Below are 57,671 nucleotides of genomic sequence, written 5' to 3'. Positions count from 1 at the left end.
CTCGGCCGCCCCCCAGAGTCCCATTGCCCCGCCGCGAAGTTGGGCCTATGGGAGAGGTCTACCCAGCGAGGACGCCGCATGTCGCAAGTGCCTCTTCACATCGCCACGGACTTCCCAGCCCCCTCGGTGGACGACTGGCGCCGGCTCGTGGACAAGGACCTGAAGGGCAAGCCCTTCACGTCGCTCCAGTCATCGCTCGAGGGAGGCCTGTCGCTGCGGCCCCTCTACACGCCAGAGGACGCTAGCGGCACCCCTCCGCCCGAGCCTCCCGGCGTCGCCCCCTACGTGCGCGGCACCCACCCGCTCGGCCTCACCGAGGGCGGCTGGCTCGTCTGCCAGGAGTACTCCGAGCCGGACGTGGCGCTCGCCTCCGAGGCCATTCGCGTGGACCTGGAGCGCGGCTCCCTCGGGGTGTGGTTGTGCCTCGGCGAGTCGCGGGGCATCCGCGTGACGGACCTGGCCTCCCTGGAGCGGTTGCTCGCCCATGTGCCGCTCGCCAGGACGCCCGTGTACCTCGAGCCGGAGACGAGGCCGCTCTCCTTCGCGCACCTGCTGTTGCAGGCCGCGCAGAAGGCCCAGGTCCCGCGCGAGAAGCTTCGCGGCGGCCTCGGCCTCGATCCGCTCGGCGCCCTGACGCACACGGACGCGCTGGCCGCCAGGCCCGGGGTGGAGTGGGACGCCGAGGCGGTGTCCCTCGTCAAGTCGCTGCGCCAGGAGGCGCCGGGCCTGCGCGCGCTGCTCGTCTCGACTCGCTCCTACGCCGACGCGGGCGCCACGTCCGTGCACGAGCTGGCGTGGGCCATCGCCACGGGCGTGGAGTACCTGCGCACGCTGGAGCGCGCGGGCATGCCCCCCGAGGACGCGGCGCGCTCCATCCAGTTCGCCCTGTCCGTCGGGGGCCAGTTCTTCCCGGAGATCGCCAGGCTGCGCGCGGCGCGGCTGCTGTGGTCCAAGGTCGTCGCCGCCTCCGGGGGCTCGCCCGGGGCGCAGGCCATGGCGCTGCACGCGCGCACCGCGAGCGCCACCAAGACCCAGAGAGATCCATGGGTGAACATCCTGCGCGCCACCGCCGAGTCGTTCGCCGCCGTGGTGGGCGGCGCGGACAGCGTGAGCACCTCGCCCTTCGACGAGGCGCTCGGGACGCCGGACGCGGGTGCCCGCCGCCTCGCACGCAACACGCAGCTCATCCTGCGCGACGAGTCGAGCCTCAACCGGGTGGCGGATCCCGCCGGGGGCAGCTACTACCTCGAGCAGCTCACCGGGGAGTTCGCCCGCGCGGCGTGGGCGGAGCTGCGGCGCATCGAGGGGCTGGGCGGCATGGCCCGGGCGCTCGCCACGGGAGAGGTGGCCCGGGTGCTCGAGGAGACGCGCGCCGCGCGGGACAAGGCCGTGCGCACGCGCCGCCTGCCCATCGTGGGCGTGAGCGAGTTCCCCCACCTGGGCGAGACGCCCGTGCGCCGCGAGGCCCGTCCGTCCGCCCCGAGCAACCCAGCGCTGCGTCCCACGCGGGTGGCCGAGACGTTCGAGGCGCTGCGGGACGCGAGTGACCGGTACCTGCTCTCGCACGGTGTGCGGCCGCGCGCCTTCATGGCCAACCTGGGCACGGTGGCCGAGCACACCACGCGCTCGACGTGGATCGTCAACGCGCTGGCCGTTGGCGGTATCGAGGCCCAGGAGCACCACGGCTTCGCGGACGCGGCCACCGCGGCGGAACTCTTCGCCGGGTCCGGTGCCGCGCTCGCGGTCATCTCCGGCCCGGACGCGCTCTACCCGGACCAGGTGCCCGCGCTGTGCGCCGCGCTCAAGGCCCGAGGGGCCCGGGTGGTGGCGGTCGCGGGCCGTCCCGGTGACCACGAGGCCGCGTTCCGCGCGGCGGGCGTGGATCTCTTCATCTACGCGGGGGCGGACCTGTTCGCGCTCCTGTCCTCACTGCACCAGCAGCTCGGAGTGGCCTGATGCGCACCCACGTCCCGGACTTCTCCGGCATCGACTTCGACGCCCCTGAAACTCGCCCCTCCGCGTCCGCGCTCGAGGCCCAGCGCCAACACGCGCGCGAGGCCAACCGCGGCGCCGAGCCCTGGCTCACGCCCGAGGGCCTGCCGCTCAAGCCCTTCTACACCCCCGAGGACCTGGAGGGGGTGGAGCACCTGGGCTCGCTGCCGGGCCTGCCGCCCTTCGTGCGCGGCCCGTACTCCACCATGTACGTGCAGCAGCCGTGGACGGTGCGCCAGTACGCCGGCTTCTCCACGGCCGAGGCCTCCAATGCCTTCTACCGCCGCAACCTCTCGGCCGGACAGAAGGGGTTGTCCATCGCCTTCGATCTGGCCACGCACCGCGGCTACGACAGCGACCATCCGCGCGTGGCGGGCGACGTGGGCATGGCGGGCGTGGCCATCGACTCCATCAAGGACATGCGCATCCTGTTCGATCGCATCCCGCTCGATCAGATGAGCGTGTCGATGACGATGAACGGGGCGGTGCTCCCGGTGCTCGCGCTCTACGTGGTGGCGGCCGAGGAGCAGGGCGTGCGCCCCGAGCAGCTCAGCGGGACCATCCAGAACGACATCCTCAAGGAGTTCATGGTCCGCAACACGTACATCTACCCGCCGGGCCCGTCGATGCGCATCATCGGCGACATCTTCCGCTTCACCGCGGAGCGGATGCCGCGCTTCAACAGCATCAGCATCAGCGGCTACCACATGCAGGAGGCGGGGGCGACGCAGGACCTGGAGCTCGGCTACACGCTGGCGGATGGCGTGGAGTACGTGCGCGCGGGGCTCGCGGCGGGCCTGAGCGTGGACGCGTTCGCGCCCCGGCTGTCGTTCTTCTGGGCCATCGGCATGAACTTCTTCATGGAGGTGGCCAAGATGCGCGCGGCCCGGATGCTCTGGGCCAAACTCATCAAGGGCTTCTCGCCCAGGAGCGACAAGAGCCTCGCGCTGCGCACGCACAGCCAGACGTCCGGCTGGAGCCTCACCGCCCAGGACGTGTTCAACAACGTGGTGCGCACCTGCGTGGAGGCCATGGCCGCCACCCAGGGCCACACCCAGAGCCTGCACACCAACTCGCTCGACGAGGCGATTGCGCTCCCCACCGACTTCAGCGCCCGCATCGCGCGCAACACCCAGCTCTACCTCCAGCTCGAGAGCGGCACCACGCGCGTCATCGATCCGTGGGGCGGCAGCTACTACGTGGAGCGCCTCACCCATGAGCTCGCCCAGAAGGCGTGGGCGCACATCCAGGAGGTCGAGGCGCTCGGCGGCATGACCAAGGCCATTGAAGCGGGGCTGCCCAAGCTGCGCATCGAGGAGGCGGCGGCGCGCACCCAGGCCCGCATCGACTCGGGCCGGCAGGCCATCATCGGCGTGAACAAGTACCCACCCGAGCACGAGGACACGATCGAGATCCTCAAGGTGGACAACTCCGCCGTGCGCGAGGCGCAGATCGCCCGGCTGCGCGAGCTGCGCGCGGAGCGTAACGCGGACGAGGTGCGCCGACGGCTCGACGCGCTCACCACGGCCGCGGAGCGGCGCGAGGGCAACCTGCTCGCGCTCGCCATCGACGCGGCGCGGGCCAAGGCCACGGTGGGGGAGATCAGTGCCGCGCTCGAGAAGGTCTTCGGACGCTACGAGGCCACGGCGCGCGGCGTGACGGGGGTGTACGCGAGCGAGGCGGGCAAGGACGCCCAGGGCATCGCCGAGGCACGCACCCGGGCCGACGCCTTCCTCGCGCGCGTCGGCCGCCGGCCGCGCATCCTCATCGCGAAGATGGGGCAGGACGGGCACGACCGCGGCCAGAAGGTCATCGCCACGGCGTTCGCGGACCTGGGCTTCGACGTGGACATCGGGCCCCTGTTCCAGACGCCCGAGGAGTCGGCGCGCCAGGCCGTGGAGAACGACGTGCACATCGTGGGCGCCAGCTCGCTCGCCGCGGGCCACCTCACGCTCGTGCCCCAGCTCAAGCAGGCGCTCGCGGCGCTGGGCCGCGAGGACATCATGATCGTCGTGGGCGGCGTCATCCCCGTGCAGGACTACGACGCGCTGCGCACCGCCGGGGCCTCGGCCATCTTCGGCCCCGGCACCGTCATCGCCAAGGCGGCCATCGAGCTGCTCGACAAGCTGACCGCCTCGCTGGGGGAGGCGTGAAGCCACTCACGGCGGACTCCTACGTGGAGGGCGTGCGCGCGGGCAATCGCACCATGCTCGCCCGCGCCATCACCCTGGTGGAGAGCGAGCACCCGCGCCACGCGGCGCTCGCGCAGGAGGTGCTCGCACGGCTGCTGCCCCACACGGGAGGCAGCCGGCGCGTGGGCATCAGCGGCGTGCCGGGCGTGGGAAAGAGCACGTTCATCGACGCCCTGGGCATGCACCTGGTGGGGGAGGGAAGGCGCGTCGCGGTGCTCGCCATCGATCCCTCCAGCACCGTCACGGGCGGCAGCATCCTGGGTGACAAGACGCGCATGGCCCGGCTGTCGCGCGAGCCCTCGGCCTACATCCGTCCGAGCCCCTCGAGTGGCACCCTGGGCGGCGTGGCGCGCAAGACGCGCGAGACGTTGCTCCTGTGCGAGGCCGCCGGCTTCGACGTGGTGCTGGTGGAGACGGTGGGGGTGGGGCAGTCGGAGACGGTCGTCACGGACCTGGTGGACTTCTACCTGGTGCTCATGCTCGCCGGCGCGGGCGACGAGCTGCAGGGCATCAAGCGCGGCATCCTGGAAGTGGCGGACATGGTCGCCATCAACAAGGCGGATGGGGACAACGCGCCGCGGGCCCTGCGCGCCCAGGCCCAGTACCGCGCCGCCCTGCACCTGATGCGCGCGGGCGCCGAGCCCGAGGTCCTCACGTGCAGCGCCCTCGAGGGCACGGGCATCGCCGCCCTGTGGTCCTCCATCGACAAGCACCTCGGCACCCGCTCGGCTTCCGGGGAGCTCGCGCGCCGCCGCCGGGCGCAGCAGGTGGACTGGATGTGGGCGATGATCCAGGACGGACTGCGAGCGGCCCTGCGGGCGCACCCCGAGGTGGCCGCCCTCATTCCCACCCTGGAAACCGAGGTGCGCGAGGGACATGTCACCCCGACATCCGCCGCACTGCGCGTGTTGAATTGTTTCCTGCCGAAACCGCCCGCATGACGGGCCGCGTCGGAAGCCGCGGCGCCCGGTTCAATCGCTTGCTCCGGCCCTGAGCGCGCTCTAAGTGTACGAGCGTGAGAAACGTTCAACTGACTCCCGTTCCCAGCCCCTACAAGCCACGTTTCCACGTGCGGATCGTGACGGCGGCTTCGCTCTTCGACGGACACGACGCGGCCATCAACGTGATGCGCCGCCTCATGCAGTCCTCGGGCGCGGAAATCATCCACCTGGGTCACAACCGCTCGGTGGCGGAGATCGTCGACTGCGCCATCCAGGAGGATGCCCAGGGCATCGCCATCACCTCCTACCAGGGCGGGCACGTCGAGTTCTTCAAGTACATGATCGATCTGCTGCGCGAGCGCGGCGCGAACATCAAGGTGTTCGGCGGCGGAGGCGGCACCATCCTCCCGGCGGAGATCGAGGAACTCCACCGCTACGGCGTGGCGCGCATCTACTCGCCGGACGACGGCCGCGCCATGGGCCTGCAGGGGATGATCGACGATCTCGTCTCCCAGTGTGACTTCGAGAAGCGCTCCGCGGACTTCAAGCCCCTGCTCGAGTCGCCGCCCTCGCGCGATCCCTCGAAACTCGCCTCGCTCATCACCATCGCGGAGAACTTCCCCACCGTGGGCGAGGAGCTTCGGGGAGCGCTCTCCCGCCTCGTCGACAAGGGTCCCAAGGTCCCCGTGCTCGGCATCACCGGCACCGGCGGCGCGGGCAAGTCGAGCCTCGTCGACGAGCTCGTCCGGCGCTTCCTCGCGGACTTCCCGGACAAGACGCTCGCGGTGCTCTCCGTGGATCCGTCCAAGCGCAAGTCCGGCGGCGCGCTGCTCGGCGATCGCATCCGCATGAACTCCATCGACCATCCGCGCGTGTACATGCGCTCGATGGCCACGCGCCAGAGCAACCTCGCCCTGTCCAAGCACGTCGGCGACTCGATTGAAATCTGCAAGGCCGCCGGGTTCGATCTCATCGTGGTGGAGACCTCGGGCATCGGCCAGTCCGACACGGAGATCACCGAGCACTCGGACGTGTCGCTCTACGTGATGACGGCCGAGTACGGCGCCGCGACGCAGCTCGAGAAGATCGACATGCTCGACTTCGCCGATGTCATCGCCATCAACAAGTTCGACAAGCGCGGCTCGCTCGACGCGCTGCGCGACGTGCGCAAGCAGTGGAAGCGCAACCACAACGCCTTCTCCACGCCCGACGAGAGCCTGCCCGTCTACGGCACCATCGCCTCGCAGTTCAACGACCCGGGCATGAACCAGCTCTACCGGGCCGTCATCGACACCATCTCCAAACGCACCGGGGCGCCGCTCCAGTCGGGCTTCCAGCTCACCCCGGGCATGAGCGAGAAGAAGTGGATCATCCCGCCCGAGCGCACCCGCTACCTCGCGGAGATCGTCGAGACGTGCGAGTCGTATGACCGGTTCGTCCGCTCGCAGGCGGCGATCGCCCGGCGGATGTACCAGTTGCACGGCACCATCGAGGCGCTGCGCACCAACGTGGGCAAGAAGCGCCTGGAGATCGTCGAGCCCAAGGACGCCTCGGACGTGGTGCAGGTCACCGAGCGCGTGGAAGGGGAGCCGGCCTACCTGGGCGAGCTGGTGGAGCTGTACCGCGACCTGGAGTCGCGTCTGCACACGGACTGCCGACGGCTGCTCGGCGAGTGGCCCGCGACGAAGCGCCGCTACGCGGCGTCCAAGTACCAGTTCCAGGTGCGCGACAAGGTCATCGAGCTGGATCTCTACACCGAGTCGCTCTCGCACCTGCGCATCCCGAAGATCGCGCTGCCGCGCTACGAGGACTGGGGCGACATCCTCACGTGGCTCTTGCGCGAGAACGCCCCGGGTGCCTTCCCGTTCACCGCGGGCGTCTTCCCCCTCAAGCGAGAGAACGAGGACCCCGCGCGCATGTTCGCCGGCGAGGGCGGTCCCGAGCGCACCAACAAGCGCTTCCACTACGTCTCGCGTGGACTGCCCGCCAAGCGCCTGTCCACGGCGTTCGACTCCGTCACCCTCTACGGCGAGGACCCGGACTTCCGGCCGGACATCTACGGCAAGGTGGGCAACTCGGGCGTGTCGATCGCCAACGTGGACGACGCCAAGAAGCTCTACTCGGGCTTCGATCTGGCGGACCCGTCCACGTCCGTGTCCATGACCATCAACGGCCCCGCGCCCATGCTGCTCGGGTTCTTCCTCAACGCCGCGGTGGATCAGCAGTGCGAGAAGTGGATCCGCGCCCAGGGACTGGTGGGGGAGATCGACAAGAAGATCGACGCGCTCTACCAGGAGCGTGGGCTGCCCCGGCCCCGCTACCAGGGCGAGCTGCCGCAGGGCAACGATGGGCTCGGGCTGCTGCTGCTCGGCGTGTCCGGTGACGAGGTGCTGCCGCGCGACGTGTACGAACGCATCCGCGCCTCCACGCTCCAGTCCGTGCGTGGCACCGTGCAGGCCGACATCCTCAAGGAGGACCAGGCCCAGAACACCTGCATCTTCTCGACGGAGTTCGCCCTGCGGCTCATGGGCGACATCCAGCAGTACTTCATCGACAAGAAGGTGCGGAACTTCTACTCGGTGTCCATCTCCGGCTACCACATCGCCGAGGCCGGGGCGAACCCCATCTCCCAGCTCGCCTTCACGCTGGCCAACGGCTTCACCTTCGTCGAGTACTACCTGTCGCGCGGGATGCACATCGACGACTTCGCGCCCAACCTGTCGTTCTTCTTCTCCAACGGCATGGATCCCGAGTACTCGGTGCTCGGGCGCGTGGCCCGTCGCATCTGGGCCAAGGCGATGCGCGACAAGTACGGCGGCAATGACCGCTCGCAGAAGCTCAAGTACCACATCCAGACGTCCGGCCGGAGCCTCCACGCCCAGGAGATCGCCTTCAACGACATCCGCACCACGTTGCAGGCCCTGCTCGCGCTCAATGACAACTGCAATTCCTTGCACACCAACGCCTATGACGAGGCCATCACCACGCCCACCGAGGAGAGTGTGCGGCGCGCGCTCGCCATCCAGCTCGTCATCAACAAGGAATTCGGTCTGTCCAAGAACGAGAACCCCAACCAGGGCTCCTTCATCATCGAGGAGCTGACGGACCTGGTGGAGGCCGCCGTGCTCACCGAGTTCCGCTCCATCTCCGAGCGGGGCGGGGTGCTCGGGGCGATGGAGCGCATGTACCAGCGCTCCAAAATCCAGGAGGAGTCGCTCTACTACGAGACCCTCAAGCACGACGGCACACTGCCCATCATCGGCGTGAACACCTTCCTGGATCCCAAGGGCTCGCCCACCGTGACGCCGCCCGAGGTCATCCGCGCCAACCGCGAGGAGAAGGACTACGCCATCGCCTCGCGCGATGCCTTCCGCAAGCGCAACGAGCAGTCCGCTCCCCAGGCGCTCGAGGCCGTGCGGCGCGCCGCGCTCGACAATGGCAACATCTTCACCGCGCTGATGGACGCCTGTAAGGTCTGCACGCTCGGGCAGATCTCCCGCACGCTGTACGAGGTGGGCGGGCAGTACCGGCGCAACATGTAGCGCCCGCGAGGGGGACGAGGCGCGCGGAGTCCCCCCCGCGGGTCCGTCCTCACCGCAGCGCGGGGTAGTCGGTGGAGTGACCTTCCCAAGAACCCTGCTCCGGGGGTTGTCGTACCCATTGGGTACTCTTCCGGACTGGCTACCCATAGAGGGGTGGTTGGGAGGAGTCCCCATGAAGGTGTGCTGCACGGCTGTGCTGCTGATTCTCCTCGTCGGATGTGGCACCGCCTCTCGGGTCGTGCGCCTGGACACGGGCCAGACTGCCCCCCTCGTCTTCACCCCTCGTTCCGGCGCCAGGCCAGTAGCACTGGGCAACGGTGAGTTCGAGGATGCCGTATCGGAGCTGGCTCGGGATGCGCGGCCTCCCACTCGGCCCCAGGAAGCTGCCCGGCGGCTGTTCGAGGTGGAGGCGCGGAGCGGTTCGTACACGTACGAGACACCCACCCGCCGCATCACTCCGCTCAAGCCAGGCGAGTACCTGGAGGGGCAGTCAACGATGGCGGAGGTGGAGTTGACGCGCGACTACCTGCGCTGGTGCGAGCGCACTGGCAGGCCCGGGGATTGTCTGCGCCTGCTGACGGAAAGCCCCACCGTCAACGGGGATGGTCGTTTCGCGCTGGCCATGGCCCTTTCCAAGGGCGCAGTACTGGACGAGATGCTGGAGGCGTTCAAGGACATGGCCGACCCACACGCCATGGTGGCGGCGGTGCTCTGGACCTGGACCACCTACATGGTTCTCGTCTCCATTCCAGACGTGACGGTCTCGAAAGGCATCGCGGCCGTGATGACCGCCACGATCATTTCCTACGTGGGCGTCGATACCTTCTGGGGCCTCGTCGTCGGCTTCAAACGGCTGATGGACGAGGCGGAGCGGGCCACAACGTTCAGCCAACTGCGCGCGGCGGGCGAGCGGTACGGCAAGCTCATGGGTCGGAACGCGGCGCGAGCGTTCGCCATGCTGGCCATGGCGGCCATCGGCAACACGGCGCCGGGGCTGGCCACGAAGGTGCCGGAACTACCCGGCTCGATGCAGGCGGCGGTGCAGGCGGAGACACAGGTGGGCATCCGTCTCGCGGCGGTGGGGGAAGTGGAGATGGTCGCCGTAAGCGCCGAGTCTGTCACCATCGCCCTTGCTCCGGGTGCTGTCGCCATGGCATCTCGGGGGGGCCAAGGAGATGGTGATGGCGCCGCTGGATGGACCCGACATGGCAAGCAGAGAGCCAATGAAGCTCGCGCGGGTGATACACATCGACAAGTAGGAGATGCGAATCGGGTCATCAGGGAGGGACGCAAGTTCGTTGATTCTGAGACGGGACATACGGTGCACGTTTCTGGCGATCGAGTCGTCATCACAAACAAGAATGGCAAGATCGTCACGCACTTCGAAAATTCAAGATCAAACACACAGTCGCGAATCCAGAGCGGCAAATGGGTGCCAAAAAATGAATAGCAATTCATTGTACAAGCTGATCAACGTCTTTCGACGCCTCAGCAAGGACGAAGCCGTGATCTATCGATGCTTCGAGTTGATTCCGGAACAAGGCTTTGTCGTCCAGAGCGCTGATCGGATCAATCTACCGGTAGACATGGAAGACATGCGATTCCATGAGCGGCAGCTCTGGGAACTTTTTTGCGAGGAGGCTCCCGATCAACGAGGTGTGCCCTCGGCTTCTATCGAGGAAGCCATCGCCGCGTTCGATGCAAAGTTTGGCAATTAACATAGGCACATCGCGTACAGGGGCGCCCGCGAGGGGGACGAGGCGCGCGGAGTCCCCCCCGCGGGTCCGTCCTCACCGCAGCGCGGGGTAGTCGGTGTAGCCCTTCTCCTCGCCCGAGTAGAAGGTCGCCCGGTCGGGCTCGTTGAACGGACCGCCCCGCTTGTAGCGCTCGGGCAGATCCGGATTGGCGAGGAACGGCACGCCGTAGGCGACGAGATCCGTCTCGCCCCGCTCGAGCGCATCCTGGCCGGTGCGCGCGTCGTAGCCCCCGTTCACGATGAAGGCGCCCTTGAACTCCTCGCGCAGGAGGGGCGAGATGCGAGCCTTTCCCGGGGCGGACCCATTCGGGAGCGACTCCGTCACGTGCAGGTAGCCGATGCCGAGCTCGTTCAGCTTCCGGGTGAAGTAGGTGAACGTCTCGACGGGCGTGCTGTCCGACATCGAGAACATGGAGAAGGTCGGTGAAAGCTTGTAGCCGACCCGCCCAGCGCCCCAGACGTCCACCACCGCCTTCGTGACCTCCAGCGGCAGCCGCGCGCGCTTCTCGATGCTGCCTCCATAGGCGTCGGTGCGCTGGTTGGCGCCATCGCGCAGGAACTGATCGAGCAGATAGCCATTGGCGCCATGCAGCTCGACGCCGTCGAACCCCGCCGCCTTGGCGTTCTCGGCCCCGCACCGGAACTGCGCGACGATGTCCGGCAGCTCGTGCGTGTCGAGCGCCCGCGGCGTCACCAGCGGCGTCATTCCCCGCGAGGTGAACACCGTCCCGTCCGCCGGGATCGCCGATGGGGCGACGGGGAGGGCACCTCCCTGGAACTCGGGATGGGACATCCGCCCCACGTGCCAGAGCTGGGCGTAGATGATTCCCCCCGCCGCATGCACCGCGTCGGTCAGCGTCTTCCAGCCGCGCACCTGCTCGGGCGAGTGGATGCCCGGCGTGCGGATGTAGCCCACTCCCTGCCGGCTCACCTGGGTGGCCTCGGTGATGAGCAGTCCGGCCGAGGCGCGCTGGACGTAGTAGGTGGTCGCCAGGGGATTGGGAACATTGCCCTCGAGCGCGCGGCTGCGCGTCATGGGCGCCATCACCATCCGGTTCTTCAGCTCGACTTCCCCCAGACGGAACGGAGAGAAAAGACTCGGTTTTGTTTCCATGGCTGTCTCCTCGATGAGGTGCTTCGGCGCGACGGTCATGGACGGAAGATGTCGAGGCGGTTATGGACGTTCCATGTCAGTTGCTCCAAAAAAATTGTCCGAGCGTCCAGGCCCCGTGGGGAATCCCGCCGCCGATGTCCTGGCGGATGTGCTGGATTCGATGCGCCTGACGACGCTCATGCATGGCGGCTTCGACCTGGGGGCGCCCTGGGGCCTGCGGTTTCCTGGCATCGAGGCCGCGCACCTCATCGTCGTGGGGCAGGGCCATGCCCGGCTCGAGCTCGAGGGAGAGCGCACCCCCAGCAGCCTCGCCGCGGGCGACCTGGCCCTGCTGCCACTCGGGGGGAGCTATTCGCTGCGTGACGCCGAGGGGAGCCCGCTCCATGTCCTGGGTCAGGGCGAATGCGAGCGAAACCGCACGGTGGGGCCCATCCGGGTGGGCGGCGACGGCGATCGGACCCGCCTCGTCACGGGCTCGTTCCAGTTCGGCACCACCTCTCGCGCGCCCCTGTTCAAGAAACTCCCGCGCGTCCTCCATGTCGCCGCGGATGATCCGGAGGCCGCCTCCTCGCTGGCGTCCACCGTGCAACTGCTCCTCGCGGAGAGTGCCTCGCCTCGCCCGGGCGCGACGGTCATCATGGCCCGGCTGGCGGAGATCCTGCTGGTCCAGGCCCTGCGCACCCATGTCGAGAAGCCGGGCCTGTGCTCGCTCGTGGATCCTCCCATCGCCAAGGCGCTCTCGCTCATCCACGAGCGGCCCGCCGAGGACTGGACCGTCGAGCGCCTCGCGACGGCCGTGGCGCTCTCGCGCTCGGGTTTCGCCGCGCGCTTCAGCGAGATCGTGGGAGACCCGCCGTTGGAGTACCTCGCGCGGTGGCGGATGACGAAGGCCGCCCAGTCCCTGCGGGAAACCGCGCTGTCCCTGGGAGAAATCGCGCGACAGGTCGGCTACCAGAGCGAGGCGTCGTTCAACCGGGCCTTCAAGCGCTGGGAGGGGGTTGCCCCGGGCTCGTACCGCCGGGAGCGGCGTCCTCCGCTTGCCCGCTAGGAGAAAACGTCTCGACGGAAGAGAAAAAAGCACCTCCCCCAGGCAACCCGGACCGCCCGCTCACGAGAATCTCTCAGCGGATGGGAATTGGGGAGCCCTCCGGTCCTCGCGGCGAACCCTCCCCACGAGGGGTTGGACATGAGCAGCTACCGGATTCGCTCGGGTGACACGTTGAGCAGCATCGCCCGGCGCTACGGCACCACCGTGGACGCCCTGGCCAACGCCAACAACATCCGGGATCCGAACAGGATCTCCGCGGGGCGCCAGTTGGACATTCCCAGCCAGCGGGCGCCCTCCACGAGCCCCCGGGTTCCGCCACCGCCTTCGCGTCCGTCCGCCCAGGCCCCGCTCCCCGCGCCGCCCCCGCATCGGGCCGACACCTTCACGCCCGGAGCGCAGACGCCGCGGGCCACCACCGAGCGGACCTGGAGCGATCCGAACAATCCCGGGAAGACGTACCCGAGCCGTGATGGCGTGCCGCGCTTCAGCCAGGGGGACACGGACTGGGCGGGCTCCCGGCTGGGCGGGGCGGGTGAGGTGGGGGCGAGCAGCCGCGACAGCATCCAGCAACAGGGTTGTGCCATCACCGCCAGCGCCATGGCGGTCAGCGCCCTGAGCGGCCAGACGATCACCCCGGCGCAGATGGATGGCTACCTGGACCGCAATCGTGGCTACAGCGGCAACAGCGTGGACTTCACCCGCGTGGGCGGAGCCGCCAACACCCAGCCGCCCATCACCTCCACCCGTGTCCGGGGCAGCCTCACGCCCGAGGGCATCGACCAGCAGCTCGACGCCGGTCGTCCCGTGCTGGTGGGCGTGAACTACCGCACCACCAATACCGAGAAGCCGGACCACTGGCTGACCGTCACGGGGCGCAACTCGGACGGCAGCTACCGGGCCATCGATCCGAACGGGGGCGGGGAGCTCACCCTGCACCGGGACGGCAATCAACTGGTGGCGTCGACGGCCGAGGGTGCCCGCCACGACTACCGCTTCAGCGGTCAGGGCGTGACGTTCTCCGGTGGCAACCCGGTGCGCCCCAACGGCCAGGACGTGGTCGCGAATGCCAGCCCCGAGGAACTCGCGCCCACGGAGCTGGCTCCCACCGAGCTCGCCCCCACCACGGACGTCGCCGCCACCACCGGGGACAATGCCATCCTGGGCCAGCTCCAGACGCGCGGGGCCTCGCCTCGCACCGCCTCGCAGGATCGCGCGCCCGAGGGCATCGAGGGCTCCCAGCAGATGGCGGAGAATGATCGCGCGCGCCTGGAGCGCTTCCGGGACACCTTCCAGCAGGTGGGCAACGAGTACGGCCTGCCTCCCGCGCTGCTGGCCGCGATCGCCAGCCGCGAGTCCCGTGGCGGCAATGGCCTGAACCCGGATGGCACCGCGAAGTACGATCCCAACGGCTACGGGCTGATGCAGATCGACGCCCTGCACAACCCGGAGCTCATCCGGGGCGGGCCCTATAGCCGGGAGCACGTCGCCGCCGCCGCCGGGCTGCTGCGTGACAACCTGCGCGCCATGCAGAGCGCGCATCCGGAGTGGAGCCCCGCCGAGCAGCTTCGTGGCGCGGTGGCCGCGTACAACATGGGCCCGGGCAATGTGCGGACGGTGGCGAACATGGATGTCGGCTCCACCGGGGGCGACTACTCGTCCGACGTGTGGGCCCGCGCCCAGTACCTGGCCTCGCGGGGTTTCTAGGAGCGCCGCCTGGGTCCGGACGGGGCAGGGGAGGCGGACGGCGCATCCTCCGGGTTCAGCAGGAGCGCCCGCGCGGCCGCGAGCAGCTCGTCCGACAGCGGCTGAGAGGCCGTGGCCCGCGCCAGCGTCATGGCCCCGAAGCACACCACGATCGTCGCCAACGCCTTCTGGCGTGCCGTCCTGCCCGGCTCGTCCTCCAGATGCGCCTGGGCCTCGCGCGCCAGCGCGTCGAGCTCCTCGGCGAGCATCGCCTGCACCTCGGGGGAGGAGCGCGTGAGGTCCGACAGGACGGACGGCATGATGCAGGCCGTCGTCGGGTCATCCCGGAGCTGCCGGTTGAGGTAGCGGCGCACGAAGTGGCCCAGCCACTCCTGGCCTCGTAGCTCCTCGAGCCCCGCCCCCCACCGCGCCCGGCGCTGCTGGAGGAAGGCCCGCAGGCTCTCCACGACGAGCGCCTCCTTCGAGGCGAAGTGCGCGTAGAAGCCTCCCACCGTCAGGCCCGCGGCGCGCATGACGCGCTCCACGCTCGCCCCCTCGAAGCCATGCTTGCGGAAGAGCGACTCCGCGGCCGCGAGGATACGCGTGTGTGTCGACTGTTTGTGTTCGGGTCCGTACCTCATGGGTGAGGGCCTCCTATCCCTCCTGCTCACCTGACCGGGGCCACCGGAAGATCATGCAGGTGGTGACACCATGGGCATAGCGCCTGCCCGCGTCATCCCTCTGCCTTCCCTGGGCGGTCGCCATGCGGCCCCCCATGTGGATGATTTCCGCCTCGCAGGTCAACTTCCCCTGCTCCTGGCCGATGGCCCGCACGAACGTCGTGTGGAGATCCATCGTGGAGAAGCCGTCACCCGCGGGCAGCAGGGTCATGGGTGGTGCTCCCTCCCTGTGGGATGACGGTCATCATCGAATGAAATCATCGGTGGTTGCTTCGGAACGTGGCCAATGGGATTATGGTCACTATATCAATCCCCATTCAAGGCCGTCCGCCCGGGAAGGCACCGGGCGGGCTCGAGCAAGAGGAGAGCGATCCAGATGGAGAAGCGGCGCGTGGTGGTGACCGGGCTGGGGCTCATCAGCCCCTGCGGCACCGGCGTGGAGAAGAGCTGGGAGGCGCTCGTGCGAGGCCAGAGTGGCGTGGGGCCCATCACGCTCTTCGACGCGAGCGGGTTGGACTGCCGCATCGCCGGAGAGGTGAAGGACTTCCGTCCCGAGGACTTCATCGAGCGGCGGGAGGTGCGGCGGATGGACCGGTTCTGTCAGTTCGCGGTGAGCGCCGCGGACATGGCGATGAAGGACTCGGGACTGGTCATCACCCCCCAGAATGCCGAGCGGGTGGCGGTGCTCGTCGGCTCGGGGATTGGCGGCATCGGCAGCATGGAGGAGACGTTCCGGCGGGTGCTGGAGAAGGGGGCGGACCGCATCAGCCCCTTCTTCATCCTGCAGATGATCATCAACATGGCGCCGGGCTACATCTCACTGCGCCACGGCATCAAGGGCCCGAGCTGGTCCACCAACTCCGCGTGCGCCACCAGCGCCCACGCCCTGGGCGAGGCCCTGCGGGGCATCCAGCGCGGGGACTACGATGCCGCCGTGGTGGGTGGCGCCGAGGCGCCCATCACGCTCCTGGGCGTGGGCGGCTTCGCGGCGATGAAGGCGCTGTCCACGCGCAATGACGCCCCCGAGCGCGCCAGCCGGCCCTTCGACGTGGATCGCGATGGCTTCGTGGTGGCCGAGGGCGCGGGAATGCTGGTGCTGGAGACGTGGGAGCACGCCCGGGCGCGCGGCGCGAAGGTGTACGCGGAGCTGTCCGGCTATGGCGCCAGCTCGGACGCGTACCACGTGACGCACCCCGCGCCCGGCCACGAGGGCGCCCAGCGCAGCATGCGGCTGGCCCTGGCGGACGCGCGGCTCACGCCCTCGGACATCGGCTACATCAACGCCCATGGCACGTCCACGGACGTCGGCGACGCGCTGGAGATGGAGGGCATCGCCCAGGTGTTCGGCGAGGCGGCCCACCGGGTCGCCATCTCCTCCACCAAGTCCATGACGGGGCACATGAATGGCGCGGCCGGCGCGGCCGAGGCCGTCATCAGCGTGCTGGCGCTCCAGCGCGGGGTGCTGCCGCCCACCATCAACCTCGAGAAGCAGGATCCCCGAATCACGCTCGACTGCATCCCCCAGCGCGCGCGTGAGCGGCGGGTGGAGGCGGTGATGAGCAACTCGTTCGGCTTCGGGGGGACGAACGTGTCGCTCGTGTTCCAGCGGCCGGCATGAGGCGGGGGAGTGGCTCGCCCCCCCGGTCACTTCTCCAGGTGGTTGACGATCTGCTGGACGTCCTGGGCCCGTTGTTCCGCTCCGGGGATGGGCTCGCGCTTGACCTTCTGCCAGGCGGTCCGGGTATCGGGCTGCTCCTTCATGTCCTGCAGGCCCTCCGCGGCCGTCGCGGGGGTATGGCCCGAGTAGTCCGTGCGCTGCGGCATCCCGAGTTGCTGGCGGATCTTGTTCTCCGACGGAGCATTGGGACGGCCCGGGGTCGGTTGCATCCCCACCGTCTCGAACTCTTCCTTGAGCTGGGCGTGGAAGTTGATGTTGTCCTTGAGCCGTTGGCCGCCTCCGGCTTCCACCTTGTTGGCCGCGTCGAAGGCGGGGTGGTGCTGGAGATTGCTTTGCTGCACCGTTCCCACCTGCATGCCATTGGCCGCGCGATGGGCGTGAACCATCTCATGCCCCATGCTGTTGGCGCGATTCTGGGGGGAGCTGGCTTCATTGGCGTTGTATTTCACCGTGCTGGCCCGGCCCTCGCCCGCGTGACCACCGGCACGGTAGGCCGAGTTTGTTTCGAGGAGCGCCTTCTGCTGGTGCTTCTCAATCACCCTGGCGCGGCCCGCCTGGTCATTCGGGTCCAGCGCGGCCAGATCCTTGCCGATGGCCACCCGGTCGAACTCGCCCAGCCGGGGCCCGTGGGTCATCTTGTTGCCGGCATGGATGTCCACGGCCGTCGCCGGATTCTGCGCCGTCCCCAGGGAGCCATTGTTGAGCTTCGCGGTGCTGCCGTTGATGTCCGTCAGCATCTTGTTGCCGACGGACTGCGTCCCATTTGGATTGTTCTCCATCAGCGTGTGGATGGAGGCCCGGGAGTCGCGCGTGTGATCGGCGAACTCATGGGGCGCCAGGTTGTCCCGGCGGGTGCGGATGCCGGGCAGCTCCGGATGCACGACGCCGTGGTCGGTCTTCTTGAGGGAGGCCCGGCCCTGCTTGAGTTCGTCCTCGAGCGACGCGTTCACGCTCCGAGGGGGCTGACCGGGCGCGGCGGTCACGGCGGGCCGCGACGGGGGGAGAGGCGGAGCGGGGGGCGGGGCGGTGGTGCCCGACAGGTTGACGCCCCCCCTGGCCGAGGGCCTCATGGTCGTGGAGAGTGAATCGGTGGCCGGAGGCGGAGCGGTGGGGCCCGTGGCCTGGGTGCGCTGAGTGGACGTGGGGGCCGACGTGGGAGTCGTTGGCGAGGTCGGCGCGCTGCGCGCCGTCGAGGTCGTCGGAGAAGGGGACGGGCTGACGTTCGGCCGGTTGACTTTCATCATGAGTCACTTCTCCAAATGGTTGACGATCTTGGTGACCGGCGAATCCGTCAGGTTGAACCGCTTCGAGACACCGAGCCGGTTGTCGAGCGCCTCGTCGACCCGCTGCAGCTCTTGATGGTTGGCGCCTCCGGGAACCTCGCCCGAGTAGTTCGTGCGCGGGGGCATCCCGAGCTCCTTGCGGATCTTTTTCTCCGTCGGAGCATCGGGATGGCCCGGAGTGCGCTGGAGGCCCACCGTCTCGAACTCCTCCTTGAGGAGGGCGTGCTGATTGATGACCTGCTTGGGGTAGTTCACGTCCCCTGGAGTCTGGGGATCGTACTTCTTGAGCATGGAGTTCTGGGCATGCTTGCTGGCTTCCAGCGGGGGGACCTGGAGGCCATGGGCCGCGCGATGGGCGTGAACCATCTCGTGCCCCAGGCTGTTGGCGCGGAAGTCCCCGGGACGCAGCGCCACGTCCCCGGGATCGCTCCTTCCCGCGTTCGGATTGTATTTGACGGTGCTGGCGGCGCCCGTGCCGGGCTGGCCATCGAAGCGGTACGCGGGCTTCGCGGACGCGAGCTTCTCCTCGGCCGTGTTTCCCGAGACCCGGGGGGAATGGGTCATCTTGTTGCTGGAGTGGATGTCCACGGCCGTCAGCGGTTTCTGGGCCGTCCCCGTGGCGCCGGGGTTGAGCTGCCCGGTCTTGTTGTTGATGTCCGTCAGCATCTCCTGACCGGTGGGATTCTCCATCAGCCGGTGCGTGGAGGCCCGGGCGTCGCGCGTGAAGTCGGCGAACTCATGGGGCTGTGAAAACGGCTCCCGGCGGGTGCGGATGCCCGGCAGGTCCGGATGCACGACACCGTGGTCCGCCGGCTTGAGCGACGCCCGATTGAGTTCGTCCTGGAGCGAGGCGTTCACGCTCCGGGGAGGCTGGCCGGGCGCGGTGGTCACGGCGGGCCGCGGCGGGAGAGGCGGCGCGGGGGGAGGGGCGGTGGTGCCGCTCAGGTTGACGCCACCCCTGGCCGAGGGCCGCATGGTCGTGGAGAGCGAATCGGTGACCGGGGGCGGGGGAGTGGGGCCCGTGGCGCTGGTGCGCTGGGTGGGCGCCGAGGGTGAAGTGGGAGCAGTCGGCGAGGACGGCGCGCTGCGAGCCGTCGGGGTCGTCGGCGAGGGGGCGGTGCTGACGTTCGGCCGGTTGACTTTCAACATGAGAGCATTGTCGCTCGTCGCGGGGCGAAAGGTGTGTGCCCGGCCTCTTTACTTCCTCGAGAGAAAAAGAGTCTCGATGGATGAGAAGGGGATGTCGTTCGTACTCCAGGGGGCGGGGAACACCGATTGACGATCGGTTTTTGTTCCCGTACCGTTCTGGACGTGAGTTCCTCCGGTCCCGTTCGTCCGCCTCTCCTCGGTGAGCTCGAAGCCGCCGTGATGAATCACCTGTGGTCGGGGGGAGAAGGCGACGCGAAGTCCGTTCACGTGGCGCTCGGCAAGCGGCGGGGGATCACGCTCAACACGATCCAGTCGACGCTCAAGCGCCTCTTCGAGAAGGGGCTGCTCGAACGGGACAAGGTCAGCCACGCCCATGTGTACAAGGCCCGGGTGAGCCGCGAGGAGTTCCATCGTGATCTCGTGGGCGAGCTCGTCGGCGGCTTGATGGATGGGCAGGCCGAGGCCGTGGTGTCGGCGTTCGTCGATGTCACCGAGCGCGCGGGGCTGGAGCACCTCGAGCGCCTGGAGGCGCTCGTCGCGGAGCGGCGGCGGAAACTCGAGCGGGGCCCACGATGAGCCCTGGTCTGCACAGCGCGCAGTTCTTCCTGCTGGCGGCGGTCGTGTTCCTCGCCCTGGGCTCGCTCCTCTCGGCCCTGGGCGCGCGCGTCTTCGCCTCCCGGTTGTCGCGCTGGGAACCGAGGGCCCGTCATCGTTTCCTCGTCTTGTTGGCGGTACTGCCAATCCTCACGGCGCTCGCGCTGATGCTGTCCGCGAGCCTTCCGTCGCTGCTCTCGCTCGTGGTGCCGCGTCTCGACCATTGCGCCACGCATGACGATGGGCACGCGCACCTGTGCTTCATCCATCTGCCCAGGAGCGGAATCCACCTGGCCTGGGTGCTGGGGCTCGTCTTCGTCGTGAGCCACGTCTCGCTGCGCGCGGCCCTCGGAGCCCTGGACGTGGTGCGCGCGGTGCGCGTGCTCGGTGCCCTCGCGAGGACCGGCGAGCCACGCCACGAGCTGGGCGTCACCGTGATCGAGACCTCGCGGCCCGTGTGCCTGACGGCGGGCCTCTTGCGCCCCCGGGTCTTCCTGTCACGCGGGCTGCTCGACTCGCTCGGCGAGGAAGAGCGCGCCATCGTCCTGGCCCACGAGCGGGCCCATGCGCGCCGCCGCGATGCCCTCGTCGCCAGCCTCGTGCGCGCGTTGGGTGTGTTTCACCTGCCCCCGGTGGCGCGCTGGCTCGTGCGCGAACTGGAGATCGCCGCCGAGCAGGCCTGCGACGAAGACGCCGCCAGCGCCGTGGGCGATCGCATCGCCGTGGCGTCCGCGATCCTCCGCGTCGAGCGCGCGACACGACACGTGGTGGCTGGACGGCTCGCTCCCGTGGCCGTCGCGTTCGGGCAATGCGCGGTGGAGCGGCGCGTGGAGTCGTTGCTCGCCGAGCCCGCGCCCTCGAGGTCGCTGCGCGGGGTGGCGCTCTGTCTCGTCGCCGCGCTCGTGGGAGTCCTCGGTACTTCCGCCGGGTTGCACCACCTCACCGAATCCCTTCTCTCCGTCGTCGCGCACTGACCTGCCATGGCCCTCGTTCGCCTGATCCGTCTTCGTCCGCGTGGAAAACCGATGGTCGCTCGGTTTTTGGTGGGCCTCTGGCTCGTCCTCGTGTTCGCCGCGGGCGCGGAGGCACAGGAGCCCGAGCCGGGCCCGGTGCTCACCGAGCGCGAGGCCGTGGCCCGTGCGCTTCGCCGAGCCCCCCTGCGCGACACCCTCGAGGGAGATGTCACCGCCGAAGAGGGACGTGGATGGGCCGCGGGCGCGTATCCCAATCCGCAGCTCGCGTACATGCGTGAGCAGACCTTCGGCGCTTCCGGGTCGCGTGAGGACTATGTCTCGCTGTCCCAGGCTCTCGACCTCGGGGCCCGGCGCGCGCTCCAGGGCGAGGCCGGCGGGGCGCGAGCACGTGCCGCACGGCGGGAGGGTGAGGCCACCGGGCTGTCGGTCGCCGCGCAGGCCCGTCTGCGCTTCCACGAGGTGCTCTATCGGCAGGCCCGGATCAACGCGCTGGAGGGGTGGGGCGGCCGGATCGAGCAGGCGCTGACCTTCGTGACGCGCCGTGAGCAACGAGGTGATGCCGCGACGTACGACCGGAGGCGTGTCGAGCGGGAGCGCGCCGTGGCGATGGGCCGGCTGGAAACGGAGCGAGCCGCGCTCGAGCGGGCACGGGCACGGCTCCAGGCGCTCCTCGGCGCCGATGCCTCGACGATGACCGTGACGGGAACACTCCTGCCCGACACGGAGCCCGCGGAGTTGCTGGCCCTGCGCGCCTCGAACGGCTCGCGTCCCGATCTGCTGGCGCTCGATCTGCGCCTCGAGGCCGCCACGCTCGAGCGGCGGGCGGCTTCTCGTTGGTGGGCACCGGACCTGCTGCTCGAAGGCGGCTGGAAGGGCGTGGATCTCGGAGGCCAGGGGCGCACCGATGGCTTCCTGTTCGGGGCGTCCTTGTCCCTTCCCCTGTGGGATCGAGCGTCGGGGCTCGCCCGTGTCGCGGCGGGCGAGGCCCAGGCCGCGCGAGGGCGGCGCGCGCTGCTCGAATCGGAACTCGACGGGGAGTTGGCGGGCGCGCGGGCGGAAGCCGTCCGGTTGCGCCGCGCGGCCTCGGAGTTCCACGAGCGCACCACCGAGGTTTCCGGTGAACTCGTACGCATCGCTTCCGCGGGGTACGAGGGCGGGGAGTTGGGGCTGCTCGAGCTGCTCGATGCCCACCGGGGCGCCACGGACGATTCCCTCACCGCGCTCGACATGGCGCACGCCGCGCGCCGGGCGCGCATCGAGCTGGATCGGCTCACGGGAGCTGGGTTGCCATGAAACGTCTGATGATTCTCCTGCCGCTCGTGCTCGTGGCGGCCTGCCACTCTCATTCCCACGAGGGGGACGTGGGGCACGGTCATGCACATGGCCATGACGCGGCGGACGAGCGGCCCGCGCTCTCGTTTACACATTGGACCGAGGCGAGTGAGCTTTTCATCGAGCTGCCCGCGCTGGTGCGTGGTGAGGAATCACCTTGCGCGGCCCACGTGACGAAGCTCGAGGGCTTCGCGGCGCTGGCCGAGGGGAGGGTGAGCGTGGTGCTGCGGGGTGACTCCGGCGAGGAGCGCTTCGACAGTCAGGGCCCATCGGTTCCCGGCATCTTCCGCCCCGTGGTGAAGCCGGCCGCCACGGGCAGGCGTCGGCTGCTCGTGGAGATCCGCGCGCCGGGTCTGTCCGCGGACCACGATCTCGGCGACGTGACGGTCTTCGAGAGCGCCGCCGCCGCGCGCGCCGGGATTCCCGAGGAGCCCGAAGCCCCGGGCCGCATCCCCTTCCTCAAGGAGCAGCAATGGCCCATCGAGTTCGCGACCGCGCTCGTCTCCGAACACGCCCTGCGTCCGACCCTGCGCGCGACCGGCGAGGTGCGTGCCCGGTCCGACGGAGAGGTCCTCGTGAGGGCGCCCGCCGCGGGCCGGGTCGCGACGAGTGGAAGGGCCTTTCCACGCCTCGGCGAACAGGTCTCCGTCGATGATCCGCTCGGGGTGATCGCGCCCCGGCTCGAGGCCGCGGACGTGGCGTCCCTCGAACTCGCCATCACGCGCGCGGACCTGGAGCTGCGCTTCGCGGAGCGCGAGCGCGAACGTCTCGAGAAACTGCGGGCCGAGGGCGCGGTGCCCGAGCGACGTGTCGAGGAGGCGGTCCGTGCCACCGAGGACGCCCAGGCCTCGCTCTCGGCGGCGCGGCGGCGGCTCGAGCAGTTCCGCCGCGTACAACGGACGGCCGGCGGCGGCGAGGGCACGGTCGCGCTGCGTGCTCCGCTGTCGGGCACCGTGACCGAACTCCACGTCGCCCCGGGCGCCTTCGTCGAGGTGGGGGCGCCGCTGTTCCGGGTCACCGACCTCACCCAGCTCTGGCTGGAGGCCCGCGTGGCCGAGATCGACGTGGGCCGGCTCGGCACGCCCCGCGGTGCGTCGTTCCTCGTCGAGGGCGGCGAGGAGGCCATCGAACTTCCCGCCGATGCACTGGTCACTCGGGGACAGGTCATCGATCCGCTCACGCGGACGCTTCCGCTCGTGTTCACGGTGGACAACGCGGGGGCCCGGTGGGCGGTGGGGGCCTTCGCGCGCGTCCTCATCGTCAACGGGGAGGAGCGCCGCGCCCTCGCCGTGCCGGAGTCGTCGGTGGTCGACGACAGCGGCGTGTCCGTCGTCTTCGTGCAGGTCGAGGGAGAGTCCTTCGAGCGCCGGGTGGTGCGCCTCGGGGTGCGCGACCGGGGCCACGCCGAGGTGTTGAGTGGCGTTCGCACCGGAGAGCACGTCGTCACGCGCGGCGCATGGTCCGTGAAGCTCGCCGCGTCGAGCGGCTCCATTCCCGCCCACGGGCACTCGCACTGAGGGCGCCAGCATGATCGACGCGATTCTTCGTGGCTCCCTCTCGCATCGCCTCGCGGTGCTCATCGCCGCGAGCGTGATGCTCGTATGGGGGGCGTACACCGCCTCGCGGATGCCGGTCGACGTCTTCCCGGATCTCACGGCGCCCACGGTGACCGTCATCACCGAGGGGCACGGCATGGCGCCCGAGGAGCTCGAGACGCGGGTGACCTTGCCCATCGAGTCCTCCCTCAACGGTGCGCCGGGAGTCAGGCGCGTGCGCTCGGCGACGGGGGTGGGCATCTCGGTCATCTACGCCGAGTTCGACTGGGGAACGGACATCTACCGCGCGCGGCAGACCGTGAGCGAGAAGCTCCAGCTCGTGCGCGACACGCTTCCCGCCGAGGTCGAAGCGCCGGTGCTCGCCCCCATCTCGTCCATCATGGGGGAGATCCTCTTCCTCGCCGTGACGACCGGGAACGGGACGGAGATGGAGGCGCGAGCGTTCGCGGACTTCACGCTGCGCAGACGGCTGCTCGCCGTGGCTGGTGTGTCGCAGGTCATCGTGACGGGTGGCGAGCGCAGGCAGTTCGAGGTGGTGCTCCGGCCCGAGCGTCTGGCGGCCCAGGGGGTCACGGTGGGGGAGGTGGTCCGGGCGCTCGAGGAGACGAACGCCAACGTGTCGGCGGGCTTCGTGAACGAGGGGGGGCAGGAGTACCTGGTGCATGGCATCGGCCGAGTGCGCACGCCCGAAGACGTCGCGGAGACGCTCGTCACCTGGCGGGGGGAGCAGCCCGTCCTCGTGCGTCACCTCGGCGAGGTCCGGATGGGCGCCGCGCTCTCCCGGGGGAAGGGCTCCTTCGGTGGTCAGCCCGCGGTCATCGTCGGCGTGCAGAAACAACCGGGCTCCAACACCCTGGAGCTCACCCGGCGCATCGACCGGGAGCTCGATGAGCTGTCGCGCACGCTGCCCGAGGGAATGACCCTCCAGCGCGACATCTTCCGCCAGGCGGACTTCATCGAGGTGGCCATTGGCAACGTGCTCGAGGCGCTTCGGGATGGCGTCGTGCTCGTGCTCCTCATCGTCCTCGCCTTCCTGCGCAGCGGGCGCGCGAGTGCCATCACCCTCATCGCCATTCCGCTCTCGCTCGTGACGGCGGTGTTCGCGTTGTCGGCGTTCGGCGCGACCCTCAACACCATGACCCTGGGCGGCATGGCCATCGCCGTCGGGGAACTGGTGGACGACGCGGTCATCGACGTCGAGAACGTCGTGCGGCGCCTGCGGCAGAACGCGCTGCTGCCCGAGGACACGCGGCGCCCCGCGCTCGAGATCGTCCTCACCGCCAGCCAGGAGATTCGCGGCAGCATCGTCTTCGCGACGCTCATCGTGGTGCTCGTCTTCCTGCCGCTGTTCTTCCTCTCCGGGGTCGAGGGGCGTCTCTTGCAGCCGCTCGGCGTGGCGTACGTGGTCTCGCTCGCCGCCTCGCTCTTCGTCGCCGTGACGCTCACCCCGGTCCTGTGCTCCTACCTGTTGCCCGGCTCGAAGGCCGTCTCCGCCGCGCACGAGCCGCGCTTGTCCCAGTGGCTCAAGCAGCGGTACACGCCGCTGCTCGAGCGCGCCATCCAGCGCTGGCGGCTCGTGGCCTCGGTCTCGTTCGCCTTGCTGGCGACGGCGGGCGCCGCGCTCGCGCTGTCGGGCCGCTCCTTCCTCCCGGAGTTCCGTGAGGGCACGCTGACCATCGCGGCGGTGACGCTTCCGGGGACATCGCTCGCCGGGTTCGATGCCACCGGAAGGCGCCTCGAGCAGATCCTCCTGCGGCATCCCGAGGTGGTCTCCGTCGCCCGCCGTACGGGACGCGCCGAAATGGACGAGCACGCCCAGGGGGTGAACGCCGCGGAACTCGACGTGAGCCTGCGCGAGACGGACCGCTCCCGGGAGGAGTTCCTCGAGGCCCTGCGGAGGGACTTCTCGCTGCTGCCGGGGGTGAGCATCACGATCGGTCAGCCCATCTCCCACCGCATCGATCACATGCTCTCCGGCACGCGGGCGAGCATCGCGGTGAAGGTCTTCGGAGACGATCTCGCCGAGCTGCGCCGGGTGGGCACCGAGGTCGAGGCCGCGATGCGCGGTGTGCCGGGCGTGGTGGATCTCTCCCGGGAGCAGCAGGCCGACATCCCCCTCGTGCGCGTCCGCTTCGATCGCGTCGCCATCGCCCGCCATGGCCTGCGCGTCGCCGACGTCGCGCGCGCGCTGGAGGTGGGCTCGGGCGTGCACGTCGTGTCGCAGGTGATGGAAGGTCAGGCGGTCTTCGATCTCGTGGTGCGCACCGAGCCGAGCCGGGTCCAGTCCCTCGAGGATCTCCAGGAGCTGCTCGTGACGACACCGCGCGGAGCCAGGGTTCCGTTGCGCGCGCTCGCGCACGTGCACCGCGACCGGGGACCGAACGAGATCGGCCGCGAGAACGTGCAGCGCAAGCTCGTCGTGAGCTGCAATCTCGCGGGGCGTGACGTCGTGAGCGTGGTGCGCGACATCCAGACGGCGGTGGAGCGCTCGGTGCGCCTGCCGGCCGGCTACCAGATCGTGTATGGGGGGCAGTTCGAGAGCGCGGAAGGCGCCACCCACACCCTGGGGTTGCTCGGCCTCGCGTGCCTCGTGGGCATGTTCGGGCTGCTGTACACGGCGTTCGGCTCGGTGCGTGACGCGGTGTTGGTGATGGTGAACCTCCCCCTGGCGCTCATCGGAGGCGCGGCCGGCGTCCTGCTCCAGGGAGGGGTGCTCTCGATCGCGTCGCTCGTGGGCTTCATCACGCTGTTCGGCATCGCGACGCGCAACGGCATCATGCTCGTCTCGCACATCCGGCACCTGGTCCACGCGGAGGGCGTACGGAACATCGACGAGGCCATCCGGCGCGGCGCCCAGGAGAGGCTCGTGCCCATCCTGATGACCGCGCTCGCGGCGGGGCTCGGCCTGGTGCCCCTCGCGCTCTCCGGTGGCGAGCCGGGCAGCGAGATCCAGGCGCCCATGGCCATCGTCATCCTGTGCGGCCTGTCGAGCTCGACCGCGCTCAACATGTTCGTCGTGCCCGCCCTGTACCGCCGCTTCGGCGCGCTGGCGCGCGAGGGGGCCTCGGCCCGCGGCGTCAGGCCTCGGCGCGCGCGTTGAGGATGGCGTGCAGCTGCTTGGACAGCTGCGAGAGCTGGTTGGCCGTCTGCATCGTCTGAGAGGAGGTCGTCTCCGCCTGACGGGCCGTCTGCGCCACCTCGAGGATGGCGGTGTTCACCTGCTCCACCGCCGTCGTCTGCTGCTGGGTGCTCAGCTCGATCTCCCGCGCCACGTCCAGGTTGCTGCGCACCAGCTCCGCGATGCGCCGGAAGTTGCCGGCCACCTCGCTGAACTGCTTGGCGCTGCTCTGCACCGCCTTGGAGCCGTCCTCGGTGGCCATGATGGTGGTGTTGGAGGCGGCGCGGATCTCGTCGATGAGCACGCGGATGTCCTTGGTCGCGCCGCCCACCCGGTCCGCCAGCTTGCGGATTTCATCCGCCACCACGGCGAAGCGCTTGCCGTGCTCGCCCGCGCCCGCGCTTTCAATCGTGGCGTTGATGGCCAGGATGTTCGTCTGCTCGGACAGCTCGTTGATGATGTCCAGGATGCCGCCGATCTCCTGCGAGCGCTTGCCCAGCTCCAGCATGTGCGTGACGATCGCGTCCACCTGGCGGCTCACCACGTCGATGGCCTCCTGGGCGCGCTGCACCGTGTCCTTGCCCGTCTGCGCCGCTCCCGCCGTGTCGTCCGCCACGCGCGCCACCTGCTGGGCGCTGCCGGCGATCTGCCGCGACGTGGACAACAGCTCCTTCACGGTGATGGAGATCTCCGTCGTGGCCGAGGCCTGCTCGCGCGCGCCGGACACCTGCTGCGAGGCCGCCGAGTGCAGCTCGGCCGACGAGCCCTGCACCTGGGCGATGGCCGTCTGCAGCTTGCGCTCCAGGCTCCGGCCGATGACCAGGGCCACCAGCGAGGTGAAGAACAGGAGCGCGAGGCCGTCGATCCAGAAGAACCGGTCCAGCTCGGCCGTCTCGTCCGTGCGCCCCTGCTCGCGCGCCGCGAGCAGCTTCTGCTCATGCTGGAGCAGCTCGGCGACCGTCCCCCGCAGGCTCTCCATCACCCGCGGGCCCTCACTGGTCTTGAGGCGCGCCAGGGCGGCGTCGAGCCCCTGGTCGCGGCGCACGTCGATGTTGGCGCGCAGGCTCTCCAGGCGCTGCGCGGCCAGATCCTTGAACGTGTCCAGGCGCCGCAGTTGCTCGGGGCTGCCGGAGAGCGAGGTGCGCAGGGGCTCGAGCTCCCGGACCAGGCTGGACGAGGCCTGGCGGAAGGGCTCGAGCGCGCCCTCGTTGCCGGTGATGAGGTAGTCGCGCTGTCCCGACTCCGCGTCCTTCACGATGGAGAAGACCCGCTCGATCTGCCCGATCGTCTGATGGCTCTCCTCGACGAGGAGCGCGGCGTTCATGAGCTTCTGGGTGCTGTTCCGGGTCAGGAAGATGAAGCACATGATCAACGTCGAGATCAGGAGCAAACCCACGAAGAACTGCCGCCCCACGGTCCATCTCGAAAACATCGTTTCGTCTCCTCGGCCGGGGGAGGGCCCCCCCAACACCAGCGTTCCCGGAGTGTACGCGAACCGTGGGCGTTCGGCGCGCCCCTCCGCCCGCTCCCTCTCGCCACAAAGCGGTTGACGGCCCGTGCGGGCCCGGGGAAGCGTGGAGGACATGGATCAAGACTCGAGGACGCGGCCCCACGCGCTGGTGACGGGGGCCTCCAGCGGTATTGGGCGGGAGCTGGCGGTGGTACTCGCGCGCGAGGGGCACGCGCTGGTGTTGGTGGCCCGGCGCACCGAGCCCCTGCGCGCCCTGGCGGAGCAGCTCGAGCGCGCCCATGGCACCCCCTGTGTGGTGGTGGGCGCGGACCTCGGCACCCCCGAGGGCGTGACCGAGGTGACGCGCGAGGTGGGGGCGCGGGGGCTCGACATCGAGGTGCTGGTGAACAACGCCGGCTTCGGTCTGGCCGGCCCTGTCGCCATGCTGCCCGCCGAGTCCCAGTTGGGGATGATCGATCTCAACATCCGGGCGCTCACCGCGCTCACCCGCGCGTTCCTCCCGGGGATGATGGCTCGGGGCCGGGGCTACGTGCTCAACGTCGCGTCGACGGCGGCCTTCCAGCCGGGCCCCCTCATGGCCGTCTACTTCGCCACCAAGGCGTACGTGCTGTCCTTCTCCAACGCGCTCCACGAGGAGATGCGGGGCAAGGGCGTCCGGGTGACGGCGCTGTGCCCGGGCTACACCGAGACGGAGTTCGCCACGCGCGCCTCCGAGCACCAGCGGCCCCGGCTCTTCGCGGGACCGCTCGGCAGCGGCAACGCGCGCCAGGTGGCCGAGGTGGGCTACCGGGGCATGAAGCGGGGCAGGGCGGTGGTCATTCCGGGCTTCCTCAACGTGCTGAGCACCTGGTTCGCGCGCTTCGCGCCGCTGGCGCTCACGCTGCGCATGACCCGCTACCTCACGGGAGCGGGAAGCGATGTCCGGAAATCCCCAGGAGTTCCGGGCAATTGAAAGACGCGCTCGGGTTTCGTTGACGGAGTCATTAACCTGGAGCCTTCCGCGGTGTGATGACGGAGGAGGATGATCCCCATGCGCCGAGCCCTCCTGTTGAGCATCCTGGGCCTGCTGGCCCTACCGGGGTGTGCGTCCGGCCCCCGGGAACGCACGACTCCCCCGAGCCTCACGTGGCCCGTCACGCAGTGGAGCGAGGAGAAGCGGGCCCTGCATGTGCTGCGGCGGCTCGCCTTCGGGCCCTCGCCCCGGGACTGGGAGGAGGTGCGCCGCGTGGGGGCCTCCTCCTGGGTGGAGCGGCAGTTGTGGCCCGAGCGCATCCCCGACGAGGTCCTGGAGCAGCGGTTGGCAACCCTGCCAACGGTGACCCTCGGCATGAAGGCGCTGATGGAGCGCTACCCGCTGCTCCAGGAGCACGCGCGGGAGCTGGGCCTCCGGCTGGAGACGCAGGAGGACCGGGATCGGCTCACGGAGATGCTGGGACGGGACATGTTGCCCGGACAGGTGGACGAGGAGCTGCGCACCCAGAAGCTCCTGCGCGCCGTGGACGGCCAGCGCCAGTTGCAGGAGGTGCTGGTGGACTTCTGGTTCAACCACTTCAACGTGTCGGTGGACAAGGGGCCGGTGCGCTGGATGGTGATGTCCTTCGAGCGCGATGCGCTGCGGCCCCACGTCTTCGGGCGCTTCCGCGAGCTGTTGGCGGCCACCGCGAGCCACCCCGCCATGCTCTACTACCTGGACAACTGGCGCAGCGCGGGTGAGGGCTCCACGCCGGGCAAGGGCAAGAAGGCGTCCACCGGACTCAACGAGAACTACGCCCGGGAGCTGCTGGAGCTGCACACGCTCGGGGTGGATGGCGGCTACTCGCAACAGGACGTGCGCGAGGTGGCGCGGGCCTTCACGGGCTGGACGATCGACGAACCCGAGCGCGCGCCCGTCTTCGTCTTCCGGCCCGCCATGCACGACGTCGGAGACAAGCACGTGCTCGGCGTGGCGCTGCCCGCGGGGGGTGGACAGGAGGACGGGGAGCGGGTGCTGGACATTCTCGCGCGCCACCCCGCCACCGCGCGCTTCATCGCCACGAAGCTGGCGCGCAAGTTCGTGTCGGAGGCACCGCCCCCGGCACTGGTGGAGCGGCTGGCCCTGGTGTTCCTGAGCACCGAGGGAGACCTGCGCGCCGTGTACTCGGCCCTCTTCACCTCGCCCGAGTTCTGGTCCGACGCCGCCCTGGGCTCGCTGACCAAGACGCCCCTGGAGCTGGTGGTCTCCAGCCTCCGCGCCCTGGGGGCCCGGACGGATGGTGGGCCAGCGATCTCCCGCGTGGTGGAGCGCATGGGCCAGAACCTCTACCGCGCCCCCGCGCCCACGGGCTACCCCGAACACGCGGCCCCCTGGGTGAACACCGGAGCCCTCGTGCAGCGCATCAACTTCGCCCTCACGCTCGCCGAGGGCAAGGTGCAGGGCACCCGCGTGGAGTTCCCCTGGGGATGGGCCTCGCCTCCCGCGAACGCGGCGGCGCTCCTGGACTCGCTCGCCCCCCGGCTCCTCTTCGAGCCCCTGTCCGCCGAGACCCGCGCCACGTTGCTCGCAGCGCTCACGCCCGGTGAGAGGGATTTCATGCCGGATGGGGAGGTGCGGCCCCTGGACGTCCGCCGCGCGGCGGGCCTGCTGCTCGGCTCCCCCGAATTCCAGAAGCAGTGAGGTCAAACGCCATGCCGCACCTGTCGCGCCGTCTGCTGCTCCAGGCCTCGGGCCTGTCCCTGCTGGGGATGGCCACCGCGCCCACCTTCCTCGCCCGCGCCGCGCAGCAGGTGCCCGGAGGCGGGCGCCGGGTGCTCGTCACGCTCTTCCTGCGCGGAGGGGCGGATGGGCTCTCGCTGGTGGCTCCGGTGGGGGACGCGGACTACAACCGGCTGCGGCCCACGATCGCGCTGCGCGCCACGGGGGAGCGCGCCGCGCTGCGCCTGGATGACACCTTCTGGCTGCACCCGGGGCTCGCCGCGCTGATGCCCCAGTGGAGCGACGGCACGCTCGCGGTGGTGCACGCGGTGGGGCTGCCCCAGGCGATGCGCAGCCACTTCGACGCCCAGGACTTCATCGAGACCGGGACGCCCGGGGTGAAGTCCACCCGCGAGGGCTACCTCAACCGCGCGCTGGAACAGCTCCCCCCGGAGCCGGCGAGTGCCTTTCGCGCCGTGGCGATGCAGGACACCCTGCCGCGAGCGCTCGCGGGCACGGCTCCGGCCCTGGCGCTGGAGACCCTGGCGGACTTCCGGCTGCGCGACCCCCAGCGCGGCGCCACCTTCGCGTCCCTCTATGCCGGAGCGGTGGACGAGGCCCTGCGCACCACGGGCGCCGAGGCGAGCGCGGCGCTCGCGCGGGTGCGGGATGAAGGCCTGGCGGACATGCCCCCGGCGCACGGGGCGACCTATCCCCGCTCGCCGCTGGGCAAGCGGATGCAGGACATCGCGCGACTCATCCGCGCGGACGTGGGGCTCCAGGTGGCCGCCACCGAGATGGGAGGCTGGGACACGCACATGGCGCAGGGCATCACGACGGGCCACTTCGCCTCGCGGGCCCGGGAACTCGGCGAGGCCCTGGGGGCGTTCGTCCAGGACCTGGGGCCGCGGTGGAGCGACGTACTCGTCGTGGTGATGACGGAGTTCGGCCGCACGGTGAAGGAGAACGGCAGCCGGGGGACGGATCACGGCACGGGGAGCGCGATGCTGGTGCTCGGTGGCGGCGTGCGTGGGGGGCGCGTGGTGGGGCCGTGGAAGGGACTCGCGGCCGAGCACCTGCTGGAGGAGCGGGACGTGCCCTCGCTCACGGACTTCCGCACCGTGCTCTCCGAGGCGCTGGAGGGACACCTGGGCGTGCGCTCCCTGGCGTCCGTCTTCCCGGGCTTCCAGCCCCGCCCCGAGGACCGGCTGGGGTTGCTGCGCGGGTGACGTCGGCCATAGCTGGCTCATCAAGGATTATTACATCAATGGCGTAAGTCCCCACGGCGACCAAGCTAGCCCGGTCGGTTCATCCCGCAGGACACTTCAACATCTTTTCGCAACTCGGAGAGTTCATCTTGAATCAAAATCAAGCTCAAGCGCTTCTGCGGATAATCGCACAGGCCAGCGCCCAGCTTTCGAATCATCAAGGGTCACTCGTTCCTGTTTTGGGCATGGTCATCACGGTCGCCGAGCAGCTAGGCATGAAGGACGAATAGCGGTGGTTTGAACATGAGCTTTCGGGCTACGCAAAGGGACGGCGAAATGCTGGGCCCATGATGCTCGGAGACGTGCTCGGTGTCGCAGAAAACAGTGATATTCCGGAGCGAGTTGCCCGCCATGCTCAAGCAGATTTCTCGGCATGGAATCACGCAAAGCTTGGTGGCTTCGGTGATCTTTGAAGGCATTCAGCAGGCGTGGCCGTATATCCAGGCGTTAGCGAAAACCCTTGGTGGCCCGTAGTGTCTTCCAGCTTGATTGCAGTTCTGCTCATGTAGGGAGGGCCCCTAGGCTACGGATGCGGCTACCCACGTGGCAGGAATGCCGTTTTTGTGTCCTGCTCCCGAGCGCCCAGCCCCGACCTGGTCACGACTCCGGGGGCGGACTGTCGAGGCCCCGTAGCTGCTCCTCGGCTGCCTGCCGGTATCGCGGCACAATCTCCACGGCGAGCACGTCACGCATCTGCTGGCGGGCACCTTCGAGATCTCCAGCGTCTCGGAGACTCGTCATCCGGTACATCGAGCGCAGGAACCGGCTTTGAGCCTCTCGGAAGCGAGAGAGAATCATCCCCATCAGGGCCTCGGCGCCTTTCGGGCTCTTTAGGGCCTCTTCCGTCTCGGCTTCGCTGATAGCTGCCGTGGGGGCGGTCCGGTGTAGAAGGGCGCATAGGTCATCGGTGAGTTCCAGGGCGTGTCCCTTCTGGATGCGTTGCGCGAGAACGGCGAGTTGCGGCCGGTCGGGCAGGTTCGGATTGAGCCGCCCGGTCGCGAGCACCTCCGCCAGCCCAGCCGATTTCTTGAGGGTTCTTTCGGCCTGCGCCCGGTAGAAAGGGACAATCTCCACGGCGAGCACGTCGCGCATGACTTGTTGCGCCCCGTCGAAGTCCCCTTGCTGCTGAAGCTCATTCACACGGTCTCGGGCTTCGTCGAGTCGATTTGACCCTTCCCCAATACGGCGGTGAATCTCTCGAAGCAGCGTCATTGCGGTGGAGTGACTACGCAACGCATCTTCCGCGTCCTGCTGACTGATGGCCGCCTGCTGTGCAGTCCGCGAAAGGAGGGCGCGCATCTCGTCGTTGAGTTCCAACGGGGCGCCGTTCTCAAGAATGTCGCGACACAGCACCCATACATCATCCAAGTCCATCTCTTCGGCCATGCGCGCGCCTCCTCCTACTCTTTTCCGTGGCACTTGCCAGAAGGCCATTTGTGCTGCCCCTCACACAAGCGCAGGCAGTCGTGGCAATTCCCCGTCCAGTCGTCCTCTACGCACTCGTTGTAGTTCTCAATGCACTTCTGTTTCCACTTGGGTAGGGAAGCGTTGTTGGAGAAGTCGTCCTCGTCCTCGTCAACATCGGAGCCGGTTCTCACAGCCCGGAGCACCTGATCAACCTCGGATTGCGTCGCCCCACAAGCGCCTACCGGATCCTGTGGATGCTTCTTGATGCAACACGTCATGGTGGAGTCGCTAGGCCGGCAGTCCATCGTAGCCGCTTGCGCTAGGACTACGGGACGGCTCGACGTGTAGGCGTAGCGCGTTGTCCCACCGGAGTAGGCGTAATGCGTCCTACCAGCCGAGCAACCGGATGCAAACACCCCCCAAGGTAGAGCGCTGATGACGAAAAGGCAGGAAGTCAAGTTTCTCATGTGGCCAGCGTAGAATAGTCCCTTTTTGAGATGCTACGACGGGCCCACGCGCGGGGGGCTGGCCGCTCCCATCCCTTATCTGGTAGGTTGACCCGCGATATGCGGAACTTCTTACCTCTCCGGTCTACTCTGCTTCTCGTCCTCATGGCGCCCGTTGCCATGGCCCGTGGACGCGATCCCAACGTTTGGAGCGCCTATGTTCGTGGGCGCCCTGACGAATGGGTTCGTCGGTTGAATGTGACCCCCGAGGCAGTAACCGTCCTCCGGTTCCAGCAGCCTTGCGACCGAGAAGGAACAAAGATCCTGGGCTGGGAAGGTCGCTTCGAGCCTGTGGAGTGTGCCGGGAAAAAGGTGCTTGTTGAGCCGCTTCAGGCCCTTGACCCGGAAGATCGCTTCCTGATGGTCGTGAAGCTAGCGGATGGGACAGAAGTACCCTTCACCCTGATGCGTGCCACAAAAAAGGAAGGAGAGTGGCCCGACCAGCAGGTGAACGTCTTCATCGAACCGGACACCCACGAATCACTCCAAAAGGACCTCGAAGAGACCCGCAAGCGGGAAGAGGCGCTTTCGGAAGTTGTCGAGCGGCGTTATCGAGAGGACACGGCAGACCACGCGCTCGCAAAACTCCTGGTGACAGGGGACATCAAGCAGACCGCGCTCGTTCAACGGGAGAAGTGGGTACTCAAGGGCCGGTCCGCGCGAATTGTCGCTCGCGTCTACGGGGGTAAGACGAAAGCAGCGGTTCTGTTCACCGTGACGAACCGCGACCCGTCTAAGCCCTGGAGTTTGGCAGAGGCTCGCCTACGAGCCATGCGCCCAGGAGAGGACCAAAGCCCACCCTTCCTGTTTGGCGAGGCGAGACCGTTTGCCCTACGTGCCGACTGCGACGAGATCGCCCCGGGCGAGACCGGGAGCATTGCGGTCGTAGTGGACCGGAACGCCTTCCATACTGAGACTGGGCTCGTTAAGACCCTTGCCTTGGAAATCTACCGCCAAGATGGCCTGCTAGATACCCACGTGGTCCTGGATCGTCGGCTTCTCCGCGAGTAATACCCCCAAGCATGCCGCCGACCAGAGCACCCATACTCTCCTCTTTGGTTCTCCTTCTCGCTACTGCTGGGTGCCCGTCCGGGGGCATCCCGTTGCGCACAGACGGAAGCCCTGGATCTGAAAAGTGCTCGGATGAGGCCCTAAAGACAATGCGGATTCTGCGGATGCACGTTGGGGCCTCTGCGGACGTGGAACTCGACGCCAACCAAATCGACGCGAGCCCCATCACGCTCTACGATGGACCGGTAGAGAGCTACCTTGATGGCTCGCTCGGCAACTTGGACCCGGGGACCCGTTTGTACGGGCGGGTGTGGACGAGTGGACCGCAAGTTGTCGTCCGGTACTACGAGGCGAAGCCCCCGGACGGAGAAACTGTGGCCATTTGCGCTGTTGCCCGGCTTGGGAAAGGCCAACTCCGGAAGCTTCCTGAGTCAAAGCCCGGAACGGCCATGCTCGATTACTCGGGCGCCTCGGTCTATGTGGTCGATTCGTTCCGGTGAGCGCCGGACCCCTGCCCGAACGCTCCGCCGGTCGGTTCACCTCGGGTGCGTGCCCCGTGTAGTGTGGAATGTAGCTGCGAGCGCCAGAGGAGACCTGAATTGATGGTTTTTGACCCCCATCAATCCAGGAGCAGGGGAGTAAACAATTAGTACCAACGAGCAATCACATAGTTGTCGATGGGATTCAAACATCCACTTCGATGATGACCCTGAATGCCACGTTCATAACGGGAGCGCCTTCCTGCCAAGCATAGACAGGTTTCAATATCAGACCGTGGTCGTCCCATGTCTGCGCTTTCATGCTCGGGAGCCGGTAGGTTGCGGCCACCGCCTATCCAGGGAGAGGCCCATGCACCGTCCCGCAGCAGTCGCAGCCCTCTGTCTCACGCTGTCCGCGTGCGCCTCCGGCCCGCGCAGCGCCGAGGCGCTGCTGCTGCAGCATCCGACCGCGACGTCCACGCCGGCGCCCACCCCTGCGGGCCCGGCCGTGCCCACCTCTGCGGCCCCGGCCGTACCCGCCCCGGCGAGCGAGACGCTGGCCGCGGACACGCTGCGCACCATGCCCGGCGGCGCGACGTTCACCGCGCCCTCGGGCTGGACGGTGACCACGCGCGAGGCCTCGGTCCTCCTCGAGCCGCCCGAGAAGGATACCCGGGTGGTGCTGGTGGACGTAGGCACCGCGGCGGACGCGGACGCGGCGGTGGCGGCGGCGTGGAAGGCAGCCGACCCCGCCATGCAGCGCAAGCTCCAACTCGCCACGCCGGGGCCGGGCCGCGACGGCTGGGAGGAACTCCGCAGCTACACCTACGAGACCTCGCCCAACGAGAAGCGCACCGTGTACGCGATGGCGCTGCGCGCGGGCGGCGCGTGGACTGTCATCCTCGTCGACGGCACGAACGCCACGCTGGAGCGGCGCGATGCGCCCACGGGCCTGCTCATCGGCAGCCTGCGTCCCAAGGGCTACGCGCGCGAGTCCTTCGCCGGCAAGAAGCCGCACCCGCTGGACGCCGCCCGTGTGGAGGCGATGCGTTCGTTCGTGGATCGCTCGGCGAAGGAGCTCGAGGTGCCGGGCGTCGGCTTCAGCCTCATCCAGGACGGCAAGGTCGTCTTCGAGGGCGGCGTGGGCGTGCGCGAGCTGGGCAAGCCGCAGAAGGTGGACGCGGACACGCTCTTCATGGCGGGCTCCAACACCAAGGCTCTCACCACGCTGCTGCTCGCGCGGCTGGTGGACGCGAAGAAGCTCGCGTGGGAGCAGCCGGTGGTGCAGGTGGACCCGTCCTTCAAGCTGGGCGACGCGGACACCACGTCGCGGGTGCTGGTGAAGCACCTCATCTGCGCGTGTACGGGCATGCCGCGGCAGGACATGGAGTTGTACTTCGAGTACGAGAACGCCACGCCAGCCTCCTCGATGAAGCTGCTGGGCACGATGCAGCCCACGAGCAAGTTCGGCGAGGTGTTCCAGTACAGCAACCTGATGGCGGCGGCCGCGGGCTTCGTGGGTGGTCGGTTGCTGTACCCGAATCGTGAGCTGGGCGCGGCCTACGACGCGGCGATGGACAGCCAGGTGTTCAAGCCGCTCGGGATGACGGACACCACCTTCGACTTCGCGCGCGCGCTGCGCCGCAACCATGCGAGCCCGCACGGGTGGGACGTGGACGGGCGCACGGTGGTGGAGAAGATGGACCTCAACTACGAGGTGGTGCCGATGCGGCCCGCGGGCGGGGTGTGGACGAGCGTGCGCGACCTGTCGCGCTACGTGCAGTTGGAGCTCGCGCGCGGCGCGCTGCCCGACGGCAAGCGGCTCGTCTCCGAGGAGAACCTGCTCGCGCGCTACGCGCCCCAGGTGTCGGTGGGTGAGGACGTGACGTACGGCATGGGCCTGGGGGTGGACCGCACCTCGGGCGCCACGGTGGTGCACCATGGCGGCGGCATCTTCGGCTACCACAGCGACATGCTGTGGCTGCCAGAGGCGGGTGTGGGCGCCGTCATCCTTACGAACGCGGACTCCGGCGCCTTCATGCTCGGCGCCTTCAGGCGCCGGCTTCTCGAGGTGCTCTACGACGGCCGGCCCGAGGCCGAGGAGGACGTGAAGGCGCGGGCCCAGTCGCTGCGCACGACGATTCAGCGCGCTCGCGAGCGCCTCACGCTGCCGCCCGACCCCGAGGCCGTGCGCGCGCTCGCCCCGCGCTACCACAGCGACGCGCTGGGCGACCTCGCGGTGCGCACCGGGCGCGACGGGCGCACCATCTTCGACCTCGGTGAGTGGAGCACCGCCGTCGCCACGCGCAAAGAGGAGGACGGCAGCCTCACCTTCGTGAGCATCGAGCCGGGCAACGTGGGTACGGAGTTCGTCGTCACCAACCGCGAGGGCCGCCGCGCCCTCGTCGTGCGCGACGAGCAGCACGAGTACGTCTTCGACGAGGTGGCCCCGGAGCGCTGAGGCGAGCGCCGGGCCCGGGCGGCGGACAGCAGTGCGCGGGACGCCGCCGCCCGGAGCGCCGCGATGCGTCCGTTGCGGAGTCCGTGACGGACCCAGACGCAACCGGAGGGCGTATAGGTGGGATGGGGGCCCTGCGGAGGGAGAGGGTCGCTCTACGTCGTGAACGCGTTTCGCTGAGCGCCAGCGGCGCTCCGGCGCTCCAGGGCCATGGACACGGCGAAGAAGGTCAATCCTCCGATGGCCATGGCCGCGCCCACCACCCCCGTGGCGTTCCAGCCGAAGCCCGCGGAGATCACCAGGCCCCCGAACCAGGCCCCAAGCGCGTTGGCGAGATTGAAGGCCGAGTGGTTGAGCGACGCGGCCAGAGTCTGTGCATCGGCGGCGACGTCCATGAGCCGCGTCTGCAACCCCGGCACCAGCGCGAAGCCCATGCCGAGCGCGAAGGCGGACAGCGACGCGGCCCACGGGTTGCGCGCGGTGAGCCAGAACGACATGAGCGTGAGGACGTTCCAGAGCAGCGCCGCGACGATCGTCTTCGGCAGCGAGCGGTCCGCGAACGAGGCGCCCACCAGATTGCCCACGACCATTCCGAGCCCCACGCCCGACAGGACGAAGGGGACGAGCGTCACGCGCAGTCCCGCCAGCTCGGTCATCGTCGGCGTGATGTACGTATAGACGGCGAACAAGCCTCCGAAGCCCACCGAGCCCACGCCCAGGGTCAGCCAGACCTGTACGCGCCGCAGCGCTCCGAGCTCACGCAGCGGACTGGCCCCCTCGACGGCGGCCGACCTCGGGATGTTGAGCAGCGTGAGCAACCAGGCGCTCGCGGCGATCCCTCCGATGAGCAGGTACGCGGTGCGCCAGCTCGCGTACTGGCCGATCCCTGTGGCCAGGGGCGAGCCCACGACGCACGCGATCGTCAAGCCGAGCATGAGCCGTCCGACGGCACGTGCCCGCGCCGCGGGCCCCGCCAGGTCCGCCACCACGAGCGCCGCCATGCCGAAGAAGGTGCCGTGGGGAAAGCCCGAGAGGAAGCGCAGCACCATCAGGCTCTCGTAGGAGCGGGCCACCGCGCTCGCGATGTTCCCGAGCGCCAGGGCGGCCATCATTCCCAGCAGCGCGCGGTGGCGCGGGAGCCTGGCGCACGCTACCGCGAGCACGGGCGCTCCAATCATCACGCCGAGCGCATACGCGCTGATGACATGCCCCGCTTGTGGCACGGAGATGTGCAGCTCCCGGGCGACGTCCGGCAGCAGGCCCATGATGGAGAACTCGCTCGTGCCGATGGCGAAGCCTCCGAGCGCCAGCGCGAACTCGGTCCAACGGGTCTGGGTGCGCGGCACGGCGGACGACGGGGCAGGGGTGGCCGTGGCGGTGGTGGAGACGGGAGAATGCATGGAGGGCCTTGGGATGAGCGTGCTTGCTGGCTTTCGGAACCAATGCCAGGACGGCATACGATATGAATCGTGTCACGTTCCGAATCAGGCATACTCTATATGAAGCAGGGAGGCGATATGCACGATCCGGCGGATTCGAAGCCTGAACGGGTGAAAGAGGTAGGACGCACGCTCACCCGTGAGCGGCGCAAGCGGATCCTGGATGCCCTGGCGAGCGACCAGCGTGTCCTGGCGAGTGACCTGGCGGCCCGATTCGGCGTGTCGGAGGACACGGTCCGTCGCGACCTGCGCGAGCTCGCCGAGGAGGGGCTGCTGCGACGTGTCTACGGGGGCGCGGTTCCTCGGTCACCGACCTCGCTCACCTATGCGGGACGGCGGAGCGAGTCGGTGGAGGCCAAGAGCGCCATCGCCGCCACAGCGGCCCGCTTCCTGCTCCCCGGTCAGGTGGTGTTCTTCGACGCGGGGACCACGGCCATGGCGGTCGCGACGCACGTGCCGAAGGAGCTGGCGTTGACGGTGGTGACCCACAGCCTGCCCGTCGCCTCGGCGTTGGCGGAGCATCCGACGGTCGAGGTCATCGTGCTCGGGGGGAGGCTGCTCAAGGAGTCACTCGCCATGTACGGGGCCGAGGTGGTCGATGGCTACCGCGGGGTGCGCGCGGACGTGTGCGTGCTGGGGACCGCGAGCGTGCACCCGGAGCTCGGCCTGGGCGTCTTCAGTCACGAGGACGCCCAGGTCAAACGCGCGATGGTGAGCACGGCCGCGGAGGTGATGGTCGTCGCCGCGGGCGAGAAGCTGGGCACCACGGCCCCATACCTCGTGGGGCCGCTGTCGCTGGTGGATCGGCTCGTGACGGACAGCGCCGCGCCCGACGAAATGACGCGGGCCCTGTCGCACGCGGGCATCGAGATCGTGCGCGGGTGACGGGGCCCGCCCTCCGTCAGTGGTCGCTGAGCAGCGCCGCGAGCTTGTCCTGCAGGCCCAGGTGACTCGCGGCGAACTCCAGCATCCGCCGCTCCTTGCGATCGATCCGCCCGTCCACGAGCGCCATGTCCACGAGGTTCTTCAGGAAGACCTCGGCCTCGGGCGTGCCGCGCTGCACGAGCCGGGTGAACAGCCCCGGCCCCGCGTTGATGGCCATTTCCACGTTGCTCCAGGGCACGCTCCAGCGGCGCGCGCAGTCCTCCAGGAGCTTGCGCTCGGTGCGATCCACCTGCCCATCCGCACTGGCGAGCGCGGCCATCATGTAGAGCAACCGCTGGCGCTCCTGGGGATCCGTGATGACGTCGTCCCCGTGCTTCGACGCGGGCGCGGATTCGGGCTCCACGGGCGTCACGCCCTCGAGGGGAATGGCGCGCCGCTGCCGGGGAGGCGCCACGTCGTAGCGCCGCTGCGCGCGGGCGTCCCACGATTCGAAGGGATCGGCCGAGGCCAGCACCCAGTCGCGCTCGCCGCGGCCCAGCTCCGTGCCGCAGTAGTCGCAGGTGATGGCGGCCGAGTCCGTCAGGGCGGCGTTGCACTGGGGGCAGCGCGAGGTGGACATGCCGTTGTCCGTGTTGGTGCGAGCGCCATGCTTGCGCACGAGCGTGAACACCCAGCGCTGGGGCACGGTGGGCAGGGTGGGGGGCTTGCCGTCCACGGGCCCCTGGCCCATGCGCGCGCTCCAGCGCACCTCGACGTGGGCCTGGTCGAACCCGCCCGGCACCACGTCGAAGCCCCGGGTGGTGACTCCGCCCACGGCGCACTCGAGGAACACCCGGCGCAGGCGCCGCTGCCGCAACTGCTCCAGGTCCTCGTTCAGCCGGGAGATGAACTCGGGGGCCGCCACCTTGTTCAGACCCTGGGTGTGGGTGCGGCTCTGGGCGTCCACCCACTTCCAGAACAGGAGCGAGGCCCGGTCCTCGAGGACTTGCAGGTTGAGGGCGGGATCGGCCTCGCGCGCCGCGAGCAGGTGATCCACCTGGGCGTAGTGGCGCACGTACTCCATGCCCTGGGTGATCTCCGAGAGCGTCCAGTCGTAGTTGCCCGAGTTGACGATGGCGTCGCAGTAGCCGCAGCGGTTGGAGGCGCCGCCGTTGTACGGGGCGCCGCAGTTGGGGCACTTGCCCTGGAAGAGATCCTCGCCGATGCGCGTCTTCACCCCGGGCTTGCGCACGAAGGACCAGACCTCGGTGAAGACCTCGGGGGGCACGCGCCGGGCGGCGGCGATGGCCTCCTCGTCCGAGGCGGAGGCGGCCACGTCGTTGTCGCGCATCTGGGCGCGCACGCGCAGGTGCACGGTATCGAACCACTCGCTCTGGTCGAGCCCAATGAGCTGCACGTCCAGCACCTGGATGTCGGTGATGGCGTCGCGCACGCCCTGGGCGCGCATGAGCTGCAACTGCACGTCGAAGCGCTGGGCGGTGGCGTCCGAGAGGAAGGGACGCACGGGGGACATGTCGCGCTGGAACCAGGCCTCTTGCACCTGGAGGAAGAGCTGGCGCGTCTTGTCGAGCAGGGCTTGCGGCTCGAACTGGGGATCCTTGAGGCGCAGCGCGTTGACCCAGCCCTGCACGTCCCGGGAGGAGAAGGTGGTGCGGTACTCGGCCTCGCGCTGCTGGAGCGCGCGCTGGGTGGCGCCCGTGGGGTGGAGGTTCTTGCGGTAGAAGTGCCAGCCCAACCAGCACAGCCCGATGAGCGGCAGCATGATGTGCGGGTAGCGGAAGGTGAACCGCACGAGCTCGAAGATGAGCCAGATGGGAATGCCGCCCCCGCCGCCATCCGAGTCATGGTCCCGGGAGGGGGCGGTGTAGTGCTCACCCCCTCCACCGCGGGCATCGGCCACGAGGGGGAGGAGCAACAGGGGCCCGAGACTCGCGAGGAGCCAGGGAGCCCGGCGGACGAGGGAGCTGGGGAGCGCGGTTCGCATCACCCCCAACACTAACCGTTTCCGCCTTGTCAGGTCCCGGGACTCGCCGCAGGCTGGCGGCCGAGTGGCGGCCCGGTGGAGGGCCGGTCTTCAGGGAGGGGTACATGGCGGAGTTCAAGGTCGACGCACGCGGACCCATCGAGATCTGGACCATTGACGGCGAGGGGCGGCGCAACGCCATCAGCCGGGCGATGCTGGCGGAGCTGGAGGCGCTGGTGGGCCGGGTGTCCCAGGGGCACGACACGCGCGCGGTGATCATCACCGGGGCGGGGGACAAGGCGTTCTGCGCGGGAGCGGACCTCAAGGAGCGCGGCACCATGAGCGAGCCCGAGGTGCGCGCCTTCCTGGACGGGTTGCGGCGCACCTTCCGGGCGATCGAGAAGAGCGATTGCGTGTTCATCGCGGCGCTCAACGGGGCGGCGTTCGGCGGGGGCACGGAGCTGGCGCTCGCGTGTGACATGCGGGTGGCGGCGCCCGCGGCCGAGCTGGGGCTCACCGAGGTGAAGCTGGGCATCATCCCCGGCGGTGGCGGGACGCAGCGGCTCACGCGACTGGTGGGCCCCGGGCGGGCCAAGGATCTCATCCTCACCGGGCGGCGGCTCAACGCGGCGGAGGCCTTCAGCATCGGGCTGGTGGGCCGGCTGGCGCCCGAGGGGCACCTCTTGGACACGGCGTATTCGCTCGCGGAGAGCATCGTGGAGAACGCGCCCCTGGCGGTGGCCACGGCCAAGCACGCCATCGACGAGGGCGTGTCGCTGGAGCTGGACGCGGCGCTCGCGCTGGAGCTGCGGCACTACGAGACGGTGCTCGCCACCGAGGACCGTCTCGAGGGCCTCAAGGCCTTCGCCGAGAAGCGCAAGCCCGTCTACAAGGGTCGCTGAGGCGCGGGCGCGGCGTCCCCCGGGGTCTCAGCTCGCGGCCCCGGGCTCGAAGCGCGCGAGGAAGACCTTGAACTGGAGCGAGAGGAAGATCGGACGCGGCGCCACCAGTCCCACCTGGGCGAACATCGCGAACAGGGCGGCATCGGACTCGATGGGCCGCATCTTCGCGAAGGCCTGGCGCCGATGCTCCAGTGACTCCGGGGGGAGGCCATACGCCCGCCATCGCCGCAGCTCCACGTTCATCAGCTCGGGGTCCATGCCGACGCGGCAGCCCAGGACGAGGGGGGCTCCGGGCTTGAGCCGCCGGGTCACCTCACGCAGCAGCTCGACGCGGGCCTCCGTGCCTTCCACATGGTGCAGCACCCCCATCATCTGCGCGCCATCGAACGGGGGCCCGGGGGGCAGGGTGTGCAGCTCGCCGACGTGCAGGTTCGTCCGGGAGAGCATTCCCTCGGCTTCCAGGCGCTTGCGGGCGACGGCGAGCATGGCCTCGGAGGGATCGATGCCCGTGAAGCGCCAGCCCGGCACGTCGAACCGTTGGTAGGGCATCAACTCCGCGCCCGTGCCCAGTCCCACGAAGAGCAGCGACGCGGCGTCCTGGCCGTCGAGCTGAGCAGTCAGCGCGCTGACGCCGAGCTCATACATGGCCTGGGCGCCGGCGAGGGTGACGGACGCCTGGGTGTCGTAGTGGACGGCGCGGTCGGCGCCAAAGCCCGGAACGATGTGGTGGACGGAGGGGTCGGAGTGCTGGTGGGCCATGATGCATCCTCGGGGGGCCCGCGGGAGGCGGGCGATGTGGAGGGAGGATGCGTCGGGACGTGAAGCCGCGGGAGAGCGGGGATTCAGGGCGGATCGGCGGGAATTTCGGTCACCCCCCGCCCATGCTCAGCCCTGGATGAACGCGCGTGGGCCCGAAGGGGACTCCGAGCCCGCGCGGACGGCCGCCGCTCAGGCGTTGCGGCGCACCATGGCCACGTCGTAGTGGCGCCCGGTGATCTCACCCGTGGCCGACGAGCCCGGCCGGTACAGGCCACCGGTGCGCTCGTCCACGTAGAAGCGGTTGTTGGGGTTGGTGTCCTGGCCCTTGCTGGCGTGGCGGGTGCCCGGATCGTGGAAGGTGTAGTAGGTGCGGCCCTTGTCGTCCGTGCCCCGGCCGGTGATGGTGACGAAGTGGTCCGTCAGCCCGTCCGCGTTGTAGCTGGCGTCCTTGTGGCTGACGCCCACCACCACGGGCTTGCCCGCGTTGAGCTGCTGGTCGATGTAGTTGCGGCCCTGGGCGGCCTTCTGCGAGTTCACCGTGAGCCGGCCCTTGCTGTCCTCGCTGGTGCCGAGCTGGATGCGCTGATCCGGCCCCGTCACCGTGGCGCCCGCAGCCTTGGCCATCGCCGTGGCCGCCTTGAAGCACGCCGTGTCGCTCGGCGTGTAGCCGTGGCCGCCCTCGAACTGGCTGTAGAAGGGCACCTGCACCTTCTTCGCCGCCTTGTTGTCCCCGGTGGGCTTCACCTGCTCGGTCTGGGCCGGGGTCGGCGCCTGGGTGGTGCCACCCTCGCGCTCGCGCGCCAGCCGGGACAGGGCGTCCCTGGACTCGCTCTTGTAGCGGTCGGAGACCCCCTGCTGAACGTCCTTCGAGCTGCTCGAGAAGTACACCAGCTCGCCGCTGCCGTTCTTGCGGCCGCGCTCGGCGTAGATGTCCTTGATGAGCTGCTCGTCACTCACCTTGGCGGGATCCCTCCCGGCGAGCGCGCGCTTGAAGATGTCGTCGGCGGCCTTGGGCCCGTGCTGCACCGAGGTGGACCAGGCCACGTCGCGCAGCGCCTGCGAGCGCTGGTTGACGTCGAGGCCCGTGGCCTTCTTGATCTCCGCGGCGCCCACGTCGTAGTGGGTGGCCTTGATGTAGTCGTGCTGGGCCTTGTCGAAGCCCTGGGGATCCTTGGCCGCGAGTTGCTTCCAGGCGGCGGAGAACTCCTTGGTGCCGGGGGCATGGCCGGACAGCGCGGCGTGGTAGTCCGGGTGGCTGGTGCGCAGCGAATCGACGAAGGCCTTCGCCGAGCCGTTCTTGGACGCGAACTGGTACGAGCCGTAGGACACGCCGCCGTGGTCGCCCTTGCCGGTGGAGACCGTGCCCGGGCCGCGCGCCTCGTACTTGCGGCTCAGGCTGCCCAGCTCCTCGTTGGCGGCCGGGGTGGAGGGCGTGGACGGCTTGCCGCCGACCGGGTCCGCTCCGCCCGTCGAGCCCGAGCCGCCCGGCACCGTGAGCGTCTGCCCGGTGGAGATCCTGTTCGGGTTCTGGATGTCGTTGGCCTTGGCCAGCGCCGATACCGTGGTGTGCAGGTTCTTGGCGATCTCCGACAGCGTGTCTCCCGGACGGACCGTGTAGCTGCCACCCTGGGTGGACGCCTGGGGCGCGCCGTCCCCGTCCTTGGGCAGGGAGGGGCGGGGCTTGCTCTCGAAGTTGTCGGGGACCTTGATCGTCTGCCCGGCGGCGAGCTTGTCCGGGTTCTTGATGCCATTGCTCTTGGCGAGCTCGGCGACCGTGGTGTTGTAGCGCGCGGCGATGGCCGACAGCGTGTCTCCCGAGCGAACCTTGTAGTTACTCACTCCCGTCATGAACCGACTCCGCCTGGGCAGGCCACGTCCCTACCGGGGCCGTGGAGGTGATTTTCAGGATCATCGAACTTTCGCTGAGAAAGTTTCCTCCCATTTTCTCAAAGGGACCACCCACGGAGAGCGTGGATGAGGCGGTAGGCTCACCGGCCGAGTCGTCCGAAAGGGAGAACGAACCGATGGGCAATGCGATGCGTCACTGGATGGGAATCGTGGTGGGGATGGGCGCCCTGGCGGCGGGGGCGCAGCCGGCGGGGGATGTAACAGGCGTGTACAAGGCGGCGGGTGGGAAGCTGGCCATCGTCCAGGGCGACAACGAGACGCTGGTGCACTACCAGGGCTCGTTTCCCCAGGGAGACAGCGCGGGCACGTGCGAATGCACCCTGGTGGTGAAGAGCAAGACGGCCACGCGCTGGACGCTGGCGGGCCCGGACCTGGCGCCCGGCAAGCTGAGCCTGGACGTCGCGCCGGGACGCTTCGTGCTGGCGGGAACCAACCCGGGCTGCTGTGGCGCCGGGTGGCCGGGCCGTGAGGAGTTCTCGCGCGCCCAGGCGGCCACGCCTCCCGCGTCGTGCAAGGTGAGCGCGCCTCGCGTGTACTTCCAGGCCACGGACGAGGGCAACACCCAGCGCAAGGCGTACGTGGTGCAAGGCGACACGGTGGAGGCCTATCTCCCCGCCACCGAGCCGGACCTGGTGCCCGCGCGCTTCAAGGGAAAGAAGACGACGGCGGGATTGCTCCAGCGCACCCAGCTCGAGTGCACGGCCGCCCCGGCCGCCGCGGCCCCGCCCGCGGTGAAGGCCGAGCAACTCCAGCCGCTCGCTGGCAAGTGGGTGGAGCTCACGAAGAAGGGCAAGGGCTACGTCATCTTCAAGCCCTGCTCGGCGGAGACCCGTGCCTTCACCGTGCAGCCGGACGGCGCGCGGGTGGAGATCCAGCTCGGGCAGGAGAGCACGAGCGCCCAGGTGACGAAGCTCCAGCCCGGCGCGAGCACCGGGGCCTACGTGTTGGAGCTCACCCCGGAAGGCGGCCAGGGTGAGCAGGTGGAGTGGAAGGTGACGGACGCGGCCAAGGGCATCGTGTCCCTCACCAGCCCCGAGCTCTTCTCCCAGAGCCACACCTACGTGCGCGACGCGAAGAAGGGCGCGTTCCGCGTGGAGGCCGAGAAGAACTGCGAGAGCGAGCACGACTAGCTCTCGCCGATTCCAAGAAACCGCGCCTCCAGGGCGTCTTCGTGGGCAGCCGCGCCCTGGTCGAGGACCTGAACCACCTCCCCGTGTGAATTCACTCGACATGTCCGGAGGAATCGATAGTGATAATCAAAATCAACTTCCGGACTCCTCGAATGAAAAGACTCCCCCTCGGCGTCCTGTTCTTCCTGGGCTGTGCCCACGCGCCCGCGCCCGCGCCGTCCACCGAGACCCCGTCCACTCCCCCGCCCAAGACGCTTCCCGCGCGGGAAGGGGAGGGGCACCTGGGTTCGCTGCGGCAGCTCACCTTCGCGGGGGAGAACGCCGAGGCGTATTGGGCCTTCTCGGGCGAGGCGCTCACCTTCCAGGCCCGGCACGAGGGGCAGCAGTGCGATCGCATCTACTGGCTGGATGCGAAGACGGGCGCGACGCGGCCCATCTCCAGCGGCGAGGGCGTCACCACGTGTGCCTACGCGCTGCCGGGAGATGACGAGGTCATCTACGCCTCGACGCACGAGTCCGGCGCCGCCTGCCCGCCCAAGCCCGACATGCGCCAGGGCTACGTGTGGCCGCTCTATGAGGGCTACGACATCTACAAGGCCCGGGCGGATGGCTCGGACCGCAGGCCCCTCACGCGCACGCCGGGTTACGACGCCGAGGCGACGGTGTGCCCGAAGGATGGCTCCATCGTCTTCACGTCCGTGCGCGACGGGGATCTGGAGCTGTACCGCATGGACGCGGACGGGGGGAACGTGAAGCGGCTCACCTTCACGCCCGGCTACGACGGCGGCGCCTTCTTCAACCGCGACTGCACGAAGATCGTCTGGCGCGCGTCGCGGCCCGCGCCGGGCAAGGAGCTGGAGGACTACCAGGCGCTGCTGGCCCAGGGGCTCGTGCGGCCCACGAAGCTGGAGCTCTATGTCGCCGACGCGGACGGCTCCAACCCCACGCAGATCACCTACCTGAACGTGGCCTCCTTCGCCCCGTCCTGGCACCCCACGCGCGAGCGCATCCTCTTCTCCACCAACTACCCGGATCCCCGCGGACGGGAGTTCGACATCTGGGCGGTGAACGTGGACGGCTCGGGCCTGGAGCGCATCACCACCGCGCCCGGCTTCGATGGCTTCCCGCTGTTCTCCCCGGACGGCAAGCAGCTCGCCTTCTCCTCCAACCGCGAGACGGCGCCGGGCCGCCAGGACACCAACGTCTTCATCGCCGAGTGGAACGACGACGTGCCGGCCACCCCGGCCGCGCTCCAGCCGGCGGATCGGGTGATGGAGGACGTGCGCTACCTCGCGGCCCCCGAGCAGGGCGGCCGGGGCGTGGACACGCCGGGGCTCGAGCAGGCGGCGCGCTACCTCGAGCAGCGCTTCACGGCGCTCGGGCTCGTGCCCGCGGGGGACAGTGGCACCTTCCGCCAGCGCTTCTCCGTCACCACCGAGGTGAAGGCCGGCACCGGCACGGCGCTGGAGCTGGGCTCTCTCCGGGCGAAGGACGAGGCGTTCCTGCCCCTGGGCTTCTCGGCCGACGGGGACGTGAGCGGCGACGTCGTGCTCGCGGGGTACGGCGTGCGCGCGAAGGAGCTGGGCGTGGATGACTACGCGGGGCTCGCGGTGAAGGGGAAGATCGTCGTCGTGCGGCGCTTCGTTCCCGATCAGCCCGCGTTCGCCTCGAGCGAGGCGCAGCGCCGCTATGGAGACCTGCGCCACAAGGCGTGGGTGGCGAAGGAGGCGGGGGCACGCGCGCTCATCGTGGTGGACTGGCCCGCGGGCGCGGCCGCGGGAGCCCACGGCACGCCCACCGAGGCACGCCTGCCGCCGCTGCGGCCCGAGGGTGCCCAGGACGCGGGCCTGCCGGTGGTCATCCTCCAGCGCGCGGGCTTCGAGCCCGTGCTCCAGCAGCTCGAGCAGAAGAAGAAGGTGCGCGGCCGGGTGGCGGTGCGGCTCGAGAAGGTGCAGAAGGACGCGTGGAACCTCGTGGGCCGGCTGCCCGCGGCGTCCCCCGAGGCGCGCGCCGGCTCCGGCGTGGTGGTGGTGGGCGCGCACTATGATCACCTGGGCACGGGCGGACGGGGCTCGCTGGCGCCCGACAGCCACGAGCCGCACCTGGGCGCGGATGACAACGCCTCGGGCGTGGCGGGCCTGCTGGAGGCGGCGCGGCTGCTCGCGGCGAAGCGGGAGCGGTTGCACCGGGACGTCTACTTCACGGCCTTCTCGGGCGAGGAGCTGGGCGTGCTGGGCTCCACGGCGTGGACGCGCTCGCCGCCCGCGGGGCTCGCGATGAAGGACGTGGTGGGGATGATCAACCTCGACATGGTGGGCCGGCTGCGCGGCAACCACCTGGCGGTGCTGGGGGTGGAGTCCGGCCAGGAGTGGCGCGACGTGCTCGCGCCCGCGTGCGCCCTGGCCCGCGTGCAATGTGATGGCTCGGGGGATGGGTATGGGCCGTCGGACCACACGCCGTTCTACGCGGCGGGCGTCCCGGTGCTGCACTTCTTCACGGGCGCGCACGGCGACTATCACAAGCCGTCCGACAGCGCGTCGCGCATCAACGCGGCGGGGCTCGCGCAGGTGGGGCTCATCGTGTCCGAGGTCGCCGCCGAGGTGAGCGCGAAGCCCGCGCGTCTCACCTACCGCAACGTGCCCGCGCCCGCGCCGGCCGGGGACATGCGCTCGTTCAACGCCTCGCTCGGCACCGTGCCGGACTACGCGCCCCCCGAGGGCACACGCGGAGTGCTGCTCGCGGGCGTGCGGCCGGGTGGGGGAGCGGACAAGGGCGGCATGAAGCGGGGGGATGTGCTCATCCGGCTCGGCACCCACGACGTGGGGAGCGTGGAGGATTTGATGTACGCGCTCAACGCCTCCAAGCCCGGCGAGACCGTCACCGCCGTCGTCCTGCGCGAGGGCCAGGAGGTGAAGCTCTCCGTGACGTTCCAGGAGAGCCAGCGACGCTGAGTTGTTGGAAAATCATCGTGCGGTGTCTTCGTGTTGTGCGACGCGATGCTGTCCGTGGATTTCGTGGACCCTCCCCGAGGGGCGTTGGGGGTTCCCTATCGTCCCTGAAGCGTCTATGACGTCTGGCGTCAATTTCCGGTCAACCCAATGGGAGTGTGCTGAATGAGATCCAAGATCCTGTTGACTCTGATGGTGTTGGTGGCGACCCCCGCGCTCGCGGATTTGGAGCGCAGTGGCCCCGCGAGCGCCACGTTCTCCGGCAAGGGGCCGGCTGGCTTCAAGCTGGAGGGGAAGACCGAGGAGGTGACCCTCAAGGACGATGGCAAGACGGTGGTCATCTCCGTGCCGCTGGCGACGCTCAAGACAGGCATTGATCTGCGCGACCGTCACATGCGCGAGAAGTACCTCGAGGTGGAGAAGTTCCCGCACGCGGTGCTGGAGGTGCTCTGGACCGCCATCCAGTTGCCGGAGGATGGGAAGACGACCACCCAGACGGTGCCGGGGAAGATGACCCTGCACGGCAAGACGAAGGACGTGTCCGTCACCTACACCCTCAAGCGCACGGGGGATGCCTACGAGGCGAGTGGCAAGCTGCCCATCAACCTCAAGGACTTCGACATCAACCTGCCGAACTACCTGGGCGTGACGGTCAAGCCCGACATCGAGACGCTCACCTCGTTCCAGTTCAAGAAGAAGTAGGAATCACTCTCCCATGCGTCAGTCTCTCGTCGTGTTGTTCTTGTTCGGGCTCCTCGCGTCGCCTCGGGCCGAGGCCTACACGTGGATGATCCGCCACGGCTACTCCAGTTGCGCCGCGTGCCATGCGGACCCCTCGGGAGCCGGCCTCGTCACCGCCTACGGGCGGGCCCAGTCCGAGCTGCTGCTGGCCGCCAACTATGGCAAGCCGAAGGAGGAGGTCAGCTCCAGCACGGGCTTTCTCCTCGGCGCGGTGAACACGCCGGACTGGCTCCTGTTGGGGCTGTCCTTCCGCGGTGGCGCGCTCGTCAACCAGGCGGGGTCGGCGGACCCGACCGTGCGGCCGGTGCAGATGGCGAGCGACATCCGCGCCCAGGCCACCTTCGGTCAGTTCCGCGCCAATGCCAGCCTGGGCTTCGCGCTGCGCCGCGCGCGCCTGGCGGCCCTGACCACCACCGAGGCCAACAACGTCGTGTCGCGCGACCACTGGCTCGGCTGGGACAACGAGAACCAGACGTTGCTGGTGCGCGCGGGCCGCATCAACCTGCCGTTCGGTCTGCGCAACGTGGAGCACACCTCGTGGGTGCGTGAGCGCACGCGCACCGACACCAACGAGCACCAGCAGTACGGCGTGGCCGTCGCCTACAACGGCGAGGGCTTCCGCGGCGAGGTGATGGGCATCGCGGGCAACTTCCTGCTCAAGCCCGACGAGTACCGGGAGCGCGGCTACTCGGGCTACTTCGAGTGGTCCCCGCGGACCAACCTGGCGCTGGGGGTGAGCAGCCTCGCCACGCGCGCCGCGTACGACGTGGACTCGCGGCAGCCGGACTTCTGGCGGCAGGCGCACGGCGTCTTCGGCCGTTGGGCGGTGAGCGGTCCCGTGGTGTTGCTGGGTGAGGTGGATCTGCTCGTCAATTCCTCTCGAGATCAGAGCGCGGGGCTGGGCTACACCGGCCTGCTCCAGGCGGACATCGAGCCGGTGCGGGGTCTGCACGTCATCCTCGCGGGCGAGGCCCTGCGCACGGTGGGGGGAGTGGGCACCAACGTGGGTGGAAGTTTGGGACTGGCCTTCGGCTTCCTGCCCCAGGTCGAGTTGCGCGTCGATGGTGTCGTGCGGAGGTTCGCCACCGAGACGGGCGGCACCAATACCTTGTCCATTCTCAGCCAGTTGCACTTCTTGCTATGAACAACCCATCCAACCGCGGCTTGCCGCACATGCTGGCGCGAGCCAGCCTCCTGGGAGTCGTCCTGCTCGGCGCCACCGCCGCGCGGGCCACTCCCGGGTTTCCACCAGTCATCCGCACCGAGCTCGGGCTCTCCACCCAGCCCTCGTGCGCCGTCTGCCACCAGGGCAATCCCGCCGTGGGCACGGTGACCACGCCCTTCGGGGCGTCGCTGCGCGCCCGGGGCCTCGTGTTCTACGACGATGCATCGTTGCGCAAGGCGCTGACCGCGCTGGACACCGAGAAGGTGGACAGTGACGGGGACGGCACTCCGGACACGGAGGAGCTGAAGGCGGGCCGGGATCCGAACAAGAGCGACGGGGCCAGTCCGGGCGGGGAGCCGGGTGGAGGCAATGCGCTGCCCGATCCCTCCTACGGGTGCGGGGCGGCGCCGGGCGCTCCGGTGGGTCTGCTGCTCGGTGGGCTGTGGCTCTTGCGCAGGCGCCGTCGGGAGTAGGCGTCCGAACGGGCCCGCCCTCATCATTCCTTTCGGTCGTGAGGGCGGGCGATTATACAGGGGACTCCTTTTCACGCGGAGTCCTCCTCATGACGATCAAGGTTGGCGACGAAGCCCCGGACTTCAACTTCACCCACAAGAATGGGAGTCCGGCGAGTCTCAAGTCCCTGCGTCAGCAGAAGGCCGTCGTCCTCTACTTCTATCCCAAGGATGAAACCCCGGGGTGCACGGCCCAGGCCTGCTCCTTCCGCGACGCCTACGAGGACTTCGTCCAGGTGGGCGCCGAGGTCATCGGCGTCAGCTCCGACGAGACTTCTTCGCACGAGTCCTTCGCCACCCGGCACCGGCTGCCCTTCACGTTGATCAGCGACGCGGACGGCTCACTGCGCAAGAGCTACGGTGTGCCGCGCTCGTTCATGGGGCTGCTGCCGGGCCGGGTCACGTATGTGATCGACCGTCAGGGCATCGTCCAGCACGTCTTCAATTCGCAGCTCCAGGCCACCAAGCACATCACCGAGGCGATGAACGTCCTCAAGCGCCTGAGTGCCACCTGACGGATACGCGGCGAGCGCGTGGGGCTCGTTCCTGGTGGCGCTCCTGGCTGCTGGGGGCCTTGCTGCTGTCCCTGGTCCTGCATGGGGCCCTGGGTCTGCTGCTGTGGCGCGCGAGGCCTCCCTCGCTCGCCTCTCCCCCCGAGGCCCGTGAACCCATCCTGCTCGAGTTCACCGAGCACGAAGCGCCTCGCGAGGTCGCCGGGGCGGAGCCTCCCGCGGTGCCGCCCCGGGAAACACCCCGTCGGTCGCCCCAGGGGCCTCCTGTGAGAAAGCCGGCCTCCGCTCCGGCGCCCGTCACGGCCCCGGAGCCCATCGCGTCGTCAGGCCCCTCGAGGAGTCCCGAGGCCGGGGCACCGTCCGTCGTCCCCCAGGTGCCCGACGTGCCGCGAGCGGTGCGGCTGTTTCCGGGCCCGGGAGGACTTCCGGTGGAGCAGGGGAGCGCGGCCGAGGACGCGCCCCGGGGCCACACCTGGAGACCGGGGGACGGGCCTTCACCCGAGCAACGCCTGGCGGAGGAGCGCGAGCGGGTGCGGGGCCGGGTGCAGGGCTTCCTCGATGACGGCCTGGCCACGGTGCGTGTGGAGAATGGCCTCGTCGACACCTACTTCGGCCAGATGGACCATGCGCTGGAGAAGGGGCTGACGGGCGCGTCGCTCTTCGACTACCAGGGCGTGCTCCGGCACTTCTTCCCCGCGATCAATCCGCGCGAGTTGATGAAGGGGGCCGCGCGCTACGGGGCCACGGGCAGTCCGGACGACGCCACCGGGGGGCCCTCGGGGACGGAGCGCCTGGAGGACGTGGCGCGCTCGGGGACCGCGGGCTCGAGGGCTCGCCGGGCCCGCGATCCGTTGGGAGAGCTGGACAGGAGCGTGGCGGGCGCCAACACGTTGTCGGTGGATCTCGAGCTGGAGCAATCGCCCACGGGACAGTTGTTGGGGGTGAAGCTGCTGCGAGGCTCGGGCAACCCCCTCTTCGACACCTATGTCCTCGAGAAGGTCCCTCCGTCCCTGGCGACGTTGGGCCCCGCGTCGGAGAACTTCGCCGCGAGGACCCGGGCGCCCACGGTGCGCAGCGTCTGGAATGTCGAGGGCCACGTGAGCTTCTCGCGCACCATCAAGCTGTCGAAGCTGCACACGCTCGACGCGGCGGACGCCGCCTATGTCTCGGCGCTGCTCGCGACGAACCTGCTCGGGGGCTCCTTCGATGAAACGCGGGGCGAGGTGACGATCGTCGACGTGCGCCGGCCCCACTTCGACATCCGGACCCGGCTGCTGCGGGTGTACTGAGTCGAAACAAACAAAACAAAACGAACGGAAGAGCCCGGGGGATGCCGGGTGTCGGCACCCTCCGGGCTCTGAACGACGCCTGACGCGGTGCGGCTCAGGCGTTGGCGGTCTTCTCCGGCACGTTGATGCCCTGCCGGCCGAGGTAGTCCATCGCCTTGTCCTTCACGTTGGTGCGCAGCTCCGGCCCGGTCTTGGGCGTGAGCAGCAGGGCGGCGATGCCGCCGACGGCGCAGCCGATGACGAAGGCGCCGATGCCAGCGAACGAGGCGCTGGCGGGCTTGTAGGTGGTCAGGCCCACATAGTGCAGTGCATCATCCGGATCGAATTCCTCCCACCGGTTGCGCGCGTACTTGGGCAGATCCTTCAGGAGCTTCCTGGCGAGGAATTTCCGATACAAGTCACTCTTCGCCGCCAGCTTGGCCTTTTTCGCGAACATCATTCCGTCCTCCTCTGTCCGATGACCCGCAAGGCACGGAACTCCCCCACGGTAGTTCGTCCTTGGTAGGAAGAAAGGTAGGCAGGGTCGTCCGGGATGGCACCCCCCGGCGTGCGCTTGTCCACTCGGCTTCATGGCCAGCGCCCGCGAGGAAGTCGAAGCAGCCAGGCGAGCCCCTTTCTGCTATGCCCCCGGCGCCATGTCATCCGACCAGAAGCTGCTGGAAAAGCGCGCCCAGGTGGAGCGGGGCGGGGCCGAGAAGTACCACGCGAAGAACCAGGAAGCGGGCAAGCTGTTCGCGCGCGAGCGCATCCGGCTCCTGGTGGACGAGGGCTCGTTCGTCGAGGACGCGAAGCTCGCCAACAACCTGGATCCGGAGCTGCCCTCGGACGGTGTCATCACGGGCCTGGGCCGGGTGGCGGGGCGTCCGGTGGCGATCATGGCCAACGACTCCACGGTGAAGGCGGGCAGTTGGGGCGCGCGCACGGTGGAGAAGATCCTCCGCATCCAGGAGACGGCCCGGAGCCTGCGCTGTCCGCTGCTCTACCTGGTGGACTCGGCGGGAGCGCGCATCACGGATCAGGTGGAGATGTTCCCCGGCCGGCGCGGCGCGGGCCGCATCTTCTACAACGAGGTGCACCTGTCCGGAGAGGTGCCGCAGGTGTGCCTGCTCTTCGGGCCCTCGGCGGCCGGCGGCGCGTACATTCCCGCCTTCTGCGATCTGGTCATCATGGTGGAGGGCAATGCCTCCATGTACCTGGGCAGCCCGCGCATGGCGGAGATGGTCATCGGCGAGAAGGTGACGCTCGAGGAGATGGGCGGCGCGAAGATGCACTGCTCGGTGTCCGGCTGCGGCGACGTGCTGGTGAAGACGGAGCAGGAGGCCATCGAGGCGGCGAAGAAGTACCTGGCCTTCTTCCCGGAGAACTTCACCCAGACGCCGCCGGTGGTGGAGGCGCGCGCGCCCAAGACGAGTGGCAAGCGGGTGGAGGAGATCATCCCCGCGGATCAGAACAAGCCCTTCGACATGCACGCGCTCATCGCGGAGCTCATCGACGAGGGGAGCTGGTTCGAGGTGAAGAAGCTCTTCGCCCAGGAGCTGATCACGGGCCTGGCGCGCATCGGGGGCCGCCCGGTGGGCATCGTGGCCAACCAGCCCAAGTACAAGGGCGGCGTGCTCTTCGTGGACTCGGCGGACAAGGCGGCGCGCTTCATCTGGCTGTGTGACGCCTTCAACATTCCGCTGCTCTACCTGGCGGACGTGCCGGGGTTCATGATTGGCACCAAGGTGGAGCGCGCGGGCATCATCCGCTCGGGCGCGAAGATGATCTCCGCGGTGAGCGAGGCGAGCGTGCCGCGCATCTGCGTGGTGGTGCGCAAGGCCTATGGCGCGGGCCTGTACGCCATGAGCGGGCCGGGCTTCGCGCCGGACGCCACCCTGGCGCTGCCCCAGGCGATGATCGCGGTGATGGGGCCCGAGGCGGCCGTCAACGCCGTCTACTTCAACAAGATCCAGGACAAGCCCGAGGCCGAGCGCGCCGCCTACGTGCAGCAGCTGCGCGACGAGTACAAGGAAGACGTGGACCTGTTCAAGCTGGCGAGCGAGCTGGTGGTGGACGAGGTCGTCCCGGGTGAGCGGCTGCGTCATGAATTGTTGCAGCGCTACGAGTTGTATTCTCGTCGTTTCCAACCCCGGGCCGCCAAGAAGCACGGCGTCTACCCGGTTTGATGGTCCTCCCAACCCCCTCTGCTATACATCCCGACCATGGACTTCGAACTTCCCGAAAGCCATCGAGCTCTTCAGGCTTCCCTGCGTGACTTCTGCGAGCGCAAGGTCCGTCCCTTCGCGCGCGAGTGGGACAAGGACGAGACCTTCCCGCTGGAGGTGGTGCGGGAGCTGGGTGGACTGGGCGTGCTGGGCATGCTGGTCTCCGAGGAGTACGGCGGAGCGGCCATGGACTCGCTGGCCGTGGCGGTGGCGGTGGAGGAGATCGCCCGCTACGACGGCTCGCTCGCCCTCACGGTGGCCTCGCACAACGGCCTGGGCACCAGCCACCTGCGCGTCTTCGGCAACGAGGCGCAGCGGCGCAAGTACCTGCCCAGGCTCGCCAGCGGCGAGTGGCTGGGCGCGTGGGGCCTGACCGAGCCGGGCAGCGGCTCGGACGCCGCGGGGATGAAGACGACGGCGGTGCGCCACGGCGACACGTGGGTGCTCAACGGCGCGAAGATGTTCATCACCCAGGGCACGGTGGGTGACGTGTTCGTGGTGCTGGCGATCACCACGCCGCAGAAGAAGCAGAAGGGCATCACCGCCTTCATCCTGGAGAAGGGGATGAAGGGCTTCAGCCAGCGCTCCATCCACGGCAAGCTGGGCATGCGCTCCTCGGACACGGCGGAGCTGGTGCTCGAGGGCGTGGAGGTGCCGGACAGCCAGCGGCTGGGCGAGGTGGACGCGGGCTTCATCGACACGATGAAGATCCTCGACAAGGGCCGCATCACCATCGGGGCGCTGGCGGTGGGCCTGGGGCGGGGGGCGCTGGAGGAGTCGGTGCGCTACGCGCGTGAGCGCACGGCCTTCGGCCAGCCCATCTCCGAGTTCCAGGGCCTGCGCTGGATGTTCGCGGACATGAAGACGGAGCTGGACGCGGCGCGGCTCCTGGTGCACCGCGCGGCCCTGCTCGCCGACGCGGGCCGGCCCTACAGCCAGGAGGCCTCCATGGCGAAGCTGTTCGCCTCCGAGGCGGCCACGCGCGCCTGCAACAAGGCGGTGCAGATCCACGGCGGCTACGGCTACACGCGCGAGTTCCCCGTCGAGCGCTACCTGCGTGACGCCAAGCTGTGTGAGATCGGCGAGGGCACGAGCGAGATCCAGCGCACCATCATCTCGCGCGAGGTCTTCAAGGGCGCGTGAAGGGGCACGGGATGACACTGCCGCCCGCCGAGCGGGTGAAGACCCTGGAGGCGCGCCTGGGGGTGGTGTTCCCCCGCGCGGAGCTGGCGCTCACCGCGCTCACGCACAAGAGCTGGGTCAACGAGCACCGGGGCGAGGGATTCCAGGACAACGAGCGGCTGGAATTCCTCGGGGACGCGGTGGTCAACCTGGCGGTGGGCCACCGGCTCATGGAGCGCTTTCCCCAGATGCGGGAAGGGGAGCTCACGCCGCTGCGCGCCCGCATCGT

The 57,671-nt window shown here is 69.2% G+C and carries 47 protein-coding genes (1 of these 47 only partly in view); 34 read left to right on the top strand and 13 right to left on the bottom strand.

The annotated features are described in order from the left end of the window. Positions 1-78: 78 nt before the first annotated feature. From CYFUS_RS25950 to CYFUS_RS25925, 6 genes are all read left to right on the top strand, one after another. Entirely contained in the window at positions 79-1,956 is a 1,878-nt protein-coding gene (locus tag CYFUS_RS25950; protein ID WP_095987672.1) for a methylmalonyl-CoA mutase family protein, read from the top strand. Further along, the gene (gene scpA, locus CYFUS_RS25945) at positions 1,956-4,145 is read left to right on the top strand and encodes a methylmalonyl-CoA mutase (protein WP_095987671.1); all 2,190 of its coding nucleotides are present in this window, start codon (positions 1,956-1,958) and stop codon (positions 4,143-4,145) included. The genes CYFUS_RS25950 and scpA overlap by 1 nt, the downstream gene beginning before the upstream one ends. Then, complete coding sequence (meaB, locus tag CYFUS_RS25940) at positions 4,142-5,125, top strand: methylmalonyl Co-A mutase-associated GTPase MeaB (RefSeq protein WP_095987670.1); 984 nt, start codon at positions 4,142-4,144, stop codon at positions 5,123-5,125. Before scpA ends, meaB begins: the two co-directional genes overlap by 4 nt. A gap of 74 nt (positions 5,126-5,199) precedes the next feature. After that, a complete protein-coding gene (locus CYFUS_RS25935) occupies positions 5,200-8,667 on the top strand; it encodes a methylmalonyl-CoA mutase family protein (RefSeq protein WP_095987669.1) in 3,468 nt (1,155 codons plus the stop codon). Between the two features lie 172 nt (positions 8,668-8,839). Beyond that, positions 8,840-10,117 (top strand): hypothetical protein, encoded by a 1,278-nt coding sequence (locus CYFUS_RS25930; RefSeq protein WP_232536797.1) that lies wholly within the window; start codon positions 8,840-8,842, stop codon positions 10,115-10,117. Positions 10,118-10,124: 7 nt separating this feature from the next. After that, on the top strand, positions 10,125-10,385 hold the full coding sequence (locus CYFUS_RS25925) for a hypothetical protein (protein ID WP_095987668.1): 261 nt from the start codon (positions 10,125-10,127) through the stop codon (positions 10,383-10,385). Between the two features lie 72 nt (positions 10,386-10,457). Here the strand turns inward: CYFUS_RS25925 and CYFUS_RS25920 are convergent, their stop codons facing one another. Further along, on the bottom strand, positions 10,458-11,537 hold the full coding sequence (locus CYFUS_RS25920) for an alkene reductase (protein ID WP_095992230.1): 1,080 nt from the start codon (positions 11,535-11,537) through the stop codon (positions 10,458-10,460). A gap of 115 nt (positions 11,538-11,652) precedes the next feature. On the opposite strand from CYFUS_RS25920, the gene CYFUS_RS25915 reads away from it, so the two are divergent. Both CYFUS_RS25915 and CYFUS_RS25910 read left to right on the top strand, forming a co-directional pair. Beyond that, positions 11,653-12,585 carry an AraC family transcriptional regulator gene (locus tag CYFUS_RS25915; RefSeq protein ID WP_232536796.1) on the top strand — a complete coding sequence of 311 codons (933 nt, stop codon included), beginning with the start codon at positions 11,653-11,655 and terminating at the stop codon, positions 12,583-12,585. 138 nt (positions 12,586-12,723) lie between these two features. After that, positions 12,724-14,289 carry a LysM peptidoglycan-binding domain-containing protein gene (locus CYFUS_RS25910; RefSeq protein ID WP_095987666.1) on the top strand — a complete coding sequence of 522 codons (1,566 nt, stop codon included), beginning with the start codon at positions 12,724-12,726 and terminating at the stop codon, positions 14,287-14,289. On the opposite strand, the gene CYFUS_RS25905 is transcribed toward CYFUS_RS25910, so the two are convergent. Further along, positions 14,286-14,909 (bottom strand): TetR/AcrR family transcriptional regulator, encoded by a 624-nt coding sequence (locus CYFUS_RS25905; protein ID WP_095987665.1) that lies wholly within the window; start codon positions 14,907-14,909, stop codon positions 14,286-14,288. The genes CYFUS_RS25910 and CYFUS_RS25905 overlap by 4 nt on opposite strands. A gap of 13 nt (positions 14,910-14,922) precedes the next feature. Then, entirely contained in the window at positions 14,923-15,159 is a 237-nt protein-coding gene (locus tag CYFUS_RS25900) for a PaaI family thioesterase (protein WP_095987664.1), read from the bottom strand. 165 nt (positions 15,160-15,324) lie between these two features. On the opposite strand from CYFUS_RS25900, the gene fabF reads away from it, so the two are divergent. Then, entirely contained in the window at positions 15,325-16,566 is a 1,242-nt protein-coding gene (gene fabF, locus CYFUS_RS25895) for a beta-ketoacyl-ACP synthase II (RefSeq protein WP_095987663.1), read from the top strand. A 26-nt stretch (positions 16,567-16,592) separates the two neighbouring features. Here fabF and CYFUS_RS25890 read toward each other — a convergent pair whose 3' ends face one another. Then, the gene (locus CYFUS_RS25890) at positions 16,593-17,870 is read right to left on the bottom strand and encodes a M91 family zinc metallopeptidase (RefSeq protein WP_095987662.1); all 1,278 of its coding nucleotides are present in this window, start codon (positions 17,868-17,870) and stop codon (positions 16,593-16,595) included. Between the two features lie 3 nt (positions 17,871-17,873). Continuing rightward, positions 17,874-18,884, bottom strand: coding sequence for a M91 family zinc metallopeptidase (locus tag CYFUS_RS25885; protein ID WP_095987661.1), 1,011 nt, complete (start codon positions 18,882-18,884; stop codon positions 17,874-17,876). Between CYFUS_RS25885 and CYFUS_RS25880 the strand changes: the two genes are divergently transcribed. The 6 genes from CYFUS_RS25880 (at position 18,883) to CYFUS_RS25855 (ending at position 26,614) form a co-directional block, all read left to right on the top strand. Continuing rightward, the gene (locus tag CYFUS_RS25880; RefSeq protein ID WP_157758658.1) at positions 18,883-19,188 is read left to right on the top strand and encodes a hypothetical protein; all 306 of its coding nucleotides are present in this window, start codon (positions 18,883-18,885) and stop codon (positions 19,186-19,188) included. The two genes, CYFUS_RS25885 and CYFUS_RS25880, sit on opposite strands and share 2 nt — an antisense overlap. A gap of 32 nt (positions 19,189-19,220) precedes the next feature. Further along, complete coding sequence (locus CYFUS_RS25875) at positions 19,221-19,634, top strand: BlaI/MecI/CopY family transcriptional regulator (RefSeq protein WP_095987659.1); 414 nt, start codon at positions 19,221-19,223, stop codon at positions 19,632-19,634. Next, entirely contained in the window at positions 19,631-20,626 is a 996-nt protein-coding gene (locus CYFUS_RS25870) for a M56 family metallopeptidase (RefSeq protein WP_095987658.1), read from the top strand. Before CYFUS_RS25875 ends, CYFUS_RS25870 begins: the two co-directional genes overlap by 4 nt. A 51-nt stretch (positions 20,627-20,677) precedes the next feature. Then, positions 20,678-21,919 (top strand): TolC family protein, encoded by a 1,242-nt coding sequence (locus tag CYFUS_RS25865; RefSeq protein ID WP_157758657.1) that lies wholly within the window; start codon positions 20,678-20,680, stop codon positions 21,917-21,919. Positions 21,920-22,128: 209 nt separating this feature from the next. Then, positions 22,129-23,475: an efflux RND transporter periplasmic adaptor subunit gene (locus CYFUS_RS25860; RefSeq protein ID WP_157758656.1), complete on the top strand. Its 1,347-nt coding sequence runs from the start codon at positions 22,129-22,131 to the stop codon at positions 23,473-23,475. A gap of 10 nt (positions 23,476-23,485) precedes the next feature. Further along, positions 23,486-26,614, top strand: coding sequence for an efflux RND transporter permease subunit (locus CYFUS_RS25855; RefSeq protein ID WP_095987655.1), 3,129 nt, complete (start codon positions 23,486-23,488; stop codon positions 26,612-26,614). On the opposite strand, the gene CYFUS_RS25850 is transcribed toward CYFUS_RS25855, so the two are convergent. Continuing rightward, positions 26,592-28,064 carry a methyl-accepting chemotaxis protein gene (locus CYFUS_RS25850; RefSeq protein WP_095987654.1) on the bottom strand — a complete coding sequence of 491 codons (1,473 nt, stop codon included), beginning with the start codon at positions 28,062-28,064 and terminating at the stop codon, positions 26,592-26,594. The two genes, CYFUS_RS25855 and CYFUS_RS25850, sit on opposite strands and share 23 nt — an antisense overlap. A 151-nt stretch (positions 28,065-28,215) precedes the next feature. On the opposite strand from CYFUS_RS25850, the gene CYFUS_RS25845 reads away from it, so the two are divergent. From CYFUS_RS25845 to CYFUS_RS25835, 3 genes are all read left to right on the top strand, one after another. After that, positions 28,216-29,055 (top strand): SDR family NAD(P)-dependent oxidoreductase, encoded by an 840-nt coding sequence (locus CYFUS_RS25845; RefSeq protein WP_095987653.1) that lies wholly within the window; start codon positions 28,216-28,218, stop codon positions 29,053-29,055. Between the two features lie 78 nt (positions 29,056-29,133). Next, positions 29,134-30,756 (top strand): DUF1800 domain-containing protein, encoded by a 1,623-nt coding sequence (locus CYFUS_RS25840; RefSeq protein ID WP_157758655.1) that lies wholly within the window; start codon positions 29,134-29,136, stop codon positions 30,754-30,756. Between the two features lie 11 nt (positions 30,757-30,767). Further along, the gene (locus CYFUS_RS25835) at positions 30,768-32,003 is read left to right on the top strand and encodes a DUF1501 domain-containing protein (protein ID WP_095987651.1); all 1,236 of its coding nucleotides are present in this window, start codon (positions 30,768-30,770) and stop codon (positions 32,001-32,003) included. A 65-nt stretch (positions 32,004-32,068) separates the two neighbouring features. Here CYFUS_RS25835 and CYFUS_RS54020 read toward each other — a convergent pair whose 3' ends face one another. Beyond that, entirely contained in the window at positions 32,069-32,200 is a 132-nt protein-coding gene (locus CYFUS_RS54020) for a hypothetical protein (protein ID WP_269770152.1), read from the bottom strand. Between the two features lie 193 nt (positions 32,201-32,393). Here CYFUS_RS54020 and CYFUS_RS54015 point away from each other — a divergent pair, with 193 nt between their 5' ends. Continuing rightward, positions 32,394-32,516, top strand: a complete 123-nt coding sequence (locus CYFUS_RS54015) for a hypothetical protein (RefSeq protein WP_269770151.1) — start codon at positions 32,394-32,396, stop codon at positions 32,514-32,516. A gap of 123 nt (positions 32,517-32,639) precedes the next feature. Here CYFUS_RS54015 and CYFUS_RS25830 read toward each other — a convergent pair whose 3' ends face one another. Beyond that, the gene (locus tag CYFUS_RS25830) at positions 32,640-33,428 is read right to left on the bottom strand and encodes a DUSAM domain-containing protein (protein WP_095987650.1); all 789 of its coding nucleotides are present in this window, start codon (positions 33,426-33,428) and stop codon (positions 32,640-32,642) included. Positions 33,429-33,946: 518 nt separating this feature from the next. On the opposite strand from CYFUS_RS25830, the gene CYFUS_RS25820 reads away from it, so the two are divergent. From CYFUS_RS25820 to CYFUS_RS25810, 3 genes are all read left to right on the top strand, one after another. Then, a complete protein-coding gene (locus tag CYFUS_RS25820; protein ID WP_095987649.1) occupies positions 33,947-34,966 on the top strand; it encodes a DUF2381 family protein in 1,020 nt (339 codons plus the stop codon). Between the two features lie 149 nt (positions 34,967-35,115). Beyond that, positions 35,116-35,466, top strand: a complete 351-nt coding sequence (locus CYFUS_RS25815; protein ID WP_332468288.1) for a hypothetical protein — start codon at positions 35,116-35,118, stop codon at positions 35,464-35,466. Positions 35,467-35,815: 349 nt separating this feature from the next. After that, positions 35,816-37,906: a serine hydrolase domain-containing protein gene (locus tag CYFUS_RS25810; protein WP_198316066.1), complete on the top strand. Its 2,091-nt coding sequence runs from the start codon at positions 35,816-35,818 to the stop codon at positions 37,904-37,906. Between the two features lie 152 nt (positions 37,907-38,058). Here the strand turns inward: CYFUS_RS25810 and CYFUS_RS25805 are convergent, their stop codons facing one another. Next, entirely contained in the window at positions 38,059-39,303 is a 1,245-nt protein-coding gene (locus CYFUS_RS25805; protein ID WP_095987647.1) for an MFS transporter, read from the bottom strand. 150 nt (positions 39,304-39,453) lie between these two features. Between CYFUS_RS25805 and CYFUS_RS25800 the strand changes: the two genes are divergently transcribed. After that, the gene (locus tag CYFUS_RS25800; RefSeq protein WP_232536794.1) at positions 39,454-40,227 is read left to right on the top strand and encodes a DeoR/GlpR family DNA-binding transcription regulator; all 774 of its coding nucleotides are present in this window, start codon (positions 39,454-39,456) and stop codon (positions 40,225-40,227) included. 16 nt (positions 40,228-40,243) lie between these two features. Here CYFUS_RS25800 and CYFUS_RS25795 read toward each other — a convergent pair whose 3' ends face one another. Beyond that, complete coding sequence (locus CYFUS_RS25795; RefSeq protein ID WP_232536793.1) at positions 40,244-42,211, bottom strand: TIM44-like domain-containing protein; 1,968 nt, start codon at positions 42,209-42,211, stop codon at positions 40,244-40,246. 104 nt (positions 42,212-42,315) lie between these two features. On the opposite strand from CYFUS_RS25795, the gene CYFUS_RS25790 reads away from it, so the two are divergent. Further along, positions 42,316-43,092 (top strand): enoyl-CoA hydratase-related protein, encoded by a 777-nt coding sequence (locus tag CYFUS_RS25790; RefSeq protein WP_071895884.1) that lies wholly within the window; start codon positions 42,316-42,318, stop codon positions 43,090-43,092. Positions 43,093-43,119: 27 nt separating this feature from the next. On the opposite strand, the gene CYFUS_RS25785 is transcribed toward CYFUS_RS25790, so the two are convergent. Then, positions 43,120-43,851 carry a class I SAM-dependent methyltransferase gene (locus tag CYFUS_RS25785; protein WP_095987645.1) on the bottom strand — a complete coding sequence of 244 codons (732 nt, stop codon included), beginning with the start codon at positions 43,849-43,851 and terminating at the stop codon, positions 43,120-43,122. A 189-nt stretch (positions 43,852-44,040) separates the two neighbouring features. Further along, complete coding sequence (locus tag CYFUS_RS25780) at positions 44,041-45,699, bottom strand: LysM peptidoglycan-binding domain-containing protein (protein WP_095987644.1); 1,659 nt, start codon at positions 45,697-45,699, stop codon at positions 44,041-44,043. A gap of 176 nt (positions 45,700-45,875) precedes the next feature. On the opposite strand from CYFUS_RS25780, the gene CYFUS_RS25775 reads away from it, so the two are divergent. From CYFUS_RS25775 to CYFUS_RS25745, 7 genes are all read left to right on the top strand, one after another. Then, positions 45,876-46,889, top strand: coding sequence for a hypothetical protein (locus CYFUS_RS25775; protein ID WP_095987643.1), 1,014 nt, complete (start codon positions 45,876-45,878; stop codon positions 46,887-46,889). 152 nt (positions 46,890-47,041) lie between these two features. Next, positions 47,042-49,840 (top strand): M28 family peptidase, encoded by a 2,799-nt coding sequence (locus CYFUS_RS25770; RefSeq protein ID WP_095987642.1) that lies wholly within the window; start codon positions 47,042-47,044, stop codon positions 49,838-49,840. Positions 49,841-50,002: 162 nt separating this feature from the next. Then, on the top strand, positions 50,003-50,539 hold the full coding sequence (locus CYFUS_RS25765; RefSeq protein WP_095987641.1) for a YceI family protein: 537 nt from the start codon (positions 50,003-50,005) through the stop codon (positions 50,537-50,539). Positions 50,540-50,552: 13 nt separating this feature from the next. Further along, positions 50,553-51,722 carry a hypothetical protein gene (locus tag CYFUS_RS25760; RefSeq protein ID WP_095987640.1) on the top strand — a complete coding sequence of 390 codons (1,170 nt, stop codon included), beginning with the start codon at positions 50,553-50,555 and terminating at the stop codon, positions 51,720-51,722. After that, entirely contained in the window at positions 51,719-52,216 is a 498-nt protein-coding gene (locus tag CYFUS_RS52940) for a thrombospondin type 3 repeat-containing protein (RefSeq protein WP_232536792.1), read from the top strand. The genes CYFUS_RS25760 and CYFUS_RS52940 overlap by 4 nt, the downstream gene beginning before the upstream one ends. 89 nt (positions 52,217-52,305) lie before the next feature. Beyond that, positions 52,306-52,770 (top strand): peroxiredoxin, encoded by a 465-nt coding sequence (locus tag CYFUS_RS25750; protein ID WP_095987638.1) that lies wholly within the window; start codon positions 52,306-52,308, stop codon positions 52,768-52,770. Between the two features lie 59 nt (positions 52,771-52,829). Further along, positions 52,830-54,056: a hypothetical protein gene (locus tag CYFUS_RS25745; RefSeq protein ID WP_095987637.1), complete on the top strand. Its 1,227-nt coding sequence runs from the start codon at positions 52,830-52,832 to the stop codon at positions 54,054-54,056. A 94-nt stretch (positions 54,057-54,150) separates the two neighbouring features. Here CYFUS_RS25745 and CYFUS_RS25740 read toward each other — a convergent pair whose 3' ends face one another. Continuing rightward, complete coding sequence (locus CYFUS_RS25740; RefSeq protein WP_095987636.1) at positions 54,151-54,495, bottom strand: YtxH domain-containing protein; 345 nt, start codon at positions 54,493-54,495, stop codon at positions 54,151-54,153. 196 nt (positions 54,496-54,691) lie between these two features. Between CYFUS_RS25740 and CYFUS_RS25735 the strand changes: the two genes are divergently transcribed. The 3 genes in view from CYFUS_RS25735 to rnc are tightly spaced (at most 36 nt apart) and all read left to right on the top strand, a layout consistent with a single transcriptional unit that may run on beyond the window. After that, entirely contained in the window at positions 54,692-56,221 is a 1,530-nt protein-coding gene (locus tag CYFUS_RS25735; protein WP_095987635.1) for an acyl-CoA carboxylase subunit beta, read from the top strand. Between the two features lie 36 nt (positions 56,222-56,257). Continuing rightward, entirely contained in the window at positions 56,258-57,403 is a 1,146-nt protein-coding gene (locus CYFUS_RS25730; RefSeq protein WP_095987634.1) for an acyl-CoA dehydrogenase family protein, read from the top strand. An 11-nt stretch (positions 57,404-57,414) separates the two neighbouring features. Further along, positions 57,415-57,671, top strand: partial view of a ribonuclease III gene (rnc, locus tag CYFUS_RS25725; RefSeq protein ID WP_095987633.1) — the 5' portion only. 511 nt of this gene lie beyond the right edge of the window; the window shows 257 of its 768 coding nt (coding positions 1-257); its start codon is at positions 57,415-57,417; its stop codon lies off the right edge, out of view.

It is taken from the genome of Cystobacter fuscus (assembly GCF_002305875.1).
Taxonomy (GTDB): domain Bacteria; phylum Myxococcota; class Myxococcia; order Myxococcales; family Myxococcaceae; genus Cystobacter; species Cystobacter fuscus_A.
The sequence above is the reverse complement of the archived record's forward strand: the minus strand, read 5'-3'. Positions and strand labels throughout refer to the sequence as shown.

Coding starts and splice junctions, on each gene's coding strand:
- CYFUS_RS25950 (WP_095987672.1), top strand. CDS start 79: ATGTCGCAAGTGCCTCTTCACATCGCCACGGACTTCCCAGCCCCCTCG.
- scpA (WP_095987671.1), top strand. CDS start 1,956: ATGCGCACCCACGTCCCGGACTTCTCCGGCATCGACTTCGACGCCCCT.
- CYFUS_RS25930 (WP_232536797.1), top strand. CDS start 8,840: ATGAAGGTGTGCTGCACGGCTGTGCTGCTGATTCTCCTCGTCGGATGT.
- CYFUS_RS25920 (WP_095992230.1), bottom strand. CDS start 11,537: ATGGAAACAAAACCGAGTCTTTTCTCTCCGTTCCGTCTGGGGGAAGTC.
- CYFUS_RS25910 (WP_095987666.1), top strand. CDS start 12,724: ATGAGCAGCTACCGGATTCGCTCGGGTGACACGTTGAGCAGCATCGCC.
- CYFUS_RS25905 (WP_095987665.1), bottom strand. CDS start 14,909: ATGAGGTACGGACCCGAACACAAACAGTCGACACACACGCGTATCCTC.
- CYFUS_RS25900 (WP_095987664.1), bottom strand. CDS start 15,159: ATGACCCTGCTGCCCGCGGGTGACGGCTTCTCCACGATGGATCTCCAC.
- fabF (WP_095987663.1), top strand. CDS start 15,325: ATGGAGAAGCGGCGCGTGGTGGTGACCGGGCTGGGGCTCATCAGCCCC.
- CYFUS_RS25890 (WP_095987662.1), bottom strand. CDS start 17,870: ATGATGAAAGTCAACCGGCCGAACGTCAGCCCGTCCCCTTCTCCGACG.
- CYFUS_RS25880 (WP_157758658.1), top strand. CDS start 18,883: ATGGTCGTGGAGAGCGAATCGGTGACCGGGGGCGGGGGAGTGGGGCCC.
- CYFUS_RS25885 (WP_095987661.1), bottom strand. CDS start 18,884: ATGCGGCCCTCGGCCAGGGGTGGCGTCAACCTGAGCGGCACCACCGCC.
- CYFUS_RS25870 (WP_095987658.1), top strand. CDS start 19,631: ATGAGCCCTGGTCTGCACAGCGCGCAGTTCTTCCTGCTGGCGGCGGTC.
- CYFUS_RS25865 (WP_157758657.1), top strand. CDS start 20,678: ATGGTCGCTCGGTTTTTGGTGGGCCTCTGGCTCGTCCTCGTGTTCGCC.
- CYFUS_RS25855 (WP_095987655.1), top strand. CDS start 23,486: ATGATCGACGCGATTCTTCGTGGCTCCCTCTCGCATCGCCTCGCGGTG.
- CYFUS_RS25850 (WP_095987654.1), bottom strand. CDS start 28,064: ATGTTTTCGAGATGGACCGTGGGGCGGCAGTTCTTCGTGGGTTTGCTC.
- CYFUS_RS25845 (WP_095987653.1), top strand. CDS start 28,216: ATGGATCAAGACTCGAGGACGCGGCCCCACGCGCTGGTGACGGGGGCC.
- CYFUS_RS25840 (WP_157758655.1), top strand. CDS start 29,134: ATGCGCCGAGCCCTCCTGTTGAGCATCCTGGGCCTGCTGGCCCTACCG.
- CYFUS_RS25835 (WP_095987651.1), top strand. CDS start 30,768: ATGCCGCACCTGTCGCGCCGTCTGCTGCTCCAGGCCTCGGGCCTGTCC.
- CYFUS_RS54020 (WP_269770152.1), bottom strand. CDS start 32,200: ATGATTCGAAAGCTGGGCGCTGGCCTGTGCGATTATCCGCAGAAGCGC.
- CYFUS_RS54015 (WP_269770151.1), top strand. CDS start 32,394: ATGCTCAAGCAGATTTCTCGGCATGGAATCACGCAAAGCTTGGTGGCT.
- CYFUS_RS25830 (WP_095987650.1), bottom strand. CDS start 33,428: ATGGCCGAAGAGATGGACTTGGATGATGTATGGGTGCTGTGTCGCGAC.
- CYFUS_RS25820 (WP_095987649.1), top strand. CDS start 33,947: ATGCTACGACGGGCCCACGCGCGGGGGGCTGGCCGCTCCCATCCCTTA.
- CYFUS_RS25815 (WP_332468288.1), top strand. CDS start 35,116: ATGCGGATTCTGCGGATGCACGTTGGGGCCTCTGCGGACGTGGAACTC.
- CYFUS_RS25810 (WP_198316066.1), top strand. CDS start 35,816: ATGCACCGTCCCGCAGCAGTCGCAGCCCTCTGTCTCACGCTGTCCGCG.
- CYFUS_RS25805 (WP_095987647.1), bottom strand. CDS start 39,303: ATGCATTCTCCCGTCTCCACCACCGCCACGGCCACCCCTGCCCCGTCG.
- CYFUS_RS25795 (WP_232536793.1), bottom strand. CDS start 42,211: ATGCGAACCGCGCTCCCCAGCTCCCTCGTCCGCCGGGCTCCCTGGCTC.
- CYFUS_RS25790 (WP_071895884.1), top strand. CDS start 42,316: ATGGCGGAGTTCAAGGTCGACGCACGCGGACCCATCGAGATCTGGACC.
- CYFUS_RS25785 (WP_095987645.1), bottom strand. CDS start 43,851: ATGGCCCACCAGCACTCCGACCCCTCCGTCCACCACATCGTTCCGGGC.
- CYFUS_RS25780 (WP_095987644.1), bottom strand. CDS start 45,699: ATGACGGGAGTGAGTAACTACAAGGTTCGCTCGGGAGACACGCTGTCG.
- CYFUS_RS25775 (WP_095987643.1), top strand. CDS start 45,876: ATGGGCAATGCGATGCGTCACTGGATGGGAATCGTGGTGGGGATGGGC.
- CYFUS_RS25770 (WP_095987642.1), top strand. CDS start 47,042: ATGAAAAGACTCCCCCTCGGCGTCCTGTTCTTCCTGGGCTGTGCCCAC.
- CYFUS_RS25765 (WP_095987641.1), top strand. CDS start 50,003: ATGAGATCCAAGATCCTGTTGACTCTGATGGTGTTGGTGGCGACCCCC.
- CYFUS_RS25760 (WP_095987640.1), top strand. CDS start 50,553: ATGCGTCAGTCTCTCGTCGTGTTGTTCTTGTTCGGGCTCCTCGCGTCG.
- CYFUS_RS52940 (WP_232536792.1), top strand. CDS start 51,719: ATGAACAACCCATCCAACCGCGGCTTGCCGCACATGCTGGCGCGAGCC.
- CYFUS_RS25750 (WP_095987638.1), top strand. CDS start 52,306: ATGACGATCAAGGTTGGCGACGAAGCCCCGGACTTCAACTTCACCCAC.
- CYFUS_RS25740 (WP_095987636.1), bottom strand. CDS start 54,495: ATGATGTTCGCGAAAAAGGCCAAGCTGGCGGCGAAGAGTGACTTGTAT.
- CYFUS_RS25735 (WP_095987635.1), top strand. CDS start 54,692: ATGTCATCCGACCAGAAGCTGCTGGAAAAGCGCGCCCAGGTGGAGCGG.
- CYFUS_RS25730 (WP_095987634.1), top strand. CDS start 56,258: ATGGACTTCGAACTTCCCGAAAGCCATCGAGCTCTTCAGGCTTCCCTG.